This window comes from Escherichia whittamii (genome assembly GCF_014836715.1).
In the GTDB taxonomy this organism is placed as follows: Bacteria; Pseudomonadota; Gammaproteobacteria; order Enterobacterales; family Enterobacteriaceae; genus Escherichia; species Escherichia whittamii.
In genome coordinates, this window is sequence record NZ_JACSQI010000001.1 from 440,167 (window position 1) to 497,837 (window position 57,671).

Sequence of the window (57,671 nt, forward strand, 5' to 3'; positions counted from 1 at the left end):
TTGGAGCGGGAAACGAGACTCGAACTCGCGACCCCGACCTTGGCAAGGTCGTGCTCTACCAACTGAGCTATTCCCGCTTAATCTTCGTCTTTCGAAACGCTACTGCCTTGGCTGCCTTTACTCACCTTAGTCACTTACTTTTGTAAGCTCCGAAGGATTCGTTCAGTTGCCGCCTTGTCGCAATTCGAAATACTGCGATTGGGTGGTCTGTGCCTTTCAGCACTTTTCAAATTTTGGAGCGGGAAACGAGACTCGAACTCGCGACCCCGACCTTGGCAAGGTCGTGCTCTACCAACTGAGCTATTCCCGCGTACTACTTAATTTTTGCTTTCGTAATTTCGCATTTCTGCGTCGTTACGGGAGGCGCATTATACGAGAAATCTTTCCCTCTGCAACCCCCCTAAAAAAATTTTTTTGAATTTTTATCTCAAGTGCCGAAATTATCAGCAAGGCGTTCAATTTAGCGTCAAAATCACGCCGCCGCAAGTGGATTCCGGCTGTTATGTGACCAGGAAAAATTTTACAGCTTGATAAAATGCTCGCGGTAGTAAGCCAGTTCCGCAACTGATTCGCGGATATCATCCATCGCCTGATGCGTCCCCTGCTTGGTAAAGCCATCAAGAATTTCCGGCTTCCAGCGGCGCGCCAGCTCTTTCAGCGTGCTGACATCGAGATAGCGGTAGTGAAAGTACGACTCCAGCTCCGGCATGTATTTGAACAGGAAGCGGCGATCCTGGCCGATGCTGTTACCGCAGATGGGTGATTTACCCGCAGGCACCCACTGTTTTAAAAATTCGAGCGTCGCCAGTTCTGCTTCTCGATCGCCCATCGTGCTCGCTTTCACGCGCTCTACCAGCCCGCTGGCGGTATGAGTACGCACGTTCCAGTCATCCATCAGCGCCAGCTGTTCATCAGACTGGTGTACTGCAATGGTCGGCCCTTCTGCCAAAATATTCAGGTTGGCATCGGTCACCAGCGTGGCAATCTCAATAATGCGATCGCGCTCGGGATCCAGACCGGTCATCTCAAGATCGATCCAAATCAGGTTGTTTTCATTGGCTCTCATGCTATTTTCCACCCATTCACAGTGACTATATTGATCCACAATTGCGTGTATCATAGATGTTTTGCCCATCAGGGGCGACCAGGAGTCTGTACGATTGAGTAAAAATAAACTCTCCAAAGGCCAGCAGCGCCGTGTGAACGCCAATCACCAGCGTCGTCTTAAAACGTCTAAGGAGAAGCCCGACTACGACGACAATCTGTTTGGCGAGCCTGATGAAGGTATCGTCATCAGCCGCTTTGGCATGCACGCTGATGTGGAATCCGCCGATGGCGACGTTCACCGCTGCAATATTCGCCGCACCATCCGTTCACTGGTGACCGGCGATCGCGTAGTCTGGCGTCCGGGTAAACCGGCGGCGGAAGGTGTAAATGTCAAAGGGATCGTGGAAGCGGTGCATGAACGCACCTCGGTGTTGACGCGCCCGGATTTCTACGACGGCGTGAAACCCATAGCCGCCAACATCGATCAGATTGTTATTGTCTCCGCCATTTTGCCGGAACTGTCGCTCAATATCATCGACCGTTACCTGGTGGCCTGCGAAACCTTGCAGATTGAGCCGATTATTGTGCTCAACAAGATAGACCTCCTGGACGACGAAGGCATGGCGTTCGTCAACGAACAGATGGATATCTACCGCAATATCGGTTATCGCGTATTGATGGTTTCCAGCCATACTCAGGACGGACTGAAACCGCTGGAAGAGGCGTTGACCGGGCGCATCAGCATTTTTGCCGGGCAATCTGGCGTTGGCAAATCCAGCCTGCTGAACGCGTTGCTGGGGCTGCAAAAAGAGATCCTGACCAACGATGTGTCTGACAACTCTGGTCTGGGCCAGCACACCACGACTGCCGCTCGGCTGTATCACTTCCCGCACGGCGGCGATGTGATTGATTCTCCGGGGGTACGTGAATTCGGACTCTGGCATCTCGAGCCGGAACAAATCACTCACGGTTTTGTCGAATTCCATGACTACTTAGGTCTGTGCAAATACCGCGATTGCAAACACGATACCGATCCGGGCTGCGCTATCCGTGAAGCCGTTGACGAAGGGAAAATCGCGGAAACCCGTTTCGAAAACTATCACCGTATTCTGGAAAGCATGGCGCAGGTAAAAACGCGTAAAAACTTTTCTGATACGGATGACTGACAATTAAGCTAACCGTCGTTAGAATCGTCCCCTTTTTTTTCAGGATCCGGTATGAACGTCGGATCAGGAACGACAAAACAATGGCCTGGAGGCTACCTTGTTAAATTCATTCAAACTTTCGCTACAGTACATTCTGCCGAAACTATGGCTTACTCGCCTGGCGGGTTGGGGCGCAAGCAAGCGAGCAGGATGGCTGACAAAACTGGTTATCGATCTGTTCGTTAAATACTACAAGGTCGACATGCAAGAGGCGCAGAAGCCAGACACCGCCAGCTACCGCACCTTTAACGAATTCTTTGTCCGTCCGCTGCGTGACGAAGTACGCCCAATCGATACCGATCCGAATGTTCTGGTCATGCCTGCCGATGGCGTTATCAGTCAGTTAGGTAAAATCGAAGAAGATAAAATCCTGCAAGCCAAAGGGCACAACTACAGCCTCGAAGCCCTGCTGGCAGGTAACTATCTGATGGCAGATCTCTTCCGCAACGGTACGTTTGTGACCACTTACCTCTCCCCGCGTGACTATCACCGCGTACACATGCCGTGTAACGGTATTCTGCGTGAGATGATCTATGTGCCGGGCGATCTCTTCTCCGTTAACCATCTTACCGCCCAAAACGTGCCGAATCTGTTTGCCCGTAACGAACGCGTTATCTGCCTGTTCGATACCGAATTTGGCCCGATGGCGCAAATCCTGGTCGGGGCGACGATTGTTGGCAGTATTGAGACGGTCTGGGCGGGTACCATTACGCCGCCGCGCGAAGGCATCATCAAACGCTGGACCTGGCCTGCCGGGGAAAACGACGGCTCCGTGGCGCTGCTGAAAGGCCAGGAAATGGGCCGCTTTAAACTCGGTTCCACCGTTATCAACCTGTTTGCACCGGGTAAAGTGAATCTGGTTGAGCAACTGGAAAGCCTGTCTGTCACTAAGATTGGTCAGCCGCTGGCTATCTCTGGCGAAACCGTTGTTGCGCCAGAAGCTGAACCTGCCCCGCTTCCTGCTGAAGAGATCCAGGCAGAACACGACGTCAGCCCATTGGTTGACGACAAAAAAGACCAGGTCTAATCCATCAAAGGAAACGCTGACGTGCGCCTGATTATCACTTTTCTGATGGCCTGGTGCCTCAGTTGGGGGGCGTACGCCGCAACGGCCCCCGATAGCAAACAAATCACCCAGGAACTGGAGCAGGCAAAAGCGGCAAAACCCGCGCAGCCGGAAGTCGTAGAGGCGCTCCAGTCTGCCTTAAATGCACTTGAGGAACGAAAAGGTTCCCTTGACCGCATCAAGCAATATCAAGAAGTCATTGATAATTACCCGAAACTCTCCGCTACCCTTCGCGCACAGTTAAACAACATGCGTGACGAACCGCGCAGCGTATCGCCGGGGATGTCTACCGACGCGCTGAATCAGGAAATTCTCCAGGTCAGTAGTCAATTGCTGGATAAAAGCCGTCAGGCCCAGCAAGAGCAGGAACGCGCCCGCGAGATTGCGGATTCACTGAATCAACTGCCGCAACAGCAAACCGACGCCCGCCGTCAATTGAATGAGATCGAGCGGCGTCTGGGAACGCTTACTGGCAATACCCCGCTCAACCAGGCGCAAAATTTTGCGTTGCAGTCAGACTCTGCACGTCTGAAAGCCCTCGTTGATGAACTGGAGCTGGCGCAACTGTCTGCCAATAACCGCCAGGAATTAGCGCGTTTACGCTCTGAGCTGGCAGAAAAAGAGAGTCAGCAGCTGGATGCGTATTTGCAGGCCTTGCGTAATCAGTTGAACAGCCAGCGCCAGCTGGAGGCGGAACGGGCGCTGGAAAGTACCGAGTTGTTGGCTGAAAGCAGTGCCGATTTGCCGAAAGATATCGTCGCGCAATTCAAAATTAACCGCGAACTTTCAGCGGCGCTGAATCAGCAGGCGCAGCGGATGGATCTTGTCGCTTCGCAACAGCGTCAGGCAGCCAGCCAGACGTTACAGGTCCGGCAGGCGTTGAATACGCTGCGTGAACAGTCGCAATGGCTGGGTTCGTCAAACCTGCTTGGTGAAGCGTTGCGGGCGCAGGTAGCACGGCTACCGGAAATGCCGAAACCACAACAGCTTGATACCGAAATGGCGCAGTTGCGCGTGCAACGGTTGCACTATGAGGATCTCCTCAATAAACAACCGCAACTGCGACAAATCCTTCAAGCTGACGGCCAACCGCTGACCGCCGAGCAAAACCGTATTCTCGAAGCACAACTGCGTACTCAGCGTGAGTTGCTTAACTCATTGTTGCAGGGCGGCGACACGCTGCTGCTTGAACTGACCAAGCTGAAAGTGTCTAACGGGCAACTGGAAGATGCGCTGAAAGAGGTCAACGAAGCGACGCACCGCTACCTGTTCTGGACCTCCGACGTGCGTCCGATGACCATCGCCTGGCCACTGGAGATAGCCCAGGATCTGCGCCGCCTCATCTCGCTGGACACCTTCAGCCAGTTAGGTAAAGCCAGCATCATGATGCTGACCAGCAAAGAGACGATTTTGCCACTGTTTGGCGCATTGATTCTGGTCGGTTGCAGTATCTACTCGCGCCGCTATTTCACCCGTTTTCTCGAACGTTCGGCAGCGAAAGTCGGCAAAGTGACTCAGGATCACTTCTGGCTGACGTTGCGCACTCTTTTCTGGTCGATTCTCGTCGCGTCACCGTTGCCGGTGCTGTGGATGACACTGGGTTACGGCTTGCGCGAGGCGTGGCCTTATCCGCTGGCGGTAGCGATTGGCGATGGCGTAACGGCCACCGTGCCGCTGCTGTGGGTAGTGATGATTTGCGCCACCTTTGCCCGCCCTAACGGCTTGTTTATCGCCCATTTTGGCTGGCCACGCGAACGTGTTTCCCGCGGGATGCGCTACTACCTGATGAGCATCGGGCTTATCGTGCCGCTGATTATGGCGCTGATGATGTTCGATAACCTCGACGACCGCGAGTTTTCTGGTTCGCTGGGGCGACTCTGTTTTATTCTTATTTGTGGCGCGCTGGCGGTGGTCACCCTCAGCCTGAAAAAAGCCGGTATTCCGCTGTATCTCAACAAAGAAGGTAGCGGCGACAATATTACCAACCATATGCTGTGGAACATGATGATCGGCGCACCGCTGGTCGCTATTCTGGCAGCGGCAGTCGGTTACCTGGCAACGGCACAGGCGCTATTAGCAAGGCTTGAAACCTCGGTCGCCATCTGGTTCCTGCTGTTGGTGGTTTATCACGTTATCCGCCGCTGGATGCTAATCCAGCGACGCCGACTGGCGTTTGACCGGGCAAAGCATCGCCGGGCGGAGATGCTGGCGCAGCGTGCGCGTGGTGAAGAGGAAGCGCATCATCACAGTAGCCCGGAAGGGGCAATTGAAGTGGATGAAAGCGAAGTCGATCTCGATGCTATCAGTGCACAGTCCTTGCGGCTGGTGCGCTCAATCCTGATGCTGATCGCCCTACTTTCGGTCATCGTGCTATGGTCAGAAATCCATTCCGCTTTCGGCTTCCTCGAAAATATTTCGCTGTGGGATGTCACCTCCACGGTACAGGGCGTGGAAAGTCTGGAGCCGATTACCCTTGGCGCAGTGCTGATAGCCATTCTGGTGTTTATCATCACCACGCAACTGGTGCGCAACCTGCCCGCCCTGCTGGAACTGGCAATCTTGCAGCATCTCGATTTAACGCCGGGTACCGGTTACGCCATCACCACCATCACCAAATATCTGCTGATGCTGATTGGTGGTCTGGTTGGCTTCTCGATGATTGGTATTGAGTGGTCGAAATTGCAGTGGCTGGTTGCCGCGCTTGGTGTTGGTCTGGGTTTTGGCTTGCAAGAGATTTTCGCCAACTTTATCTCTGGCCTGATTATCCTGTTCGAAAAGCCGATTCGCATTGGCGATACGGTAACGATCCGCGATCTTACCGGTAGCGTGACGAAAATTAACACCCGCGCCACCACCATCAGCGACTGGGACCGCAAAGAGATTATCGTGCCGAACAAGGCGTTTATTACTGAGCAGTTTATCAACTGGTCGCTCTCTGACTCGGTCACGCGCGTGGTGCTAACAATTCCGGCCCCTGCCGATGCCAACAGTGAAGAAGTGACGGAAATCTTGCTCACCGCTGCGCGCCGCTGCTCGCTGGTGATCGATAACCCGGCACCGGAAGTTTTCCTGGTGGATCTACAGCAAGGGATCCAGATTTTCGAGCTGCGTATTTACGCCGCAGAAATGGGCCACCGCATGCCGCTGCGCCATGAAATCCATCAACTGATTCTGGCGGGCTTCCACGCCCACGGTATTGATATGCCATTCCCGCCCTTCCAGATGCGTCTGGAAAGTCTGAACGGTAAACAAACGGGAAGAACATTAACTTCTGCGGGGAGACGTCGCCAGGCGGGAAGTCTGTAATGCATGAAGCTGCCGGAGTCGACTCTGGCAGCTTCAATCACCAACAAAACTGATAGCGCAGGAAAAACTGCCACAGCCAGTAGCCGAAAATCGCCAGCGCAGTGACGTACATAAACCAGCCGCGTTTTTTTCGCCACAGCGTGAACCAGAGAAAAGGGAAAAAGAGCGGCAACGTCATTATCACACCGACATCACGGGTATCGTCATCTTCCAGATACTCCAGCACATCGCAGATGTTTTTAACCCCGCCTTCATCAATCATCCACTCTTTGTCCAGCGCGGAAGTGATGGTTATCCAGAAGAACGCCACAATAAACCAGATGCAGCACAAGACAAACATGCGCGCACTCATGAGGTAATCGGCCGCTTAATTTCCCTAAAACGCATTCTGAACAAATCACCGTATTTACGCCCTATCGTCAGGCAGACGATAGGGCATCTGATTACTCAGCCGCCCACTGCGGATTTTTTGCCACTCTACTGCAATAGTTCTGGTAAATCGCCATCGCTAACAGCGAGAAGAAGACAGGACCGCCAATCATCCACAATGTGCTGTCCCAGTCTCCGGCTTCAACCACTGGCTGGATGATGGTGAAAACGTTCGCAAACGTCACCACCAGTACCACCACCACTGTCGCGATCGTTGCCGACATGTGTGTTTTGAAAATCACAAATGGTCTGTCGAGATCCTGACGTGCTTTAAAGAATGGGAAAGCCAGCGCGAGGAACAGGTAGGGAAGCGTCATGGAAACGTTCGCCATCAGCGTCAGCTTGTTAAAGAACGCCGATGCAGTACCACCGCCAAACGAAACCAGCAGGATGAAGACAGTAACCAGCCCACACTGCATCCACATGGCGATAGACGGCATGCCCATGGCGTTCAGGCGCGTCATCGGTTCCGGCCATAACGCTTTCGGCGTACCCTGGATGATCGCTTTTAGTGGCGAGTAGCAAAGTGTAAAGAACGCGCCGGTGTAAGCCAGGAACATCGAAAGCCCGGTAATACGCGCAAACCATACGCCCAGCGACAATGACGCTTCAGGTGACAAATGCAGCACGTTACCCAGCGTCATCCCCAGGCTTTTCATCAATACATAGGTGATATTGCCGAGGTTAACGGAACCATTACTTAATACCTGCTGCCAGTTAGTGCTGACGCCCCATAAAAATATCGCCAGTGAATAACCGATTGAAATAACAATAGCGGCAAAAACAATACCTTTGGCAAAGTTCTTTTCTGGGTTTTCTGTTTTATCTACCAGACCACCAACAGCTTCAATTCCGCCGTAAGCGAAAATGGCAAATACCACAAACGATAACATCGCCAGACCTGATTGATATCCTGGATTCGGCGATACCACGAAATTAATATCTTGTGCAAAATGGCCACCATTTAATAACAAAATGGCAATGCTCACTAACAGTAACACTAAATTAAGACACATTACTGCAATACCACCTACTGCAGTAATACGGGCAATTTTATTAATCCCTTTTGAGGCAACCACGGTAACCAGGATCATCCATGCCACCGCCAGCAGCCCCACTACCTGCGTTGGCTCCAGGCCAGCAATGCGCCAGTGCTGGGTCATGTCGGTACCGTAGAGGAACGTAGAAAATGGTACCCAGACTTTAGCTGAAGTACTCACCATCCAGATGATATAAGAGGAAAACCACATAAATGTGCCGATAAAGGCGAAACGTGGTCCGACACTATTATTCATCCAGGAATAAATGCCGCCTTCTTCTTTGCGATAGGCCGCGCCCATTTCTGCCATCATTAAGGCAAATGGTATGAAAAATAATAATGCAGAAAATATATAAAAGGGAATCGCACTATATCCCATTAAATAATAAGCTGCCGGGCTATTGGCAAACCCAAATACTGAAGTAAAGATCATCAATATGAGCCCTATCAGACTCATCTTCTTTATCGTGTGAGGCATGAAATTATCCTTCGTGTTAGCACATGTATAAAACGCGCGCACTGAACTGCACTACCCATTGATTGACGGGCCGCAATAAAAAATCATACAGAATTGATACCTGGATGATAGCAAATATCCAGTCTTAAATTGTGGCCTTTAGCAGAAAAATGAAAACATCCGCTACAGAATGGCGTTACAGCGCCATTCTGTGTGGTTAATTAGATGATTTTTCAGAATTATGCCCGGTCAACGCTAAAGGCAATCACTTCCGCAAGAGTCTCCGCGCCCAGCGCCAACATCACCAGACGATCAACGCCCAGAGCCACACCGGAGCAGTCAGGCATACCGACTTTCAGAGCTTCTATGAGGTTTTGGTCGATAGGATGCTGCGGTAAACCACGCGCCGCACGCTTGCGGTTATCCTGCTCAAAGCGTTGTTGCTGTTCACGGGCATCCGTCAATTCATGGAAACCATTCGCCAGCTCAATACCTTTGTAGTAAACCTCGAAGCGTTCTGCGACCCGATGATCCTCGGTACTAATTTGCGCCAGTGATGCCTGACTGGCAGGGAAATGATAAACAAAGGTCGGTTTTTCTTTACCAATGTTCGGTTCCACACCAAAGGTAAACAGCAACTGTAACAGCGTATCGCGGTCTTCTTCGGTATCTGCAACGTTGCTCAGATCCAGTTTCGCCGCCACTTCCCGCAGCTGCGTTTTATCAGCTGAGAGTGGATCAATGTCCAGATAACGTAAGAAGGCTTGCTGATAAGAAAGGCTTTCTGCTGCCGGGCAATCCAGTACTTGCTGCAGAAGATCGTCAACTTCGTTCATCAACCGGTACATATCATAATGCGGCCGATACCACTCCAGCATCGTGAACTCAGGGTTGTGATAACGCCCCATCTCTTCATTACGGAAGCTGCGACACAGCTGGAATACTGGGCCACAACCGGCAACCAGCAGGCGTTTCATGTGATATTCAGGGCTGGTCATTAACCACAGATTCATCCCCTGAGAGTGTCCGGGGCCAACGAAACGAGTCTCAAACGGGACCAAATGAATATCGGTTACCGTCGCCTGGCTCATACAAGGCGTCTCCACCTCCAGCACTCCACGATCGGCAAAGAAACGACGGATCTCCGCCATAATCGCCGCGCGTTTTAATAAGTTAGGAATGGATGCGCTCGGCTGCCAGGATGCCGTTTCGCTCATAGTGAAATCTCCAGTTTTTAACAAGGGCACGAAGTCTACTCGCAACGCGACGGCGAGACAAATTTTACGCAGGAATCAATCATCGGTGGGCGGTGACTAAAAAAACCGCAATATGATGGTTTAGTAATTAAATTAATCATCTTCAGTGATAATTTAGCCCCCTGGCGCACTAAAAAAATCGATCTCGTCAAATTTCAGACTTATCCATCAGACTATACTGTTGTACCTATAAAGGAGCAGTGGAATAGCGTTCGCAGACCGTAACTTTCAGACACTTCCCCTGAAGTACGGTGCTGCGGGATAAAAACAATCTGGAGGAATGTCGTGCAAACCTTTCAAGCCGATCTTGCCATTGTAGGTGCCGGTGGCGCGGGATTACGTGCTGCAATTGCTGCCGCGCAGGCAAATCCGAATGCAAAAATCGCACTAATCTCAAAAGTATACCCGATGCGCAGCCATACCGTTGCCGCTGAAGGGGGCTCCGCCGCTGTCGCGCAGGATCATGACAGCTTCGATTATCACTTTCACGATACCGTAGCGGGTGGCGACTGGTTATGTGAGCAGGATGTTGTGGATTATTTTGTCCACCACTGCCCAACCGAAATGACCCAACTGGAACTGTGGGGATGCCCCTGGAGTCGTCGTCCGGATGGTAGCGTGAACGTACGTCGCTTCGGCGGCATGAAAATCGAGCGTACCTGGTTCGCCGCCGATAAGACCGGCTTCCATATGCTTCACACTCTGTTCCAGACCTCTCTGCAATTCCCGCAGATCCAGCGTTTTGACGAACATTTCGTGCTGGATATTCTGGTTGATGATGGTCATGTTCGCGGCCTGGTGGCAATGAACATGATGGAAGGTACGTTGGTGCAGATCCGCGCTAATGCGGTAGTCATGGCAACCGGCGGCGCTGGCCGTGTTTATCGTTACAACACCAATGGCGGCATCGTAACTGGCGACGGTATGGGTATGGCACTGAGCCACGGTGTTCCGCTGCGTGATATGGAGTTTGTTCAGTATCACCCGACTGGCCTACCGGGTTCCGGTATCCTGATGACCGAAGGTTGCCGTGGTGAAGGCGGTATTCTGGTCAACAAAAATGGCTACCGTTATCTGCAAGATTACGGCATGGGTCCAGAAACTCCGCTGGGCGAGCCGAAAAACAAATACATGGAACTGGGTCCACGCGACAAAGTTTCTCAGGCCTTCTGGCACGAATGGCGTAAAGGCAACACCATCTCCACTCCACGTGGCGATGTGGTGTACCTCGACCTGCGTCACCTGGGCGAGAAAAAACTGCACGAACGTCTGCCGTTCATCTGTGAACTGGCGAAAGCTTACGTTGGCGTCGATCCGGTTAAAGAACCGATTCCGGTACGTCCGACCGCACACTACACCATGGGCGGTATCGAAACCGATCAGAACTGTGAAACCCGCATTAAGGGCCTGTTCGCCGTGGGCGAATGTTCCTCTGTAGGTCTGCACGGCGCAAACCGTCTGGGCTCCAACTCTCTGGCGGAACTGGTGGTCTTTGGTCGTCTGGCCGGTGAGCAAGCGATGGAGCGCGCATCTACTGCCGGTAATGGCAACGATGCAGCAATTAACGCACAGGTTGCTGGCGTTGAACAGCGTCTGAAAGATCTGGTTAACCAGGACGGCGGCGAAAACTGGGCGAAGATCCGCGACGAAATGGGCCTGGCCATGGAAGAAGGCTGCGGTATCTACCGTACGCCGGAACTGATGCAGAAAACCATCGACAAGCTGGCGGAACTGCAGGAACGCTTCAAGCGCGTGCGTATCACCGATACTTCCAGCGTGTTCAACACCGACCTGCTTTACACCATTGAGCTGGGCCACGGTCTGAACGTTGCCGAATGTATGGCGCACTCCGCAATGGCGCGTAAAGAGTCCCGCGGCGCGCACCAGCGTCTGGACGAAGGTTGCACTGAGCGTGACGACATCAACTTCCTCAAACACACCCTCGCCTTCCGCGATGCTGATGGCACTACCCGCCTGGAGTACAGCGACGTGAAGATTACTAAGCTGCCGCCGGCCAAACGCGTTTACGGTGGCGAAGCGGATGCAGCCGATAAGGCGGAAGCAGCCAATAAGAAGGAGAAGGCGAATGGCTGAGATGAAAAACCTGAAAATTGAGGTGGTGCGTTATAACCCGGAAGTCGATACCGCACCGCATAGCGCATTCTATGAAGTGCCTTATGATGAAACCACCTCATTGCTGGATGCGCTGGGCTATATCAAAGACAACCTTGCGCCGGACCTGAGCTACCGCTGGTCTTGCCGTATGGCGATTTGTGGCTCCTGCGGCATGATGGTTAACAACGTGCCGAAACTGGCATGTAAAACCTTCCTGCGTGACTACACCAACGGCATGAAGGTTGAAGCGTTAGCTAACTTCCCGATCGAACGCGATCTGGTGGTCGATATGACCCACTTTATCGAAAGCCTGGAAGCTATCAAACCGTACATCATCGGCAACTCCCGCACTGCGGACCAGGGGACTAACATCCAGACCCCGGCGCAGATGGCGAAGTATCACCAGTTCTCCGGTTGCATCAACTGTGGTCTGTGCTATGCCGCATGCCCGCAGTTCGGCCTGAACCCAGAGTTCATCGGTCCGGCTGCCATTACGCTGGCACACCGTTATAACGAAGATAGCCGCGACCACGGTAAGAAGGAGCGTATGGCGCAGTTGAACAGCCAGAACGGCGTATGGAGCTGTACTTTCGTGGGCTACTGCTCCGAAGTCTGCCCGAAACACGTCGATCCGGCTGCGGCCATTCAGCAGGGCAAAGTAGAAAGTTCGAAAGACTTTCTTATCGCTACCCTGAAACCACGCTAAGGAGTGCAACATGACGACTAAACGTAAACCGTATGTACGGCCAATGACGTCCACCTGGTGGAAAAAATTGCCGTTTTATCGCTTTTACATGCTGCGTGAAGGCACGGCGGTTCCGGCTGTGTGGTTCAGCATTGAACTGATTTTCGGGCTGTTTGCCCTGAAAAACGGCCCGGAAGCCTGGGCGGGATTCGTCGACTTTTTACAAAACCCGGTTATCGTGATCATTAACCTGATCACTCTGGCGGCCGCTCTGCTGCACACCAAAACCTGGTTTGAACTGGCGCCGAAAGCTGCCAATATCATTGTAAAAGACGAAAAAATGGGACCAGAGCCAATTATCAAAAGTCTCTGGGCGGTAACCGTGGTTGCCACCATCGTAATCCTGTTTGTAGCCCTGTACTGGTAAGGAGCCTGAGATGATTAATCCAAATCCAAAGCGTTCTGACGAACCGGTATTCTGGGGCCTCTTCGGGGCCGGCGGTATGTGGAGTGCGATCATTGCACCGGTAATGATCCTGCTGGTTGGCATTCTGCTGCCGCTGGGTCTGTTCCCGGGTGATGCACTGAGCTACGAACGCGTTCTGGCGTTCGCGCAAAGCTTCATTGGTCGCGTATTCCTGTTCCTGATGATCGTCCTGCCGCTGTGGTGTGGTTTACACCGTATGCACCACGCGATGCACGATCTGAAAATCCACGTGCCTGCGGGCAAATGGGTTTTCTACGGTCTGGCTGCTATCCTGACAGTTGTCACGCTGATTGGTATCGTTACAATCTAACGTATCGCCAATGTAAATCCGGCCCGCCTATGGCGGGCCGTTTTGTATGGAAACCAGACTTTATGCTCAAAACAACGCTTTGCGCCTTACTGATTACCGTCTCTTGCTCCACACTTGCCGCCCCCCACAGTGAACAACAAATCAACGATATTGTGCATCGCACGATTACCCCACTTGTTGAGCAACAAAAAATCCCCGGCATGGCCGTTGCAGTGATTTATCAGGGCAAGCCTTATTACTTTACCTGGGGCTACGCTGACGTGGCAAAAAAGCGCCCCGTCACACAGCAAACATTGTTTGAGTTAGGCTCGGTCAGCAAAACATTTACGGGCGTGCTTGGTGGCGACGCTATTGCACGAGGGGAAATCAACCTGAGCGATCCCGTCACAAAATACTGGCCTGAACTTACCGCTAATCAGTGGAACGGGATCACACTATTACATCTCGCTACCTACACCGCTGGCGGCCTGCCATTGCAGGTGCCGGATGACGTTAAATCCGCAACTGACCTGCTACGTTTCTATCAAAACTGGCAGCCTGCATGGGCGCCAGGAACACAACGTTTATATGCGAATTCCAGTATTGGTTTGTTCGGCGCATTGGCTGTGAAGCCATCTGGTTTGGGTTTTGAGCAGGCGATGCAAACTCGTGTCTTCCAGCCACTCAAACTCAACCATACGTGGATTAATGTACCGCCTGAAGAAGAAAAGAATTACGCCTGGGGGTATCGCGAAGGTAAGCCGGTGCATGTTTCACCGGGGGCGCTGGATGCTGAAGCTTACGGTGTGAAATCAACGATTGAAGATATGGCACGCTGGGTACGAAGCAATATGAATCCCCGTGATATCAACGAAAAAACACTTCAGCAAGGTATCCAACTAGCGCAATCTCGCTACTGGCAAACCGGCGATATGTATCAGGGCCTGGGCTGGGAAATGCTGGACTGGCCGGTAAATCCTGACAGCATCATTAATGGTAGCGACAGTAAAATTGCGCTGGCGGCACGACCAGTAAAAGCGATGACGCCCCCAACTCCTGCTGTACGTGCATCATGGGTACATAAAACAGGCGCGACTGGTGGTTTTGGCAGCTACGTCGCGTTTATCCCAGAAAAAGAGCTGGGTATTGTGATGCTGGCTAACAAAAACTATCCCAATCCAGCGAGAGTCGACGCCGCCTGGCAGATCCTCAACGCCCTGCAGTAAAATTTCACCGGGTCCGAATTTTCGGACCTTTTCTTCGCATTTTCTTGCTGTCATCTACACTTAGAAAAAACCAGTAAGGAAACATCTATGCGCCTGCTCCCCCTCGTTGCCGCAGCGACGGCTGCATTTCTGGTCGTTGCCTGTAGTTCTCCTACGCCACCGCGTGGCGTGACCGTAGTGAATAATTTCGACGCTAAACGCTATCTTGGCACCTGGTATGAGATTGCTCGTTTTGATCACCGATTTGAGCGCGGGCTGGAGAAAGTCACCGCAACATACAGCCTGCGGGATGATGGCGGCCTGAACGTCATCAATAAAGGCTATAACCAGGACCGGGAGATGTGGCAGCAAAGTGAAGGGAAAGCATACTTTACCGGCGCGCCTGACCGCGCGGCGCTAAAAGTGTCGTTCTTTGGCCCTTTCTATGGCGGCTATAACGTGATTGCGCTCGATCGGGAGTACCGCCACGCGCTGGTTTGCGGCCCGGACCGCGACTACCTGTGGATACTCTCCCGCACACCAACCATTTCTGACGAAGTTAAACATGAGATGCTGGCAGTCGCGACCCGGGAAGGGTTTGATGTCAGTAAGTTTATTTGGGTACAGCAGCCCGGTAGTTAGTGAGTGCTAAGTTTCAGACCAATAATACCCAGTACGATTAACGCCAGACTCGCCAGGCGCATCGGGTTAGCGGACTCGCCGAGCAGCACAATGCCGGTGATGGCCGCGCCGACTGCGCCAATCCCCGTCCAGACCGCATAAGCCGTCCCTACAGGCAATGACTTCATCGCCCAGGCGAGCAGCGCCATACTGACAATCATCGCCATCACGGTAATAACACTTGGCGTCAAACGGCTAAAACCGTGGGTATATTTCAGGCCAACGGCCCATACTACTTCGAGCAGACCAGCAATAATTAATATTATCCAGGACATATCAGGCTCCGGAGAATTGGGGCCGTCCCCGGTGGAAAGAAGCGTTTGCAGGTCGTCCTGCAAAGCTGATGATTGAACGGGTATTTTGCCTGGTGGCAGGGGAATTTCAACTATTACCTTAGTGACTATCGCAGAAAAAACAAACGGCACGACACAGCTGTCGCACCGTTACACATTGTTGACAAAATGCGCGTTGTTTATGCCGGATGCGGCGTAAACGCCTTATCTGGCCTGCAAAATCGTGCAAGTTCAATACATTGCATGGGAAATGTAGGCCTGATAAGCGAAGCGCATCAGGCAGTTTTGCGTTTACCATAAGTCTCAAACGGCACGACAACTCTGCCGTACCGTTATTGCTTATTGCTGTGCCTTCGTCGCTGCGCCAGAAATCGCATTACCGCCGTCGGAAATATCTTCACCAACGCCACGCGTGGTGTTGCAGGCAGTTAATACAGTTGAAAGCACCAGAACAGAAAAGATCGCTGCAATTGTCTTCTTCACCATAACGTCTTCCTTTTAGGTAATGTTATTTGTGTTTGCCTATAGCAAATTAATAATAGACAACACCACCGAAAATGACGGAAATCTGATGATTTTTATGAAGAGAAGAAAAATTAGCTGGCAGCGCGGGAGATGGAATTACCGAGATGTTTAATGTCTTCACCAAAACCGCGAGCGGTGTTACAGCCCGTGAGCAGCGCACTGGCAAGCAAAACAAGAAGGATAAGGCGTTTCATCATCTCTGACCTGAGAAAGTGATGGTGCAGCCAACAGGCCGCACCACAACCGCATTACTTCACGCGAGATACGTATTCACCAGAGCGGGTATCCACTTTGATGACTTCGCCGATCTGTACGAACAGCGGAACTTTAACCACAGCGCCAGTAGACAGGGTAGCTGGTTTGCCGCCAGTACCTGCAGTATCACCTTTCAGACCTGGATCGGTATCAACGATTTCCAGTTCAACGAAGTTCGGCGGAGTTACGGAGATTGGCTGGCCGTTCCACAGAGTTACGATGCACTCAGCCTGATCCAGCAGCCATTTAGCGTTGTCGCCAATTGCTTTCGCATCAGCAGACAGTTGCTCGAAGGTTTCGTTGTTCATGAAGTGCCAGAACTCACCGTCGTTGTACAGGTAAGTCAGGTTCATATCGACAACATCAGCGCCTTCAGCGGAATCGGTAGATTTGAAGGTTTTTTCTACGCGAGTACCAGTCAGCAGACGACGCAGTTTAACGCGAGCGAATGCCTGACCTTTACCCGGTTTCACGAATTCACTCGCTTCAACCGCGTAAGGTTCGCCATCTAACATGATTTTAAGACCAGCACGAAAATCGTTGCTATAGTACGTTGCCATAAGGCCCTCTGAAATTTGTTAATTGGTAGCTAAGCCACAAAATGGCACATATTGTAACCCTAAATACCCCATCCAGAGAAGATTGGTTAACGCAACTTGCCGATGTTGTGACCGATCCTGATGAACTTCTGCGTCTTTTGAATATAGACGCGGACGAAAAACTGTTGGCCGGACGCAGTGCTAAAAAGCTGTTTGCCCTGCGAGTGCCCCGCTCATTTATCGATCGCATGGAGAAAGGCAATCTGGACGATCCACTTTTGCGTCAGGTACTTACCTCGCAAGATGAGTTTGTCGTCGCGCCCGGATTCTCCACCGACCCATTGGAAGAACAGCACAGCGTAGTGCCTGGTTTGTTGCATAAATACCACAACCGGGCGCTATTGCTGGTCAAAGGCGGCTGCGCGGTAAATTGCCGCTATTGCTTCCGCCGCCACTTCCCGTATGCCGAAAATCAGGGCAATAAACGTAACTGGCAGACGGCACTGGAGTATGTTGCTGCGCATCCTGAACTGGACGAGATTATTTTCTCCGGCGGCGATCCGCTGATGGCGAAAGATCACGAACTGGACTGGTTGTTAACGCAACTGGAAGCCATCCCACATATCAAACGTCTGCGTATTCACAGCCGTCTGCCGATTGTGATTCCCGCTCGTATTACAGAGGCGTTGGTTGAACGCTTTGCCCGTTCTACGCTGCAAATCTTGCTGGTGAATCACATCAACCATGCCAATGAGGTGGATGAAACATTCCGTCAGGCGATGGCTAAATTACGCCGTGTCGGCGTCACCCTGCTTAACCAAAGCGTTCTGTTACGTGGCGTGAACAATAACGCGCAAACGCTGGCAAATCTGAGTAATGCACTGTTTGACGCCGGTGTGATGCCCTATTACCTGCATGTGCTCGATAAAGTGCAGGGCGCGGCGCATTTTATGGTGAGTGATGACGAAGCGCGGCAGATTATGCGTGAGCTTCTGACGTTAGTATCGGGATATCTGGTGCCCAAACTGGCACGCGAGATTGGTGGCGAACCCAGCAAAACACCGCTGGATCTCCAGCTACGCCAGCAGTAACTGATTAAACATAGAAGTTAGATGTAAACATTGCCTGATGCGTTTCGCTTATCAGGCCTACATCGTGCATTGTAATTGATGGAATGTTCGAGAATTTGTAGGCCGGATAAGGCGTTTACGCCGCATCCGGCCAGAGCAACGAACACGAGTACAGCGATCTGTCATTAAACAGGGAAGTTTAATCTTTACCCGTTGCATTAGCCTTAAATATTCATTTGATGTATTTTTTATCACTTACATAATTAACATCAATAATTATCCATTCTTTTCTGTTTATCTAGAGTGCCCCCCCTAATTTGTGTTATTTTAACAGCTATTACTATGAAGCTCATTTATCTAGCTTATAAATTAAATTTAATTATTTTTTTGAGAAATGGTTAGGGAGAACCTACATGGCCATAAGCATCAAGGGTGTTAATACTGGTGTTATTCGCAAGAGTAATAATTTCATTGCGCTGGCGCTGAAAATAAAAGAGCCTCGCAATAAAGAATCGTTGTTTTTCATGTCTGTGATGGAACTGCGCGACCTACTGATTGCACTGGAAAGTCGTCTACATCAAAAGCATAAACTGGATGCTGATGCACGTCTTCAGTACGAGCAGGCTCGCGATAAAGTCATTAAAAAAATGGCAGAAAATATCCCAGAAATCCAGGTTGATGAGCTGAAGAATGCCGATATTAATCGCCGAGTTAACACGCTGGAACTTACAGATAACCAGGGTGAAAATCTCACATTCACATTAACTCTGCATGATGGCAGCAAAAGTGAATTAATCGTCAATGAGTTGCAGATTGAAATGTTGGCGCGGGCAATCATTCATGCAATTAATAATGCAGAAATGCGTGAACTGGCATTGCGTATTACATCTCTGTTAGATTTCCTGCCGTTATATGACGTCGACTGCCAGGAGAATGGTAATCTGGAATATGACACCTATTCACAACCAGCATGGAAACATAATCTGTTTAACCATTATCTGGCGGTACTTTATCGCTTTAAAGATGAAAGTGGCAAAGAGCAATTTAGCGGCGCAGTAGTAAAAACGCGTGAAGCAACACCGGGTAAAGAAGTGGAGGCTATCACTCGCCGGATGCTTGATTTCAGCCCTCGACTGAAAAAGCTCGCTGGAGTGCCATGTCAGGTCTACGTTCGTACCGTGGCAGCAAATAACGCCCAACCACTAACCCAGGATCAATGCTTACGCGCGCTGCATCACCTACGCGTCCAGTCCATCAGCAAAACTGCACCACAGGCGAAATAATCTCATCTGTTTTACTACAAGGCTGGAATCATCCAGCCTCAGATTGCTGATAACGTGATCGTTTCTCTTGCTGGATGCGGCGTAAACGCCTTATCTGGCCTACAAATTCTCGAACATTCCATCAATTACAATGCACGATGTATGCCTGATAAGCGAAGCGCATCAGGTAATTACACGTTTGCCATCCAGCCTCTGAATCACATCAGTTCGGGCACTTGTAAACCTGGCCGATAATCTGACTATCAGTCGGGACAAAGCTAGACAACATTCCCTGCGACGGGCTGCTGATACCATAAATCACGTTACCGCCCATTGCTGCCGCCTGGTTGCGCAGATCGTTTGCCGCACCGCGCATAGAACCGCCTTCTTCACCGTGTTGTCCGGAAAGCCAGTTGCTTTGCTTACCTGTCGCTGTACCAATCAGCTGGCACTCTGCACCTGGTTGCTCGTCCACGATGCGAACGCTCTGTCCGGCAGCGCTCAATTCGTTGCTGGAGCTACACCCCGCCATCAGTAGCGCGGCACCGACAATCCCTGCTAAGTATTTTACGTGCATGTTATTCCCCATAATCAATGAGCTGGACGCAACTCGCGTCGTCCGTGTCTGAATCTTATACTAGAAAGATGACCAAAAGAAAAACCCCCAGACATTTCTGCCCGGGGGTTTCTTTATTTCTGCGAGGTGCAGGGCAATTACATCATGCCGCCCATGCCACCCATGCCGCCCATACCGCCAGCAGCGCCTAAGTCAGCTGCATCGTTTTTCGGCAGGTCGGTAACCATGCACTCAGTGGTGATCATCAGGCCAGCCACAGAAGCTGCGTACTGCAGAGCAGAACGAGTTACTTTGGTTGGATCCAGGATACCCATGTCGATCATGTTGCCATATTCTTCGGTTGCAGCGTTGTAGCCGTAGTTGCCGTCGCCAGCTTTAACAGTGTTCGCAACAACAGACGGTTCTTCACCGCAGTTCAGCACGATCTGACGCAGCGGAGCTTCCATTGCACGCAGTGCAACTTTGATACCCACGTTCTGCTCTTCGTTCTGACCACGCAGGTCAGCCAGTTTAGACGCTACGCGGATCAGCGCAACACCACCACCAGCAACCACGCCTTCTTCTACCGCAGCACGGGTCGCGTGCAGGGCGTCTTCAACGCGTGCTTTTTTCTCTTTCATTTCAACTTCGGTAGCAGCACCAACTTTGATAACTGCAACGCCGCCAGCCAGTTTCGCTACGCGCTCCTGCAGTTTTTCACGGTCGTAGTCAGAAGTTGCTTCTTCAATCTGCTGACGGATCTGAGCAACACGGCCCTGGATTGCAGCTTCTTCACCCACGCCATCGATGATGGTGGTGGTGTCTTTGTTGATTACAACACGTTTAGCCTGGCCCAGGTCTTCCAGGGTTGCTTTTTCCAGCTCCATACCGATCTCTTCAGAGATTACAGTACCACCGGTCAGGGTTGCGATATCCTGAAGCATAGCTTTACGACGATCACCGAAGCCCGGAGCTTTAACCGCAGCGACTTTCACGATGCCACGCATGGTGTTAACAACCAGAGTTGCCAGCGCTTCGCCTTCAACATCTTCAGCGATGATCAGCAGTGGTTTACCTGCTTTTGCAACAGCTTCCAGAACTGGCAGCATTTCGCGGATGTTGGAGATTTTCTTGTCAGCCAGCAGGATGAACGGGCTTTCCAGTTCTACTGCGCCAGTTTCCGGCTTGTTGATGAAGTAAGGAGACAGGTAACCACGGTCGAACTGCATACCTTCAACCACGTCCAGTTCGTCCTGCAGGCCAGTACCGTCTTCAACGGTGATAACGCCTTCTTTACCGACTTTGTCCATCGCTTCAGCGATCAGTTTACCTACGGTTTCGTCGGAGTTAGCGGAGATAGTACCAACCTGAGCAATCGCTTTAGAGTCAGAGCACGGTACGGACAGCGCTTTCAGTTCTTCAACTGCAGCGGTTACAGCTTTGTCGATACCACGTTTCAGGTCCATCGGGTTCATGCCCGCAGCAACAGCTTTCAGACCTTCAGTGATGATAGCCTGAGCCAGTACGGTTGCGGTGGTGGTACCGTCGCCTGCAGTGTCGTTCGCTTTAGAGGCAACTTCTTTCACCATCTGCGCGCCCATGTTTTCGAACTTGTCTTCCAGTTCGATTTCACGAGCAACGGAAACACCATCTTTGGTGATGGTCGGTGCACCGAAAGATTTATCCAGAACTACGTTACGGCCTTTCGGACCGAGGGTAACTTTCACTGCATCTGCCAGTACGTTTACGCCGCGCAGCATTTTCACACGAGCGTCGTTACCGAATTTTACGTCTTTAGCTGCCATTATCTTTATTCCTTAAATTCGTATGTTCAGTGTCGTGCGCGGATTACGCTTCAACAATTGCCAGAATGTCGCTTTCGGACATGATCAACACTTCTTCATTGTCGATCTTCTCAGACTTCACACCGTAGCCATCATTGAAAATTACGATGTCGCCAACTTTCACGTCCAGCGGCTTCACTTCGCCATTTTCAAGGATACGGCCATTGCCAACAGCCAGCACTTCGCCACGGGTAGATTTAGCCGCTGCAGAGCCGGTCAGAACGATGCCGCCAGCAGATTTAGTTTCAACTTCTTTACGCTTGACGATCACGCGATCATGCAATGGACGAATATTCATTGATAACTCTCCTTTGAGAAAGTCCGTATCTGTTATGGGTGACGCCGGACCTTACGTGGTTTCCCGGCTGGTGACCAGTGAAATGGGGATGGGCATCTCCCCCTTCAAGGGGGCAAATGAAAAAAAATTCTGATCAGTACAAAATCGGGTAAAAATCCTGATTCACATCACATTTCATCGCAATTTCTCCATCGCCGCCATACGCGAATCCGATTGTGCTACCATCAAAATCCTGCGCAGTTGCCCAAAATTTGGGCACAATTGGACATTAACCCATGAGTGGACTCAAACAAGAACTGGGACTGGCCCAGGGGATCGGCCTGTTATCAACCTCATTATTAGGCACAGGCGTATTTGCCGTTCCCGCATTAGCCGCCCTGTTAGCGGGCAATACCAGTCTGTGGGCCTGGCCCGTTTTGATTATCTTAGTGTTCCCGATTGCAATCGTCTTTGCGCTGCTGGGACGCCACTATCCCAGCGCGGGCGGCGTCGCGCACTTCGTTGGCATGGCATTCGGCTCGCGGCTTGAGAGGGTCACTGGCTGGCTTTTTTTATCGGTCATTCCCGTTGGCTTGCCCGCTGCGCTACAAATTGCCGCTGGCTTTGGCCAGGCAATGTTTGGCTGGCATAGCTGGCAACTGTTATTGGCGGAACTCGGTACGCTGGCGCTGGTGTGGTACATCGGTACTCGCGGTGCCAGTTCCAGTGCTAATCTACAAACCGTCATTGCCGGGCTTATCGTTGCGCTGGTTGTCGCTCTCTGGTGGGCGGGCGATATCAAACCTACAAATATCCCCTTCCCTGCGCCTGGTAATATCGCACTTACCGGGTTATTTGCTGCATTATCGGTGATGTTCTGGTGCTTTGTCGGTCTGGAGGCATTTGCCCATCTCGCCTCGGAGTTTAAAAATCCGGAGCGTGATTTTCCGCGCGCTCTGATGATTGGTCTGCTGCTGGCAGGACTAGTCTATTGGGGCTGTACGGTGGTGGTATTACACTTCGACGCCTACGGTGAAAAAATGGCGGCGGCAGCATCGCTTCCAAAAATTGTGGTGCAGCTGTTTGGTGTAGGAGCGTTGTGGATTGCCTGTGTGATTGGTTATCTGGCCTGCTTTGCCAGCCTCAACATTTATATACAGAGTTTCGCCCGCCTGGTCTGGTCGCAAGCACAACATAATCCTGACCACTACCTGGCACGCCTCTCTTCTCGCCATATCCCGACTAATGCCCTTAATGCCGTGCTCGGCTGTTGCGTGGTGAGCACGTTGGTGATCCATATGTTAGGGATCAATCTGGACGCACTCATCATCTATGCCAACGGCATCTTTATTATGATCTATCTGCTGTGCATGCTGGCAGGCTGTAAATTATTGCAAGGACGTTATCGGCTACTGGCGGTAATTGGCGGGCTGTTATGCGTTCTGTTACTGGCGATGGTCGGCTGGAAAAGTTTATATGCACTGATCATGCTGGCAGGGTTATGGCTGTTTCTGCCAAAACGAAAAACGCCGGAAAATGGCATAACCACATAATCCGGCGTTTCAACATTAATCCTGGCGATCGTCTTTATGATCAAGGCGGTCGCGGTCATCATCCTTTCGCTGATACTCACCATCAAAAGTATTACCGCCACCGGTTCCGGCGCTAAAACCGCCGCCCGGCATACGGGAAAAGCGCAAATGCGGCATCAGCTTCACAGTCAGGTGCTTTTGCACTGGCGGTAATAAAAGAAGAAGGCCGAGGAAATCGGTGAAAAAGCCCGGTAATAAAAGCAACAAACCGGCAATGATCAACGAAACACTTTTAATCATTTCCGCTGCCGGGTTTTCACCCGCCGCCATTTTTTGTTGCATCAGCACAAAATTCTTAAAGCCCTGGTTACGTACCAGCGACATACCGATAACCGATGTGAATATAACCAATACAAGAGTTAGCAATACACCTAATACATGAGCAACCTGGATAAAGATTGAAATCTCAATATAGACATAAAGGAAAATGGCAATAAAAGGTAACCAGCGCAAAGGTTTCTCCTGTAATAGCAACCGGTTAAATCCGGATGCCTGAATGGGTTGCGAATCGCGTTCAGCTTATATTGTGGTCATTAGCAAAATTTCAAGATGTTTGCACAACTATTTTTGGTAGTAATCCCAAAGCGGTGATCTATTTCACAAATTAATAATTAAGGGGTAAAAACCGACACTTAAAGTGATCCAGATTACGGTAGAAATCCTCAAGCAGCATATGATCCCGGTTATTCGACTGATGCAGGGGATAATCGTCGGTCGAAAAACATTCGAAACCACATATATTCTGTGTGTTTAAAGCAAATCATTGGCAGCTTGAAAAAGAAGGTTCACATGTCAAACAACATTCGTATCGAAGAAGATCTGTTGGGTACCAGGGAAGTTCCAGCTGATGCCTACTATGGTGTTCACACTCTGAGAGCGATTGAAAACTTCTATATCAGCAACAGCAAAATCAGCGATATTCCTGAATTTGTTCGCGGTATGGTAATGGTTAAAAAAGCCGCAGCTATGGCAAACAAAGAGCTGCAAACCATTCCTAAAAGTGTAGCGAATGCAATCATTGCCGCATGTGATGAAGTCCTGAACAACGGAAAATGCATGGATCAGTTCCCGGTAGACGTCTACCAGGGCGGCGCAGGTACTTCCGTAAACATGAACACCAACGAAGTGCTGGCCAATATCGGTCTGGAACTGATGGGTCACCAGAAAGGTGAATATCAGTACCTGAACCCGAACGACCACGTTAACAAATGTCAGTCCACTAACGACGCCTACCCGACCGGTTTCCGCATCGCGGTTTACTCTTCTCTGATTAAACTGGTAGATGCTATTAACCAACTGCGTGAAGGCTTTGAACGTAAAGCTGTCGAATTCCAGGACATCCTGAAAATGGGTCGTACCCAGCTGCAGGACGCAGTACCGATGACCCTCGGTCAGGAATTCCGCGCTTTCAGCATCCTGCTGAAAGAAGAAGTAAAAAACATCCAACGTACCGCTGAACTGCTGCTGGAAGTTAACCTCGGCGCAACGGCAATCGGTACTGGCCTGAACACGCCGAAAGAGTACTCTCCGCTGGCAGTGAAAAAACTGGCTGAAGTTACTGGCTTCCCATGCGTACCCGCTGAAGACCTGATCGAAGCGACCTCTGACTGCGGCGCTTACGTTATGGTTCATGGCGCGCTGAAACGCATGGCTGTGAAGATGTCCAAAATCTGTAACGACCTGCGCTTGCTCTCTTCTGGCCCACGTGCCGGCCTGAACGAGATCAACCTGCCGGAACTGCAGGCGGGCTCTTCCATCATGCCAGCTAAAGTAAACCCGGTTGTTCCGGAAGTGGTTAACCAGGTTTGCTTCAAAGTCATCGGTAACGACACCACTGTTACCATGGCAGCAGAAGCAGGTCAGCTGCAGCTGAACGTTATGGAGCCGGTCATTGGCCAGGCCATGTTTGAATCCGTTCACATTCTGACCAACGCTTGCTACAACCTGCTGGAAAAATGCGTTAACGGCATCACTGCTAACAAAGAAGTGTGCGAAGGTTACGTTTACAACTCTATCGGTATCGTCACTTACCTGAACCCATTCATCGGCCACCACAACGGTGACATCGTGGGTAAAATCTGTGCCGAAACCGGTAAGAGTGTACGTGAAGTCGTTCTGGAACGCGGTCTGTTGACTGAAGCAGAACTAGACGATATTTTCTCCGTACAGAATCTGATGCACCCGGCTTACAAAGCAAAACGCTATACTGATGAAAGCGAACAGTAATCGTACAGGGTAGTACAAATAAAAAAGGCACGTCAGACGACGTGCCTTTTTTCTTGTGAGTAGTAACTTAAAAATAACAACCTTATATCAACTTGTTAAAAAACAAGGAAGGCTAATATGCTAGTTGTAGAACTCATCATCGTTTTGCTGGCGATCTTCTTGGGCGCCAGACTGGGGGGAATCGGTATTGGTTTTGCAGGCGGATTGGGGGTGCTGGTTCTTGCCGCTATCGGCGTCAAGCCTGGTAACATCCCATTCGATGTCATTTCCATTATCATGGCGGTTATCGCCGCTATTTCTGCCATGCAGGTTGCTGGCGGCCTGGACTATCTGGTTCACCAGACAGAAAAGCTGCTGCGCCGTAACCCGAAATACATCACGATCCTTGCACCGATCGTGACCTATTTCCTGACCATCTTTGCGGGTACCGGCAACATCTCTCTGGCAACACTGCCAGTTATCGCTGAAGTTGCGAAGGAACAAGGCGTTAAGCCTTGCCGTCCACTATCAACGGCGGTAGTTTCCGCGCAGATTGCGATCACCGCATCGCCAATCTCTGCGGCGGTGGTTTACATGTCTTCCGTGATGGAAGGTCATGGCATCAGCTACCTGCATCTGCTCTCTGTGGTCATCCCGTCTACCCTGCTGGCAGTTCTGGTGATGTCCTTCCTGGTAACCATGCTCTTCAACTCCAAACTGTCTGACGATCCGATTTATCGCAAGCGTCTGGAAGAAGGTCTGGTTGAACTGCGCGGTGAGAAGCAGATTGAAATCAAACAAGGCGCGAAAGCATCCGTCTGGCTGTTCCTGCTGGGCGTAGTTGGCGTGGTTATCTATGCGATTATCAACAGCCCGAGCATGGGCTTGGTTGAAAAACCGCTGATGAACACGACTAACGCTATCCTGATTATCATGTTGAGCGTTGCAACCCTGACCACTGTTCTTTGCAAAGTGGACACCGACAACATCCTCAACTCCAGCACCTTCAAAGCAGGTATGAGCGCCTGTATTTGTATCCTGGGTGTTGCATGGCTGGGCGATACTTTCGTTTCCAACAACATCGACTGGATCAAAGATACCGCTGGTGAAGTCATTCAGGGTCATCCGTGGCTGCTGGCTGTTATCTTCTTCTTTGCTTCTGCTCTGCTGTACTCTCAGGCTGCAACTGCAAAAGCACTGATGCCGATGGCTCTGGCACTGAACGTTTCTCCGCTGACCGCTGTAGCTTCTTTCGCAGCCGTGTCTGGTCTGTTCATTCTGCCGACCTACCCGACGCTGGTTGCTGCGGTACAGATGGATGACACGGGTACCACTCGTATCGGTAAATTCGTCTTCAACCATCCGTTCTTCATCCCGGGTACTCTGGGTGTCGCCCTGGCCGTTTGCTTCGGCTTCTTGCTGGGCAGCGTGATGCTGTAATGACAAATCGCGGGGCATTCACGCCCCGCTTTCTTTCCCGCCGACTAACATCCTTTCCCCGTCCGTTGTATAGTGACCTCTCTCTTGCGGTTCCATCTGTTCTTGCGAGGTGTTTATGCTTGATGAAAAAAGTTCGAATACCGCGTCTGTCGTGGTGTTGTGCACCGCGCCGGATGAAGCAACGGCCCAGGAATTAGCCGCCAAAGTGTTGGCGGAAAAACTGGCGGCCTGCGCGACCTTGATTCCTGGCGCTACCTCTCTTTATTACTGGGAAGGTAAACTGGAACAAGAATACGAAGTGCAGATGATTTTAAAAACCACCGTATCTCACCAGCAAGCACTACTGGAATGCCTGAAGTCTCATCATCCGTATCAAACCCCGGAGCTTCTGGTTTTACCTGTTACACACGGAGACACAGATTACCTCTCATGGCTCAACGCATCTTTACGCTGATCCTGCTACTTTGCAGCACTTCCGTTTTCGCCGGATTATTCGACGCGCCAGGACGCTCACAATTTGTCCCCGCGGATCAAGCCTTTGCTTTTGATTTTCAGCAAAACCAACATGACCTTAATCTGAGCTGGCAGATTAAAGACGGTTACTATCTTTACCGTAAACAGATCCGCATTACGCCGGAACAAGCGAAAATTGCCGACGTGCAGCTGCCGCAAGGCGTCTGGCATGACGATGAGTTTTACGGCAAAAGCGAGATTTACCGCGAGCGGCTGACGCTTCCTGTGACCATCAACCAGGCAAGTGCTGGTGCGACATTAACTGTCACTTACCAGGGCTGTGCTGACGCCGGTTTTTGTTATCCACCAGAAACCAAAACCGTTCCGTTAAGCGAAGTGGTTACCAACAACGCGACGCCACAGCCTGCATCCGTTCCGCAGCAAGAGCAGCCCACCGCGCAATTGCCCTTTTCCGCGCTCTGGGCGTTGTTGATTGGTATCGGTATCGCCTTCACGCCATGCGTGCTGCCAATGTACCCACTAATTTCCGGTATCGTGCTGGGTGGTAAACAGCGGTTATCTACCGCCAGAGCATTGTTGCTGACCTTTATTTATGTGCAGGGGATGGCGCTCACCTACACGGCCCTGGGTCTGGTGGTTGCTGCCGCAGGATTACAGTTCCAGGCGGCGCTACAGCATCCTTACGTGCTTATCGGCCTCGCTATCGTCTTTACCTTGCTGGCGATGTCGATGTTTGGTCTATTCACCCTGCAACTTCCCTCATCACTGCAAACACGCCTCACGCTAATGAGCAATCGCCAGCAAGGTGGCTCGCCCGGCGGTGTGTTTGTTATGGGGGCGATTGCCGGGTTGATCTGTTCACCATGCACCACCGCGCCACTTAGCGCGATTCTGCTGTACATCGCCCAAAGCGGGAACATGTGGCTGGGCGGCGGCACGCTTTATCTCTATGCGCTGGGCATGGGCCTGCCGCTGATGCTAATTACCGTCTTTGGCAACCGTCTGCTGCCGAAAAGTGGCCCGTGGATGGAACAGGTCAAAACCGCGTTTGGTTTTGTGATCCTCGCGCTGCCGGTGTTCCTGCTGGAGCGAGTAATTGGTGATGTCTGGGGATTACGCTTGTGGTCGGCGCTTGGCGTCGCATTCTTTGGCTGGGCATTTATCACCAGCTTACAGGCCAAACGCGGCTGGATGCGCATTGTACAAATTATTTTGCTAGCAGCGGCGCTGGTTAGCGTGCGCCCATTACAGGATTGGGCATTTGGCGCCACTAACATCGCGCAAACTCAGGCGCATCTCAACTTTACGCAAATCAAAACGGTAGATGAATTAAATCAGGCACTCGCCGAAGCCAAAGGCAAACCGGTGATGTTAGATCTCTATGCCGACTGGTGCGTCGCCTGTAAAGAGTTTGAGAAATACACCTTCAGCGACCCGCAGGTGCAAAAAACGTTAGCAGACACGGTCTTACTTCAGGCCAACGTCACTGCCAACGACGCCCAGGATGTGGCGCTGTTAAAGCATCTTAATGTCCTTGGCCTACCGACAATTCTCTTTTTTGATGGACAAGGCCAGGAGCATCCACAAACGCGCGTCACGGGCTTTATGGATGCAGAAACCTTCAGCGCACATTTGCGCGATCGCCAACCGTGAACGACACTTCAGTGGGAAAGACGGAGGAAAATAGCGTGCAACGTGAAGATGTTCTGGGAGAAGCCCTGAAATTATTAGAATTACAAGGGATTGCCAACACCACGCTGGAGATGGTTGCTGAACGTGTGGATTATCCACTGGACGAACTGCGCCGCTTCTGGCCAGACAAAGAGGCAATCCTCTACGATGCGCTGCGCTATCTTAGCCAACAGATAGATGTCTGGCGTCGTCAGCTGATGCTGGACGAAACGCAAACCGCCGAACAAAAGCTGCTGGCGCGTTATCAGGCGTTATCAGAGTGCGTTAAAAACAACCGCTATCCAGGCTGTCTGTTTATCGCTGCCTGTACGTTTTATCCCGATCCTGGCCACCCTATTCATCAACTGGCCGATCAGCAAAAAAGCGCGGCCTACGATTTCACCCACGAACTGTTAACCACGCTGGAAGTTGACGATCCGGCGATGGTGGCAAAGCAGATGGAACTGGTGCTGGAAGGCTGTTTAAGCCGAATGCTGGTGAATCGTAGCCAGGCGGATGTCGACACCGCACACCGACTGGCGGAAGATATCCTGCGCTTCGCCCGCTGCCGCCAGGGCGGCGCACTGACGTAATTCGGATTTCTGGCTCTTTCGTATACGCATATAATTCCGCCAACACGGATATATAAAAGGGAATTATATGCGCCTGCTTCACCACGCCACACTTGCCGCTCTTTTTGTTATACCATTTTTTGCCAATGCCATAAGTGGCCTTACTTTCAGCCATAAAGACTGGGAACTCGCGTGCGATAACACCGGCACCTGCCGCGCAGCGGGCTATGGTGATAACGTCAGTACATTGCTGACGCGTCGTGCGGGTATATCCCCTGATACAAGAATAGAGGTAACTTTTTCCCAACGAGAACAAGGGCAATCCCCCATCTCCACTGCCGTGCTTTTTATTAATAATCAAAAACAAAGGCCGCTTATTCCTGTTTCTGATGGCTATTTTTTGCTGGGAAGTGACATCAGGTCTGACTTTATTCGGGCATTACAACAAAATGATGTGATTGAATTTGAAGCCGATGGCGAACGTAAAATACTCTCTCTGGCAGGATCTGATGCCGTACTGCTGAAAATGGATGCGTTCCAAAAACGTATCAATACCGCAAGCGCCCTGCTTAAGCCAGGACCTGACAATATTTTCGAAGCACTCCCCGAATCTCCCACACCGCTTATCGCGACACATCCCGTTATCTCATCGCCGAAAATGACACAATTAACGGAAATACAGCTTCAAAACATCCAGTCACAGCTTCAACTGCCACCAGAGATGAACTGTAGCGGGGCGGCGGAGGGAGAAAAAAAACGCTATTACGCCATTCCGGTTGATAAAAGTCATACGTTAATTCAAACAACGTGTTTCGATATCTCCCGTTACGCCATGTGGCTGACTAACTCCACACTAACAGCCTCTCCGCAGTTGATTACCAACGATGCAAGCGGCTATGAGGACGGAGAGATAAGAAAATTTGCCGAGCCGATACAAATCTGGCGCTGGACCGGGAAAAAGTTTGCTTTAACCGATGAATACCACAGCGGTGGTCGGGGAACTTTCTCTGTTAATGGAGTCTGGACGCTACCCACGTTCGTGAGCTATGTCCGCACGCAACAAGACATCGACAAAGATAATGCCGCGCTAAAGTCTCTTCTTGATGCCATCAATAAAGAAAAAGCGATTAACCCAGAACTGAATCTGAAGAAAGTTTCCGACCAGTTTCCATTAATGGGACAGGCTACGGATTTCTCAGTGCAAAGCATCGATGAACAAGGTAATCCATTACTCGATCAAAAACCCTCAGCCGAAATCAGTGACGATGAATGGCAGGCCTTTAAACAATCGTCTGTCGGAGGAGTTTCCGAAAATGGGCGAATCGACTATGTGTTGGTTGATTTAGATGGTGACGGAAAACGCGATCTCATTATTAACTGTTATGTTGGTGGTACGGGGCTTTTCAGCTACACGGGAGTACTAAAACGCGGAGATAAGACATTTTATGCGGTAAAGAGCACTGACGATGAAAACCTTGAGATAGCAGGTGCGTTGTTCTCGGAATCCGTACGTGGTGCTAACCAGTGGAGTCAGTGGGTTCGCATAAACAACCAGGTTTATGCGCTCTGGTATAACGGACAGTTTGGTGAAGATAACCTTTATTTACTGCGGCCTTTTATCAACACAGACAAAGTTCCTGTTGTGACTATTCGTTACCGCTATGCATTAGAAATAATGAAAGCCCACAGCAAAGAACTCCCGGCAATCAGTGGTAAAGACCGCAATGGGCTGTTGAAAGCTCTCGCCCGGATGCAGGACCATCTCATTAAAGATATGCCCTCAAATCAACCGCCTGCTGACATATGCCCAATTCCACCCAACACGTCTGCCACAGATGCTAATAACTACCGCTTCGGAGAGCCACTGCATTACGCCTTTGAAACGGTTGCCGTCATTCCCGTCTGGTTGAATAACAAATGCTACCTGGGTACTGTTGCCAGCCATCACGGTTATTACCAAAATGGTGTAGGTGCAGAAATAATTATCACATCCCCGAGACAAAAAGACGGTTTTATACCAGGCTATTCGCTTACAGGTAAACGGCATGTCACCGCAATCCAAAGCGGCTGGAAACCGCGGGAAGGTGATATGGGAGTGATGTAATTTTCCGCAGTAATGGTCCAGAACTGCGCAAATTGCCGCAAAGATAAGCAACCAGACAGCAAAACGTGAAATTGAGTTGACGAGATGTGCAGATTACGGTTTAATGCGCCCCGTTGCCCGGATAGCTCAGTCGGTAGAGCAGGGGATTGAAAATCCCCGTGTCCTTGGTTCGATTCCGAGTCCGGGCACCAAATTTATATAAGCGGACCTCCACGGAGGTCCGTTTTTCGTTTCAGAACGCCAGGATTTAAGCGTTCTGCCTCCAAACCATTACTACCAAACTCAACCAAATTCTCCCCACATCACCAGCATTTTGCGGATATATCCCAGTTCGAGAGAATTTCTCCCTATGCTATGGCAGCTATGGCACTGACTGACGCGAAATGTCGTGCGCCCCCGTGATGCTGTTGAACGTCACATGACGTCATCATGAGCGTAACGGTGTCGTTGCCGATGACATCCATAAAGCACAACATCAGGCAGAACGCCGTCTGATGAGATTTTCTGAATGAGAACAAAGAGAAATGCATCAGTCCGCTTGATCATGCAAAGACTAACAATCCATTAAAATAGTTAGCGTTCCGGGAATTATTTTCTGAATGTTTTTCTTTGGCAAAGATGATGAATTTTAATGGTAAGGCAAATTACTTCTGCTTTTCATTAAAGTCCTTTTGTAATGCCATGTAATCAAGAAGTTTATGGTTGGTAAAAATAACGTCCTATATTCACTGATAATATGTAAACACATTCATCTATAGATGGTAAAAATAGGTTATGGCAATTATCATTGCACCATTCCCTTTTCGAATGAGTTTCTATTATGCAACAACCTGTAGTTCGCGTTGGCGAATGGCTTGTGACTCCTTCCATAAATCAAATCAGTCGCAATGGGCGTCAACTTACCCTTGAGCCGAGATTAATCGACCTTCTGGTTTTCTTTGCTCAACACAGTGGCGAAGTACTTAGCAGGGATGAACTTATCGATAATGTCTGGAAGAGAAGTATTGTCACCAATCATGTTGTGACGCAGAGTATCTCAGAACTACGTAAGTCATTAAAAGATAATGATGAAGATAGTCCTGTTTATATCGCTACTGTACCAAAGCGCGGTTATAAATTAATGGTGCCGGTTATCTGGTACAGCGAAGAGGAGGGAGAAGAAATAATGCTGTCTTCGCCTCCCCCTATACCAGAGGCGATTCCTGACACAGATTCCCCCTCCCACAGCCTTAACATTCAAAACACCGCTACGCCACCTGAACAATCCCCAGTTAGAAGCAAACGATTCACTACATTTTGGGTATGGTTTTTTTTCCTGTTGTCGCTAGGTATCTGTGTAGCACTGGTGGCGTTTTCCAGTCTTGAAACGCGTCTTCCTATGAGCAAATCGCGTATTTTGCTCAATCCACGCGATATTGACATTAACATGGTGAATAAGAGTTGTAACAGCTGGACTTCCCCGAATCAGCTCTCTTACGCGATAGGTGTGGGCGATTTGGTAGCCACGTCACTTAATACCTTCTCCACCTTTATGGTGCATGACAAAATCAACTACAACATTGATGAACCGAGCAGTTCCGGTAAAACATTATCTCTTGCGTTTGTTAATCAGCGCCAATACCGCGCTCAACAGTGCTTTATGTCGGTGAAACTGGTAGACAATGCAGATGGTTCAACCATGTTGGATAAACGTTATGTCATCACTAACGGTAATCAGTTGGCGATTCAAAATGATTTACTGGAGAGTTTGTCAAAGGCGTTAAATCAACCGTGGCCACAACGAATGCAGGAGATGCTCCAACAAATTTTGCCTCCTCGTGGTGCGTTATTAACTAATTTTTATCAGGCACATGATTATTTAATGCGTGGCGATGATAAATCATTGAACCGTGCCAGTGAGTTATTAGGTGAGATTGTTCAATCATCTCCCGAATTTACCTACGCGAGAGCAGAGAAAGCATTAGTTGATATAGTACGTCATTCTCAGCATCCTTTAGATGAAAAACAATTAGCAGCACTGAACACAGAAATTGATAACATTGCTACACTGCCAGGAATGAATAATCTGGCCATTTTCTATCAAATAAAAGCAGTTAGTGCTCTGTCAAAAGGGAAAACAGACGAATCTTATCAGGCGATAAATACTGGCATTGATCTTGAAATGTCCTGGCTAAATTATGTGTTGCTTGGCAAAGTTTATGAAATGAAGGGGATGAACCGAGAAGCTGCTGATGCATATCTCACCGCCTTTAATTTACGCCCAGGAGCAGACACTCTTTACTGGATTGAAAATGGCATATTCCAGACTTCTGTTTCTTATGTTGTCCCTTATCTCGACAAATTTCTTGCTTCAGAATAAGAAAATCCTGGGTTGATTCATTCACGGGAATTCTGAGTGTTGAGTTTTTGTATATTTTTATTGGTATAATATGTTGCAGCAATTTATTTGCTGCATAATTTTTATCACATTAACTTAACCATCAACTTTCTCGCAACTCATTGTAAACATTGAATGTTTATCTTTTCATGATATCAACCTGCGATCCTCATGTGTTAATAAAAAACCTCAAGTTCTCACTTACAGAAACTTTTGTGTTATTTCACCTAATCTTTAGGATTAATCCCTTTTTCGTGAGTAATCTTATCGCCAGTTTGGTCTGGTCAGTAAATAGTTATACATCATGACCCGGACTCCAAATTCTAAAATGAAATTAGGAGAAGAGCATGAGTTCTGCCAAGAAGATCGGGCTATTTGCCTGTACCGGTGTTGTTGCCGGTAATATGATGGGGAGCGGTATTGCATTATTACCTGCGAACCTTGCAAGTATCGGTGGTATTGCTATCTGGGGTTGGATCATCTCTATTATTGGTGCAATGTCGCTGGCTTACGTATATGCCCGACTGGCAACAAAAAACCCGCAACAAGGTGGCCCAATTGCTTATGCTGGAGAAATTTCCCCTGCATTTGGTTTTCAGACAGGTGTTCTTTATTACCATGCTAACTGGATTGGTAACCTGGCGATTGGTATTACCGCTGTATCTTATCTTTCCACCTTCTTCCCGGTATTAAATGATCCTGTTCCGGCAGGTATCGCCTGTATTGCTATCGTCTGGGTATTTACCTTTGTAAATATGCTCGGCGGTACCTGGGTGAGCCGTTTAACCACTATTGGTCTGGTGCTGGTTCTTATTCCTGTGGTTATGACTGCTATTGTTGGCTGGCATTGGTTTGATGCTGCTACTTATGCAGCTAACTGGAATACTGCGGGTACCACTGATGGTCATGCGATCATTAAAAGTATTCTGCTCTGCCTGTGGGCCTTCGTGGGTGTGGAATCCGCAGCTGTAAGTACTGGTATGGTTAAAAACCCGAAACGTACCGTTCCACTGGCAACCATGCTGGGTACTGGTTTAGCAGGTATTGTTTACATTGCTGCGACTCAGGTGCTTTCCGGTATGTATCCGTCTTCTGTAATGGCAGCTTCCGGTGCTCCGTTTGCAATCAGTGCTTCTACTATCCTGGGTAACTGGGCTGCGCCGCTGGTTTCTGCATTCACCGCCTTTGCGTGCCTGACTTCTCTGGGCTCCTGGATGATGCTGGTAGGCCAGGCAGGTGTACGTGCCGCTAACGACGGTAACTTCCCGAAAGTTTATGGTGAAGTCGATAGCAACGGTATTCCGAAAAAAGGTCTGCTGCTGGCTGCAGTGAAAATGACTGCTCTGATGATCCTCATCACTCTGATGAACTCTGCCGGTGGTAAAGCATCTGACCTGTTCGGTGAACTGACCGGTATCGCAGTACTGCTGACTATGCTGCCGTACTTCTACTCTTGCGTTGACCTGATTCGTTTTGAAGGCGTTAACATCCGCAACTTTGTCAGCCTGATCTGCTCTGTACTGGGTTGCGTGTTCTGCTTCATCGCTCTGATGGGCGCAAGCTCCTTCGAGCTGGCAGGCACCTTCATCGTCAGCCTGATTATCCTGATGTTCTACGCTCGCAAAATGCACGAGCGCCAGAGCAACTCAATGGATAACCACACAGCGTCTAACGCACATTAATTAAAAGTATTTTCCGAGGCTCCTCCTTTCATTTTGTCCCATGTGTTGGGAGGGGCCTTTTTTACCTGGAGATATGACTATGAACGTTATTGCAATATTGAATCACATGGGGGTTTATTTTAAAGAAGAACCCATCCGTGAACTTCATCGCGCGCTTGAACGTCTGAACTTCCAGATTGTTTACCCGAACGACCGTGACGACTTATTAAAACTGATCGAAAACAATGCGCGTCTGTGCGGTGTTATTTTTGACTGGGATAAATATAATCTCGAGTTGTGCGAAGAAATTAGCAAAATGAACGAGAACCTGCCGTTGTACGCGTTCGCTAATACTTATTCCACACTCGATGTAAGCCTGAACGATCTGCGTTTACAGATTAGCTTCTTTGAATATGCGCTGGGTGCTGCTGATGATATTGCTAACAAGATCAAGCAGACCACTGACGAATATATCAACACTATTCTGCCTCCGCTGACCAAAGCACTGTTTAAATATGTTCGTGAAGGTAAATATACTTTCTGTACTCCTGGTCACATGGGCGGTACCGCATTCCAGAAAAGCCCGGTAGGTAGCCTGTTCTATGATTTCTTTGGTCCGAACACCATGAAATCTGATATTTCCATTTCAGTATCTGAACTGGGTTCCCTGCTGGATCACAGCGGTCCACACAAAGAAGCAGAACAGTATATCGCTCGCGTCTTTAACGCAGACCGCAGCTACATGGTGACCAACGGTACTTCCACTGCGAACAAGATTGTTGGTATGTACTCTGCTCCGGCAGGCAGCACTATCCTGATTGACCGTAACTGCCACAAATCGCTGACCCATCTGATGATGATGAGCGATGTTACGCCAATCTATTTCCGCCCGACCCGTAACGCTTACGGTATTCTTGGTGGTATCCCACAGAGTGAATTCCAGCACGCAACCATTGCTAAACGCGTTAAAGAAACACCAAACGCAACCTGGCCGGTACATGCCGTAATTACCAACTCTACCTATGATGGTCTGCTGTACAACACCGACTTCATTAAGAAAACGCTGGATGTGAAATCCATCCACTTTGACTCCGCGTGGGTGCCTTACACCAACTTCTCACCGATTTACGAAGGTAAATGCGGTATGAGCGGTGGCCGTGTAGAAGGGAAAGTGATTTACGAAACCCAGTCCACTCACAAACTGCTGGCGGCGTTCTCTCAGGCTTCCATGATCCACGTTAAAGGTGACGTAAACGAAGAAACCTTTAACGAAGCCTACATGATGCACACCACCACTTCTCCGCACTACGGTATCGTGGCGTCCACTGAAACCGCTGCGGCGATGATGAAAGGTAATGCCGGTAAACGTCTGATCGACGGTTCCATTGAACGTGCGATCAAGTTCCGTAAAGAGATCAAACGTCTGAGAACGGAATCTGATGGCTGGTTCTTTGATGTATGGCAGCCGGATCATATCGATACTACTGAATGCTGGCCGCTGCGTTCTGACAGCACCTGGCACGGCTTCAAAAACATCGATAACGAGCACATGTATCTTGACCCGATCAAAGTCACTCTGCTGACTCCGGGGATGGAAAAAGACGGCACCATGAGCGACTTCGGTATTCCGGCCAGCATCGTGGCGAAATACCTCGACGAACATGGCATCGTTGTTGAGAAAACCGGTCCGTATAACCTGCTGTTCCTGTTCAGCATCGGTATCGATAAGACCAAAGCACTGAGCCTGCTGCGTGCTCTGACTGACTTCAAACGTGCGTTCGACCTGAACCTGCGTGTGAAAAACATGCTGCCGTCTCTGTATCGTGAAGACCCTGAATTCTATGAAAACATGCGTATTCAGGAACTGGCTCAGAATATCCACAAACTGATTGTTCACCACAATCTGCCGGATCTGATGTATCGCGCATTTGAAGTCCTGCCGACTATGGTAATGACTCCGTATGCTGCGTTCCAGAAAGAGCTGCACGGTATGACCGAAGAAGTTTACATCGACGAAATGGTAGGTCGTATTAACGCCAATATGATCCTTCCGTATCCGCCGGGAGTTCCTCTGGTAATGCCGGGTGAAATGATCACCGAAGAAAGCCGCCCTGTTCTGGAGTTCCTGCAGATGCTGTGTGAAATCGGCGCTCACTATCCGGGCTTTGAAACCGATATTCACGGTGCATACCGTCAGGCTGATGGCCGCTATACCGTTAAGGTATTGAAAGAAGAAAGCAAAAAATAATTAGCTCGTACAAGGGAAGTGGCTTGCCACTTCCCTTTTTTGCTCATAAGGAGGACACATGAAAACACCCTCACAGCCGCGCGCGATATACTATATCGTGGCGATCCAGATCTGGGAGTACTTCAGTTTTTACGGCATGCGTGCCTTACTCATTCTCTATCTCACCCATCAGCTTGGTTTTGATGATAACCATGCCATCAGCCTGTTCAGCGCATATGCTTCTCTGGTTTACGTTACCCCTATTCTCGGCGGCTGGCTTGCCGACCGCCTGCTCGGCAACCGCACTGCAGTGATTGCCGGCGCGCTGTTAATGACCCTTGGTCATGTGGTGCTGGGCATTGATACAAATTCAACCTTTAGCCTGTATCTGGCGCTGGCAATCATTATTTGTGGCTACGGTTTATTCAAATCAAACATCAGCTGTTTACTTGGCGAGCTCTACGACGAGAACGATCATCGACGTGATGGCGGTTTTTCGCTGCTGTATGCCGCGGGCAATATCGGTTCTATCGCAGCCCCCATCGCCTGCGGCCTGGCTGCACAGTGGTATGGATGGCATGTTGGCTTTGCCCTTGCGGGTGGCGGCATGTTTATCGGCTTGTTGATTTTCTTAAGTGGTCATCGTCATTTCCAGTCCACGCGTAGTATGGATAAAAAAGCGCTCACTAATGTGAAGTTTGCCTTACCGGTATGGGGCTGGTTGGTGGTGATGCTCTGTTTAGCTCCAGTATTTTTTACCCTGTTGCTGGAGAACAACTGGTCCGGATATTTGCTGGCGATCGTTTGCCTTATTGCTGCACAAATCATTGCCCGCATGATGATCAAATTCCCCGAACACCGTCGTGCTCTTTGGCAAATTGTATTGCTGATGTTTGTCGGGACGTTGTTCTGGGTACTGGCACAACAGGGCGGCAGTACCATCAGCTTGTTTATCGATCGCTTTGTGAATCGTCAGGCATTCAATATTGAAGTACCTACTGCGCTATTCCAGTCGGTGAATGCAATTGCGGTGATGCTCGCTGGGGTTGTACTTGCCTGGCTGGCATCGCCAGATAACCACGGCAACTCAACGTTACGTGTCTGGCTGAAGTTTGCCTTTGGCTTACTGTTGATGGCTTGTGGCTTTATGTTACTGGCATTTGATGCCCGACATGCAGCGGCTGGCGGCCAGGCGTCAATGGGCGTGATGATATCCGGGCTGGCGCTAATGGGCTTTGCCGAACTCTTTATTGACCCAGTGGCGATTGCGCAAATCACGCGTCTGAAAATGTCTGGCGTATTAACCGGTATTTATATGCTGGCAACAGGCGCGGTCGCCAACTGGCTGGCGGGCGTAGTGGCACAACAGACGACAGAGTCGCAAATTAGCGGTATGGCAATTGCAGCTTACCAGCGATTCTTTTCTCAGATGGGAGAGTGGACGTTGGCTTGTGTCGCGATCATCGTGGTATTGGCCTTTGCTACCCGATTTCTGTTTAGCACGCCGACTAATATGATACAGGAGAGTAACGATTAACCATTGCAAAAACAATCAGTTATGAATTTATTGATTTTCAGTTTATCACACTAGTAAATACATGTTTACAAGTCATTTAAACCACATTAATGATTATTTATTAGTGATATCAACTTGAGATGAGCGTTGGTTAAGATAAGATGAACTGAGTTACAAAGAGTCGAGGCAGATAATACAGTGTACCGATCTGCCTCTTTATCTACGCTAAATTGAAAGCTGGATTTAGAGGAACCAAAATGTCTGAACAAGAAACACGAGGAGCCAATGAGGCTATTGATTTTAACGATGAATTGAGAAATCGTCGCGAAAAACTGGCAGCACTGCGTCAACAAGGAGTGGCGTTTCCCAATGATTTTCGCCGCGACCATACCTCTGACCAGTTGCACGAAGAGTTCGATGCGAAGGATAGCCAGGAACTGGAATCCTTAAACATTGAAGTCTCGGTTGCTGGACGAATGATGACCCGTCGTATCATGGGGAAAGCCTCCTTTGTAACGTTGCAGGATGTCGGTGGCCGTATTCAACTGTACGTTGCACGAGATAGCCTGCCAGAAGGTGTTTATAACGATCAGTTTAAAAAATGGGACCTGGGTGACATTATCGGTGCCCGCGGTACGCTGTTTAAGACGCAAACTGGTGAACTTTCCATTCACTGTACTGAGTTACGCCTGCTGACCAAAGCACTACGTCCTTTACCAGATAAATTCCATGGTTTGCAGGATCAGGAAGTCCGTTATCGTCAACGTTATCTCGACCTAATCGCTAACGATAAATCACGTCAAACTTTTGTTGTCCGTTCAAAAATTCTGGCCGCTATCCGCAAATTCATGGTTGCTCGTGGGTTTATGGAAGTAGAAACCCCGATGATGCAGGTAATCCCCGGTGGGGCATCTGCTCGTCCGTTTATCACTCATCACAATGCCCTTGATTTGGATATGTACCTGCGTATTGCGCCGGAGCTGTATCTGAAACGTCTGGTTGTTGGTGGTTTTGAGCGGGTATTCGAAATCAACCGTAACTTCCGTAATGAAGGTATTTCTGTACGTCATAATCCTGAGTTCACGATGATGGAGCTTTACATGGCGTATGCGGATTATCACGACTTGATTGAGCTTACAGAGTCGCTGTTCCGTACCCTGGCACAGGATGTACTGGGTACCACTAAAGTCACTTACGGTGAGCATGTGTTTGATTTCGGCAAGCCGTTTGAAAAACTCACCATGCGCGAAGCAATCAAAAAATATCGTCCAGAAACCGATATGGCCGACCTGGATAATTTTGATGCCGCTAAAGCATTAGCTGAATCTATCGGTATTACAGTAGAGAAAAGCTGGGGGCTGGGACGTATTGTCACCGAAATCTTTGATGAAGTGGCAGAAGCACATCTGATTCAGCCAACCTTTATTACTGAGTATCCGGCAGAAGTGTCACCGCTGGCACGCCGTAATGATGTTAACCCGGAAATCACCGACCGTTTTGAATTCTTCATCGGTGGTCGTGAAATCGGTAATGGTTTTAGCGAATTAAACGACGCAGAAGATCAGGCTGAACGTTTCCAGGAACAGGTTAACGCTAAAGCTGCAGGTGACGACGAAGCTATGTTCTATGACGAAGATTACGTGACTGCGCTGGAATATGGTCTGCCGCCAACCGCTGGTCTGGGTATTGGTATCGACCGAATGATTATGCTGTTTACTAACAGTCATACTATTCGCGACGTTATTCTCTTCCCGGCGATGCGTCCACAGAAATAAGTTTCACTTTAATGAACGAAGCAGCCAGGCGACTGCTTCGTTCGTCGTTCCGCAAATCCAGTTTTGAGGAGAGACGCTTCGTTTCAAGATAACCAGCGGGTCCACTCAACCACAGCTCCTAAAAAAGAGAAAAAAGTAATGCCACAGGCAGACTCATTGGCCAGGTTATGCCTACCAGGAATGCACTAAGTAAACGAATATGTGTTTTCTCATGCGAGATAAACCAGATAATGACAAAGGATATGTTCACACCAATCACATAAAAAATTAATATTTTAGAGAATAGTGTCATTTTGAATATCTTCTTATCCTTCCCATCTATTTGTAAAACTGACGAAAATAGTCGTCGACTATCATAATGTTGAGGTCAAAATCAATATCCGGTAAGTCTAAGCATTTGAGCCTGATTAAATCTTCAATTTCACTTGCGGCTAATGATGTCGTTATTGCGAAAGAATTTTCATTCAATTGTCGTGGTATTCCGTACTCATCAGCCACTATAGAGGAAAAATTCATATCATACATCAATGATCTTAACCTTAAGAAAACTGAGGAATAAGATGATGGATAATCAAAAGAAACAACATAAGTATTGAACTTTTTTTTACCTTCCATAATATGACTCCTATCAATATTAAATGCCCTGGGGATGCAAAATTTATTAACCCCGATTGTTCCTTCTCATTCATATAGGAGATATTCTTTTTTTTGCTCAGTAGAGGGGATGATTTGGGACAAAAAAACGCTCTCTCTGACCATTCTTTGTGCATCCCCCTACCCTTCAGATACTCCCATGCATCACACCACGGAGCGCATAAAAAATATCGTTACTCCGTACTCTCCCATCAACTGCGAATATCATCATACTCACGCGTTTTATCAAATTCATGTTTCGCAAACGGGCATAGTGGGATAATTTTTCGTTTTTCACGGCGCATTTTTTCCACGACTTTCGCCACCAGTTGTTTACCAATCCCTTGTCCTTTCAGGCTTTCATCGACATCGGTATGTTCGATAATCGCTAAATTCTCTCCGGTCGGCACAAAGACAATTTCAGCGATTTGCTTGCCCTGTTCGTCATTGATGTAAAATTTATTGTGGCCTTCACGTATTTCCATTTTTCCCTCACTTATTTATGACGATATTTCAGCGCGCCGCTCGGGCACGTATCAATCACTTTCACTACAGTGGCAACGTCGACTTCATCCGGCATGATCCACGGCTTACGTTTGAGATTAAATAACTTGCCGTTGCCACGTACGCAATTGCCGGAATGCTGACATATTGCAGAGTTAAAATAGACATCAATCTTTTCGCCGGTATAGCAGCGATAACCGGTATCCACTAGCTCTTGATCCATAAACAACCCTCCATCCTGAGTATGATTTTCGCTATAAGCATAGCCCGGAATCTTCATACAGCACTGGCTGTTTCAGTTGTCAGAGCCTCTTCCCCTATATAGCCAATCATTCTTACTCCCTTTGAATTACCCGCCTCATCAGGGATAATGCTTAAGAAATTTGTCACACAAGGAAGCTGATGAGACATTCATTGCCCTACCGCATGCTACGCAAACGTCCGATGAAGTTGAGTACCACAGTGATCTTAATGGTCAGCGCGGTGCTGTTCTCGGTGCTGTTGGTGGTGCATCTGATTTACTTCTCGCAAATCAGTGACATGACGCGTGACGGACTGGCCAACAAGGCGCTGGCTGTAGCGCGTACCCTTGCCGATTCGCCGGAAATCCGTCAGGGCTTGCAGAAAAAACCGCAGGACAGCGATATCCAGGCCATCGCGGAAGCCGTGCGCAAACGTAACGATCTGCTGTTTATTGTCGTTACCGATATGCAAAGCCTTCGCTACTCGCACCCTGAACCCCAGCGTATTGGTCAGCCATTTAAAGGTGATGACATCCTTAAAGCGCTGAATGGCGAAGAAAATGTTGCTATCAATCGCGGCTTTCTCGCGCAGGCCTTGCGCGTATTTACCCCCATCTATGATGAAAATGATAAACAGATTGGCGTAGTGGCGATCGGCCTTGAATTAAGCCGTGTGACCCAACAGATCAACGACAGTCGCTGGAGTATTATCTGGTCGGTGTTATTTGGCATGCTGGTAGGGCTCATCGGCACCTGCATTCTGGTTAAGGTGCTGAAAAAAATGCTTTTCGGTCTGGAACCCTACGAAATCTCCACCCTGTTTGAACAACGCCAGGCTATGTTGCAGTCAATAAAAGAAGGCGTTGTGGCCGTGGACGATCGCGGCGAAGTCACGCTAATCAACGATGCCGCGCAGGAGTTGCTTAACTACCACAAATCGCAGGATGACGAGAATCTCTCAACGCTAAGTCAGGCATGGTCACAGGTGGTGGATGTCTCGGCAGTGTTACGCAACGGTACGTCGCGCCGTGACGAAGAGATTACCGTCAAAGATCGGCTATTACTGATCAACACCGTTCCGGTGCGCAGTAATGGCATTATCATCGGTGCCATTTCAACCTTCAGAGACAAAACTGAAGTACGTAAACTGATGCAGCGACTCGATGGCCTGGTCAACTATGCTGACGCACTTCGTGAACGATCCCACGAATTTATGAATAAATTGCACGTGATTCTCGGATTATTGCATCTGAAGAGTTATAAGCAGTTGGAAGATTACATTCTCAAAACAGCCAATAACTATCAGGAAGAGATTGGCTCTCTGCTGGGCAAGATCAAATCTCCGGTTATCGCTGGTTTTTTAATCAGCAAGATTAACCGCGCGACCGATTTAGGCCATACGTTGATTTTAAACAGCGAAAGCCAGTTGCCAGACAGCGGCAGTGAAGACCAGGTTGCGACGCTGATTACCACGCTGGGAAACCTGATAGAAAACGCACTAGAGGCATTAGGGCCGGAACCCGGTGGCGAAATCAGCGTAACATTGCACTACCGCCACGGCTGGCTGCACTGTGAAGTTAACGATGATGGCCCGGGGATCGCCCCCGAAAAAATCGCTCACATTTTTGACAAAGGTGTCTCGACTAAAGGAAGCGAACGAGGCGTCGGTTTAGCACTTGTCAAACAACAGGTAGAAAATCTCGGCGGCAGTATCGCCGTAGAATCGGAACCCGGGATTTTCACACAATTTTTTGTCCAGATACCCTGGGACGGGGAGAAGTCGAGCAAATGATCAATGTATTAATTATCGATGATGACGCAATGGTGGCGGAGCTGAATCGCCGATACGTGGCGCAGATCCCGGGCTTTCAATGCTGCGGAACGGCCTCGACACTGGAAAAAGCCAAAGAGATTATTTTCAACAGCGACACGCCTATTGACCTGATATTGCTCGATATCTATATGCAGAAAGAGAACGGGCTCGATTTACTTCCGGTACTGCATAACGCTCGCTGCAAAAGCGATGTGATTGTCATCTCTTCCGCCGCCGATGCCGCGACGATTAAAGATTCGCTGCATTACGGCGTTGTTGATTACCTGATCAAACCCTTCCAGGCATCACGCTTTGAAGAGGCGCTCACCGGCTGGCGACAAAAGAAAATGGCGCTGGAGAAGCATCAATATTATGACCAGGCCGAACTGGATCAGCTGATCCACGGCAGTAGTTCCAACGAACAGGACACTCGCCGCCTGCCGAAAGGGTTAACACCGCAGACCCTTCGTACGCTGTGCCAGTGGATCGACGCTCATCAGGATTATGAGTTTTCAACCGACGAGTTGGCCAACGAGGTGAACATCTCGCGCGTTTCCTGTCGCAAATACCTAATCTGGCTGGTCAACTGCCACATCTTATTTACCAGCATCCATTATGGCGTAACTGGTCGTCCGGTTTACCGTTACCGTATTCAAGCGGAACATTACTCATTGCTGAAACAATATTGCCAATAACACATCCCTGGTTATCCGCAAGTAACAATTATTGCAGTAATGCAAAAGAACACTGGCACAAGTTACATCACCCATCAGTAAAACTTGTGCCAGATCAAATATAATTATCCCCTTCTCATCCCAGCAATTTAATATTCTTTAGGATAAATAGTGTTTTTAATTTCAAAACGCTAACAAAAGTTAATTAACTATTATGTCACCCGCATTATGTGTATTTTTACCCACAAATGGGTAGATCAGAATAATCTATAACCTAAATGATAATCACCCTTAGAACATAAAACATACTAATAAATATCAATAAGATAGTGAAAAACAAACCATTAACATCTGCGCAGCACAAACTATAACCCCATCGCCAGAGAGTATTTTTCTCTGAAAAAGTCGCTTATCACAGTGTATTAATTTATCGCTGCCTGAATCAGCCAATATTCACTGTGAAGTAATTACTCAGGCCAGTAACGACCAAAAGGATATTTAGTCAGGCTCTGAAAAAAGTTCATACGAAACAGAACGAGACTGCGTTCTATTCAGTAGAAATTTAAATGGGATTATCGTGAGGGGTCACAAATGTTATTTACTATCCAACTTATCATAATATTGATATGTCTGTTCTATGGTGCCAGAAAGGGCGGTATCGCACTAGGTTTATTAGGCGGTATCGGCCTCGTCATTCTGGTATTCGTCTTCCATCTTCAGCCGGGTAAACCACCGGTTGACGTTATGCTGGTTATCATCGCGGTGGTGGCGGCATCGGCCACATTGCAAGCCTCGGGCGGCCTTGACGTCATGCTGCAAATTGCCGAGAAACTGCTGCGCCGCAATCCGAAATATGTCTCCATTGTCGCGCCGTTTGTTACCTGTACGCTGACCATTCTTTGCGGTACAGGTCACGTGGTTTACACCATCCTGCCAATCATCTACGACGTGGCAATTAAGAACAATATCCGTCCGGAACGTCCGATGGCGGCAAGTTCTATCGGTGCACAGATGGGGATTATCGCAAGCCCGGTGTCGGTTGCGGTAGTATCACTGGTCGCAATGCTGGGTAACGTTACCTTTGATGGTCGTCATCTTGAGTTCCTCGACCTGCTTGCTATCACCATTCCATCTACTTTGTTAGGTATCCTGGCAATCGGTATCTTCAGTTGGTTCCGCGGTAAGGATCTGGATAAAGACGAAGAGTTCCAGAAATTCATCTCCGTACCGGAAAACCGTGAATACGTTTACGGTGATACCGCGACGCTGCTGGATAAAAAGCTGCCGAAAAGTAACTGGCTGGCTATGTGGATCTTCCTCGGGGCAATCGCCGTGGTCGCACTTCTCGGTGCTGATTCGGACCTGCGTCCATCCTTCGGCGGCAAACCGCTGTCGATGGTGCTGGTTATTCAAATGTTTATGCTGCTAACCGGCGCGCTGATTATTATCCTGACCAAAACCAATCCCGCGTCTATCTCAAAAAACGAAGTCTTCCGTTCCGGTATGATCGCCATCGTGGCGGTGTACGGTATTGCATGGATGGCAGAAACCATGTTCGGTGCGCATATGTCTGAAATTCAGGGCGTACTGGGTGAAATGGTGAAAGAGTATCCGTGGGCCTATGCCATTGTTCTGCTGCTGGTTTCCAAGTTTGTAAACTCCCAGGCCGCGGCGCTGGCGGCGATTGTTCCTGTCGCACTGGCGATTGGCGTTGACCCGGCTTACATCGTGGCTTCAGCACCGGCTTGCTACGGTTATTATATCCTGCCGACCTATCCGAGCGATCTGGCAGCGATTCAGTTTGACCGTTCCGGCACCACCCACATCGGTCGCTTCGTCATCAACCACAGCTTTATTCTGCCAGGGTTGATTGGCGTGAGCGTATCTTGCGTCTTTGGCTGGATCTTCGCCGCGATGTACGGGTTCTTATAAATGCACTTTGCGTGCCGCCCGTCGCTGTGCGGCACGCCATTTTCGTATAACAAATACAGAGTTACAGGCTGGAAGCTATGTCAAACAAACCATTTATCTACCAGGCGCCTTTCCCGATGGGGAAAGACAATACCGAATACTATCTGCTCACTTCCGATTACGTTAGCGTTGCCGAATTCGACGGCGAAACCATTCTGAAGGTGGAAGCAGAAGCCCTGACCCTGCTGGCGCAGCAAGCCTTCCACGACGCCTCTTTCATGCTCCGCCCGGCACACCAGAAACAGGTTGCTTCTATTCTTCACGACCCTGAAGCCAGCGAGAACGATAAGTACGTGGCGCTGCAATTCTTGAGAAACTCCGAAATCGCCGCCAAAGGTGTACTGCCGACCTGCCAGGATACCGGCACCGCGATCATTGTTGGTAAAAAAGGTCAGCGCGTATGGACCGGCGGCGGTGATGAAGAAGCACTGTCGAAAGGTGTCTATAACACTTATATCGAAGATAACCTGCGCTATTCACAAAACGCACCGCTGGACATGTACAAAGAGGTCAACACCGGCACTAACCTGCCTGCGCAAATCGACCTGTACGCGGTGGATGGCGATGAGTACAAATTCCTCTGCGTCGCCAAAGGCGGCGGCTCTGCCAACAAAACCTATCTCTATCAGGAAACTAAAGCCCTACTGACTCCGGGTAAACTGAAAAACTTCCTCGTCGAGAAAATGCGTACCCTCGGTACTGCAGCTTGCCCGCCGTACCATATCGCGTTTGTGATTGGCGGCACTTCTGCGGAAACCAACCTGAAAACCGTCAAGTTAGCAAGTGCTCACTATTATGATGAACTGCCGACTGAAGGGAACGAACACGGTCAGGCGTTCCGCGATGTACAACTGGAACAGGAACTGCTCGAAGAAGCCCAGAAACTCGGCCTCGGCGCGCAATTTGGCGGTAAATATTTTGCCCACGATATCCGCGTAATCCGCCTGCCGCGTCACGGCGCTTCCTGCCCGGTCGGTATGGGCGTTTCCTGCTCCGCTGACCGTAACATCAAAGCGAAAATTAACCGCGAAGGTATCTGGATCGAAAAACTGGAACACAACCCAGGCCAGTACATTCCGGAAGAACTGCGCCAGGCTGGTGAAGGCGAAGCGGTGAAAGTCGATCTCAACCGCCCGATGAAAGAGATCCTCGCCCAGCTTTCGCAATATCCGGTGTCCACTCGTTTGTCGCTCACCGGCACCATTATCGTGGGTCGCGATATTGCGCACGCCAAGCTGAAAGAGCTGATCGACGCTGGTAAAGAGCTGCCGCAGTACATCAAAGATCACCCGATCTACTACGCGGGTCCGGCAAAAACACCCGCCGGTTATCCTTCTGGTTCACTTGGCCCAACCACAGCAGGCCGGATGGACTCCTACGTGGATCTGCTGCAATCCCACGGCGGTAGCATGATCATGCTGGCGAAAGGTAACCGCAGTCAGCAGGTCACCGACGCATGTCATAAACATGGCGGCTTCTACCTCGGCAGCATCGGCGGCCCGGCGGCGGTACTGGCGCAGCAGAGCATCAAGCATCTGGAATGCGTCGCTTATCCGGAACTGGGTATGGAAGCAATCTGGAAAATCGAAGTAGAAGATTTCCCGGCGTTTATCCTGGTCGATGACAAAGGCAACGACTTCTTCCAGCAAATCGTCAACAAACAGTGCGCGAACTGCACTAAGTAACCTCTTCGGCCCGGCGCCTGGCGGCATGCTGCCAGGTGATCCCCCCGGGCCACCTCTTCTGCAGTTGTAATTTCACACTTGCTGGTGAATAGTCAGTATTTTCCCTGACTTGCGAACTCACCATGATCCGCACACTCAAGCCATTAATTCTTAACTCCGGCGCGCTGGTACTAACGTTAATCCTGATTTACACCGGCATTTCGGCCCATGACAAACTCACCTGGTTGATGGAGGTGACACCCGTGATTATCGTGGTGCCACTACTGCTTGCCACCGCCAGATGTTACCCGTTAACACCGCTTCTCTATACGCTGATTTTCTTTCACGCCATCATCCTGATGGTCGGCGGGCAGTACACCTACGCGAAAGTCCCCATCGGTTTTGACGTGCAGGAGTGGTTAGGATTGAGCCGTAATCCGTATGACAAGCTGGGACATTTTTTCCAGGGGCTGGTACCTGCGCTGGTGGCACGAGAAATCCTCGTGCGTGGGATGTACGTGCGTGGACGTAAAATGGTGGCGTTTCTGGTCTGCTGCGTAGCGCTGGCGATTAGCGCGATGTATGAACTGATCGAGTGGTGGGCGGCGCTGGCGATGGGCCAGGGAGCGGATGATTTTCTCGGTACTCAGGGCGACCAGTGGGACACGCAATCCGATATGTTCTGTGCGCTGCTGGGCGCATTAACTACCGTGATATTGCTCGCTCGTCTTCACTGTCGCCAGTTACGGCGCTATGGCCTTATCACCAGAGCGCCGGAAGCAATTACACCTTAGCGGTGCAACCAGCCAGGCAGCCAGTCGCCGTGAGCGGCAATCAGGTCGTCAACAAGAGCATAAATTTCGTCAATGCCCAGCACGGCGGCGGTGTGCGGGTCCATCATTGCGGCGTGGTAAACACGGTCACGGTTTTCGGTGAGAATGGCTTCGGTCAGCAGCGTCTGTACGTTGATATTGGTTTGCATCAGGGCAGCCAGATGCGAAGGCAGCGTACCGACTTTGGTTGGCTGAATACCATTGGCGTCAACCAGACAGGCCACTTCCACACAGCATCCTTGCGGCAGGTTATCAATCAAACCATCGTTACGGACGTTGCCGTAAATTACACTCGGTTCACCGGTCCAGATAGCGTTCATAATCGTACTGGCATATTCCCGCGACGGTTTAATATCAATCCGGGAGGCGTTCTTATACTCCTCCAGCTCTTTATGCCAGTTCGCCAACTGTTCAACACAGCGTTTCGGATACTCATCTAACGGCACTTTATAACGCTCAATCAAATCCTCGCGACCTGGTTTAATAAACCAGGGCGTGTATTCGGCAAAGTGTTCTGACGATTCCGTGACGAAGTAGCCCAGCTTTTTGAACATTTCATAGCGCACAATATTCTGGCAACGGGTATTACCATGAATATTCGGTTTCGGTGCCTGGCCTGCGTCATAAGCCGCCAGCAATTCCGGGTAGAGATCCACGTAACTGCCGTCTGCGGTTTTGCGCTCCAGCTCCAGGTAGAACGCCATATGGTTAATACCTGCGCAACGATAACGCAGCGTGGACGGATCGATGTTCAGGTCGCGGGCCAGCTCTTCCGCCGTTCCCTGCACCGAGTGGCACAGCCCCACCTGTTTGATATGCGGATAGCGGGCATACATCGCCCAGGTATTCATCGCCATCGGGTTAACGTAATTGAGCATGGTGGCATCGGGGCAAACTTCCGTCATGTCCTCGCAAATCTGCCACAGATGTGGAATGGTACGTAGCGCACGCATAATGCCGCCCGGCCCCAGCGTATCGGCAATGGTTTGTTCCAGACCGTGGCGCTTACAGATCTCAAAATCCGTCACCGTGCAGGGTTCATAACCGCCAATCTGAAACGCCACCACGACAAAATCGGCGTCCTGTAAGGCTTCTTTCTGTTCGGTGTGACAGGTGATTTTGCCGCTGGCCCCTGCTGAATCCATCAACTTGCGCACCACAATGTGCGACTCTTCCAGGCGGGTGGGATCAATGTCCATCAGAGCGATATGCGCCGTTTTCAGCGCCTCACGGTGAAACACATCACCTAGAATATTTTTAACGAAAATTGTCGAACCAGCGCCGATAAATGTAATTTTGGGTGCAGACATCATGCAGATCTCCTGGCTTGCTTGAATGTCGTCATCATGGCAGGCGATACCACAGAAAACTTCCGGCTTCCCCGCTGAACATTCCCGTAAACTCAGATCCTGAGTGAAGCATCAGTAAATCTGAGTTTATGGGAATAAATTACTTAAAAAGCAGAGATTTCGGCCTTCTGCTGCTCGGACGATCCCCTCGTCCCTCCGGGAAGAGGGCGAAAACCGTGCTCCCATTCGCAGTCATCCTCACCTGCTCATGTCATAATTCTGATAATCCAGGAAAGAGAGCCATCCATGAATACTGATACCTTTATGTGTAGCAGCGATGAAAAGCAGACCCGCAGCCCGCTATCTCTGTACTCGGAATATCAGCGAATGGAGATTGAGTTTCGTGCACCACATATCATGCCCACCAGCCACTGGCATGGTCAGGTCGAAGTGAATGTGCCTTTCGATGGCGATGTGGAATACCTGATCAACAATGAAAAAGTGAATATCAATCAGGGGCATATCACGCTGTTCTGGGCCTGTACGCCACATCAGCTAACAGATACAGGAACCTGTCAGAGCATGGCGATTTTTAATTTACCGATGCATCTGTTTCTCTCCTGGCCGCTGGATAAAGACCTTATAAACCACGTCACTCACGGTATGGTGATCAAATCACTGGCGACACAACAGCTTAGTCCGTTTGAAGTGCGTCGCTGGCAGCAGGAACTCAACAGCCCAAATGAGCAAATCCGCCAGCTCGCCATTGATGAAATTGGCCTGATGCTCAAGCGATTTAGTCTCTCTGGCTGGGAGCCGGTTCTGGTCAATAAAACCTCGCGTACGCACAAAAACAGCGTCTCGCGCCATGCACAGTTTTATGTCAGCCAGATGTTGGGCTTTATTGCAGAAAACTACGATCAAGCGCTAACCATCAACGACGTGGCCGAGCATGTCAAACTTAACGCCAACTATGCGATGGGGATCTTCCAGCGGGTAATGCAATTGACGATGAAACAGTACATTACGGCGATGCGCATCAACCACGTTCGCGCGTTACTGAGCGATACCGATAAAAGTATTCTCGATATTGCCCTGACAGCAGGTTTTCGTTCGAGCAGTCGCTTTTACAGCACTTTCGGCAAATATGTCGGTATGTCGCCGCAAAAATACCGCAAACTTAGCCAACAACGCCGCCAGACGCTTCCCGGATAAAGATGATATCAGTATCAGCCAAAAAAATAGTTTAGCTGTCGATAATAAGCAGTGAAAACAACTTTAAAAATCAATGTAATCACTTGTTTATAAAAATAAAAAAAACAAAAGCGACTGTTTTTCACTCGCTTTACAGCCTGAAATACCCAGAAGATACTTGCCCGCAACAAAGATTCCTTCATAACCGGGTAAGCAATGATGAAAGTATTAATTGTTGAAAGCGAGTTTCTCCATCAGGACACCTGGGTCGGTAGCGCCGTTGAGCGTCTGGCAAATGCATTAAGCCAGCAAAATGTTACCGTGATTAAATCCACCTCCTTTGATGACGGCTTTGCCATTCTCTCTTCAAATGAGGCCATTGATTGTCTGATGTTCAGCTATCAAATGGAACATCCAGACGAACATCAAAACGTCAGAGAATTGATCGGTAAGCTTCATGAGCGCCAACAAAACGTGCCGGTCTTCCTGTTGGGCGATCGGGAAAAAGCCCTCGCTGCAATGGATCGCGACCTGCTGGAGCTTGTCGATGAATTCGCCTGGATTCTGGAAGATACCTCCGATTTTATTGCTGGACGCGCCGTTGCTGCGATGACCCGCTATCGTCAGCAACTGTTACCGCCACTGTTCAGCGCGCTGATGAAATATAGCGACATCCACGAGTATTCCTGGGCCGCACCGGGCCACCAGGGTGGTGTCGGCTTTACCAAAACGCCAGCTGGACGTTTCTACCATGACTATTATGGTGAAAATCTGTTCCGTACCGACATGGGCATCGAAAGAACTTCCCTTGGTTCTTTACTTGACCATACTGGCGCATTTGGCGAAAGCGAAAAATATGCCGCGCGCGTATTTGGCGCCGATCGTTCCTGGTCAGTCGTCGTCGGGACTTCTGGCTCTAACCGCACCATCATGCAGGCTTGCATGACCGATAACGATGTGGTGGTCGTTGACCGTAACTGCCACAAATCCATCGAACAAGGCTTAATGCTGACTGGCGCGAAACCGGTCTACATGGTGCCAAGCCGCAACCGCTACGGCATTATCGGGCCAATCTACCCGCAGGAAATGCAGCCTGAAACCTTACAGAAGAAAATCAGCGAAAGCCCGCTGACCAAAGATAAAGTTGGGCAAAAACCCTCTTACTGCGTGGTAACCAACTGCACCTACGACGGCGTCTGCTACAACGCCAAAGAAGCGCAGGATCTGCTGGAAAAAACCTCCGATCGTCTGCACTTCGACGAAGCCTGGTACGGTTATGCGCGTTTTAACCCGATCTATGCCGATCACTACGCCATGCGCGGTGAACCGGGCGATCATAACGGCCCAACCGTTTTCGCGACCCACTCCACTCACAAACTGCTGAATGCGCTGTCGCAGGCGTCTTACATTCATGTGCGTGAAGGCCGTGGCGCGATTAACTTCTCTCGCTTTAATCAGGCATATATGATGCATGCCACCACTTCTCCGTTGTATGCCATCTGCGCATCAAACGATGTGGCAGTATCGATGATGGACGGCAATAGCGGCCTGTCGCTGACGCAGGAAGTGATCGACGAAGCGGTCGATTTCCGTCAGGCAATGGCGCGGTTGTATAAAGAATTTACCGACGAAGGAAACTGGTTCTTTAAACCGTGGAATAAAGACGTGGTTACCGACCCGGAAACTGGCAAAACCTATGACTTTGCCGACGCGCCGAGCAAACTGCTGACCACCGTTCAGGACTGCTGGGTAATGCACCCAGGCGAAAGCTGGCACGGCTTTAAAGATATCCCGGACAACTGGAGCATGCTCGACCCGATTAAAGTCAGCATCCTCGCGCCGGGGATGGGAGAAGACGGCGAACTGGAAGAGACTGGCGTACCTGCTGCACTGGTCACCGCCTGGCTTGGTCGTCACGGCATTGTGCCAACCCGCACCACTGACTTCCAGATTATGTTCCTGTTCTCTATGGGCGTAACCCGTGGGAAATGGGGAACTCTGGTTAACACACTTTGCTCTTTCAAACGCCACTACGACGCTAATACACCGCTGGCGCTGGTGATGCCGGAACTTGCTGCGCAATATCCTGACACTTACGCGAATATGGGTATTCACGATCTGGGCGACAAAATGTTTGCCTGGCTGAAAGAAAACAACCCAGGCGCACGGTTGAACGAAGCCTATTCTGGCCTGCCGGTGGCTGAAATCACCCCGCGTGAAGCCTACAACGCGATTGTCGATAACAACGTCGAACTGGTATCCATTGAAAACCTGCCTGGACGTATTGCGGCGAACTCTGTCATCCCGTATCCGCCAGGAATCCCAATGCTGCTCTCTGGCGAAAACTTCGGCGATAAAAACAGTCCGCAGGTAAGCTATTTACGCTCACTACAATCCTGGGATCATCATTTCCCTGGTTTCGAACACGAAACTGAAGGTACCGAAATTATTGATGGTATTTACCACGTGATGTGTGTGAAAGCGTAACCACTATTCCGCTGAAGGCGTAATTGTTTAAATAACATTACGCCGCCTGGCCTGAGGCCTTTTGAGTATGGCAACGTTTTCATAAAAATTGCTGCAAACAAAAATGTCATACTTTTTGCGCGGTCCCACCCCGCGCTTTTTTTTGCCTGTTATTTACACTTTTTCAGCATGTAAAAATTTTTGTACATGAGAAATTACTATAAAAATTTGTAATATTAGTAAAACACGTTATTTTTATGCATGTTTTGATTCGTCATACAATTATATAACCATTTCCCCGTATCGCTCTTCCTGGCGAAAACGGGTCTTTTATTTGCATTCAGGAGTACATGTATGAGGATTTGCAGCGACCAACCTTGTATTGTTTTATTGACTGAAAAAGATGTCTGGTTAAGGGTGAATGGGAAAGAACCTATAAGCCTGAAGGCTAACCACATGGCGTTATTAAGTTGTGAAAATAATATTATTGATGTCTCCTCACTTAATAACACTTTGGTTGCGCAAATTAGTCATGACATCATCAAAGATTACCTCCGTTTTCTGAATAAAGATCTCTCAAAAATACCCGTCTGGCAACGAAGCGCTACCCCAGTCCTGGCCTTACCATGCCTGACACTAGACCTCTTTCGCGTCGCGGCTCAACATAGCATGATGCCCGCTGAAACAGAGTCAGAAAAAGAGCGTACTCGTGCATTATTATTCACTGTGCTATCACGTTTCCTCGACAGTAAAAAATTCCTTTCTCTTATGATGTATATGTTACGTAATTGTGTAAGTGACAGCGTTTATCAAATAATTGAAAGCGATATTCATAAAGACTGGAATCTTAGTATGGTAGCCAGCTGTTTATGTCTAAGCCCCAGCTTGTTAAAGAAAAAACTGAAAAGTGAAAACACCAGTTATAGCCAAATAATCACCACCTGCCGTATGCGTTATGCCGTAAATGAATTAATGATGGACGGCAAAAATATCTCACAGGTATCACAATCCTGCGGCTACAACAGCACTTCCTATTTTATATCTGTATTTAAAGACTTCTATGGTATGACGCCTCTCCATTATGTTAGTCAGCACAGAGAACGTTCTGTCGCCTGATTTATAACCTGAACGAAGAGCTATATTAATAACAGCATCAGCGATAACCCGGTTGAGAATAATTCAACTCGCGAATGTAGGCGTATGATATGACTTAATTTATTGTCATGAAGCTCACCTTCGCAGGAGTTTAATTATGTCTTCGGATGCTGACGCTCACAAAGTGGGCTTAATCCCCGTCACTCTGATGGTGTCGGGGAATATTATGGGGTCAGGTGTTTTTCTGTTACCTGCAAACCTGGCCTCGACTGGCGGGATTGCCATATATGGATGGTTGGTGACGATTATCGGTGCGTTGGCTTTGTCGATGGTCTACGCCAAAATGTCTTTCCTCGATCCCAGCCCTGGCGGTTCATACGCCTACGCGCGCCGCTGCTTTGGCCCTTTCCTCGGGTATCAAACAAACGTTCTCTACTGGCTGGCCTGCTGGATCGGCAATATTGCCATGGTGGTCATTGGCGTAGGATATTTAAGCTACTTCTTCCCCATCCTCAAAGATCCGTTGGTATTAACCATCACCTGTGTGGTGGTGCTGTGGATCTTCGTTCTGCTTAATATCGTCGGTCCAAAAATGATCACCCGCGTGCAGGCTGTCGCCACTGTGCTGGCGCTGATCCCCATTGTCGGGATTGCCGTATTCGGCTGGTTCTGGTTCCACAGTGAAACGTATATGGCAGCATGGAACGTGAGTGGGCTGGGTACTTTCGGTGCGATTCAAAGTACCTTAAACGTAACGTTGTGGTCGTTTATTGGGGTAGAAAGTGCTTCCGTTGCGGCGGGCGTGGTGAAAAACCCGAAACGCAACGTGCCTATCGCCACCATTGGCGGGGTGTTGATTGCCGCCGTCTGCTACGTGCTCTCGACCACTGCAATTATGGGGATGATCCCTAATGCCGCGCTGCGCGTTTCCGCCTCACCTTTTGGCGATGCCGCGCGAATGGCGCTGGGTGATACCGCTGGGGCCATTGTCTCCTTCTGCGCAGCGGCAGGTTGCTTAGGCTCGCTGGGCGGCTGGACACTACTGGCCGGGCAAACGGCGAAAGCGGCTGCCGATGACGGTCTATTCCCCCCTATTTTTGCCCGCGTTAACAAAGCGGGTACCCCTGTTGCCGGGTTGATTATCGTTGGAATTCTGATGACTATCTTCCAGTTCAGCAGCATCTCGCCAAACGCAACCAAAGAGTTTGGTCTGGTGTCTTCCGTATCGGTGATCTTTACCCTCGTGCCTTATCTTTACACCTGTGCCGCTTTACTGCTTTTAGGTCACGGTCACTTTGGCAAAGCGCGCCCGGCGTACCTGACCATCACAACTATCGCCTTCCTTTACTGTATCTGGGCGGTGGTCGGTTCTGGCGCACAAGAGGTCATGTGGTCATTCGTCACTCTGATGGTAATAACAGCCATGTACGCGCTGAACTACAACCGGATGCATAAAAACCCCTATCCTTTAGATGCACCGATCAGTAAAGATTAAGTCCCCCCTTAATCCAGCAAACGCATAAGCCAACCTTAAGAACTTAAGGTTGGCTTAACTTTGCTTTGCGAACATATGCGCACTTTGTTCGATGGAAACACCGTGATGTTGAAGCGCCTTCTAAAAAGACCCTCTTTGAATTTACTCGCCTGGCTATTGCTGGCTGCTTTTTATATCTCTATCTGCCTGAATATTGCCTTTTTTAAACAAGTATTGCAGGCGTTACCGCTGGATTCACTGCATAACGTACTGGTTTTCTTATCAATGCCAGTCGTCGCGTTTAGTGTGATGAATAT

The 57,671-nt window shown here is 49.6% G+C and carries 50 protein-coding genes, 3 tRNA genes and 1 pseudogene (1 of these 54 running past the window's edge); 35 read left to right on the forward strand and 19 right to left on the reverse strand.

What is annotated here, in order from left to right; genetic code table 11:
- Position 1: 1 nt before the first annotated feature.
- The 3 genes from H9644_RS02010 to orn form a co-directional block, all read right to left on the reverse strand.
- Positions 2–77 (reverse strand) — tRNA-Gly (locus H9644_RS02010).
- Between the two features lie 157 nt (positions 78–234).
- A tRNA-Gly gene (locus tag H9644_RS02015) sits at positions 235–310 on the reverse strand.
- 210 nt (positions 311–520) lie between these two features.
- The gene (gene orn, locus H9644_RS02020) at positions 521–1,066 is read right to left on the reverse strand and encodes an oligoribonuclease (protein ID WP_191772885.1); all 546 of its coding nucleotides are present in this window, start codon (positions 1,064–1,066) and stop codon (positions 521–523) included.
- Positions 1,067–1,160: 94 nt separating this feature from the next.
- Here orn and rsgA point away from each other — a divergent pair, with 94 nt between their 5' ends.
- The 3 genes from rsgA to mscM all read left to right on the forward strand — a co-directional run bounded on the left by rsgA (position 1,161) and on the right by mscM (position 6,624).
- Complete coding sequence (gene rsgA, locus H9644_RS02025; protein WP_130205979.1) at positions 1,161–2,213, forward strand: small ribosomal subunit biogenesis GTPase RsgA; 1,053 nt, start codon at positions 1,161–1,163, stop codon at positions 2,211–2,213.
- A 97-nt stretch (positions 2,214–2,310) separates the two neighbouring features.
- Positions 2,311–3,279: an archaetidylserine decarboxylase gene (asd, locus tag H9644_RS02030; protein ID WP_191772887.1), complete on the forward strand. Its 969-nt coding sequence runs from the start codon at positions 2,311–2,313 to the stop codon at positions 3,277–3,279.
- Positions 3,280–3,300: 21 nt separating this feature from the next.
- Positions 3,301–6,624 carry a miniconductance mechanosensitive channel MscM gene (gene mscM, locus H9644_RS02035; RefSeq protein WP_191772889.1) on the forward strand — a complete coding sequence of 1,108 codons (3,324 nt, stop codon included), beginning with the start codon at positions 3,301–3,303 and terminating at the stop codon, positions 6,622–6,624.
- A 37-nt stretch (positions 6,625–6,661) separates the two neighbouring features.
- On the opposite strand, the gene H9644_RS02040 is transcribed toward mscM, so the two are convergent.
- The 3 genes from H9644_RS02040 to epmA all read right to left on the reverse strand — a co-directional run bounded on the left by H9644_RS02040 (position 6,662) and on the right by epmA (position 9,766).
- Complete coding sequence (locus H9644_RS02040) at positions 6,662–6,976, reverse strand: YjeO family protein (protein WP_191772891.1); 315 nt, start codon at positions 6,974–6,976, stop codon at positions 6,662–6,664.
- A 91-nt stretch (positions 6,977–7,067) separates the two neighbouring features.
- Positions 7,068–8,570 (reverse strand): glutamate/gamma-aminobutyrate family transporter YjeM, encoded by a 1,503-nt coding sequence (yjeM, locus tag H9644_RS02045; protein WP_105289490.1) that lies wholly within the window; start codon positions 8,568–8,570, stop codon positions 7,068–7,070.
- Between the two features lie 218 nt (positions 8,571–8,788).
- On the reverse strand, positions 8,789–9,766 hold the full coding sequence (epmA, locus tag H9644_RS02050; protein WP_064525770.1) for an elongation factor P--(R)-beta-lysine ligase: 978 nt from the start codon (positions 9,764–9,766) through the stop codon (positions 8,789–8,791).
- A gap of 324 nt (positions 9,767–10,090) precedes the next feature.
- Here epmA and frdA point away from each other — a divergent pair, with 324 nt between their 5' ends.
- From frdA to blc, 6 genes are all read left to right on the forward strand, one after another.
- The gene (gene frdA, locus H9644_RS02055; protein WP_191772894.1) at positions 10,091–11,899 is read left to right on the forward strand and encodes a fumarate reductase (quinol) flavoprotein subunit; all 1,809 of its coding nucleotides are present in this window, start codon (positions 10,091–10,093) and stop codon (positions 11,897–11,899) included.
- Positions 11,892–12,626 (forward strand): fumarate reductase iron-sulfur protein, encoded by a 735-nt coding sequence (frdB, locus tag H9644_RS02060; RefSeq protein ID WP_064525766.1) that lies wholly within the window; start codon positions 11,892–11,894, stop codon positions 12,624–12,626. Before frdA ends, frdB begins: the two co-directional genes overlap by 8 nt.
- A 10-nt stretch (positions 12,627–12,636) precedes the next feature.
- Complete coding sequence (frdC, locus tag H9644_RS02065) at positions 12,637–13,032, forward strand: fumarate reductase subunit FrdC (RefSeq protein WP_000208757.1); 396 nt, start codon at positions 12,637–12,639, stop codon at positions 13,030–13,032.
- Positions 13,033–13,042: 10 nt separating this feature from the next.
- Entirely contained in the window at positions 13,043–13,402 is a 360-nt protein-coding gene (gene frdD, locus H9644_RS02070; RefSeq protein WP_001299198.1) for a fumarate reductase subunit FrdD, read from the forward strand.
- 62 nt (positions 13,403–13,464) lie between these two features.
- Positions 13,465–14,607 carry a BlaEC family class C beta-lactamase gene (locus H9644_RS02075; protein ID WP_064525879.1) on the forward strand — a complete coding sequence of 381 codons (1,143 nt, stop codon included), beginning with the start codon at positions 13,465–13,467 and terminating at the stop codon, positions 14,605–14,607.
- An 87-nt stretch (positions 14,608–14,694) separates the two neighbouring features.
- Entirely contained in the window at positions 14,695–15,228 is a 534-nt protein-coding gene (gene blc, locus H9644_RS02080) for a lipocalin Blc (protein ID WP_064525762.1), read from the forward strand.
- On the opposite strand, the gene sugE is transcribed toward blc, so the two are convergent.
- The 4 genes from sugE to efp all read right to left on the reverse strand — a co-directional run bounded on the left by sugE (position 15,225) and on the right by efp (position 16,900).
- Positions 15,225–15,542, reverse strand: coding sequence for a quaternary ammonium compound efflux SMR transporter SugE (gene sugE, locus H9644_RS02085; RefSeq protein WP_064525760.1), 318 nt, complete (start codon positions 15,540–15,542; stop codon positions 15,225–15,227). The two genes, blc and sugE, sit on opposite strands and share 4 nt — an antisense overlap.
- Before the next feature lie 357 nt (positions 15,543–15,899).
- Positions 15,900–16,046 (reverse strand): lipoprotein toxin entericidin B, encoded by a 147-nt coding sequence (gene ecnB / locus H9644_RS02090; RefSeq protein ID WP_000239596.1) that lies wholly within the window; start codon positions 16,044–16,046, stop codon positions 15,900–15,902.
- 110 nt (positions 16,047–16,156) lie between these two features.
- The gene (ecnA, locus tag H9644_RS02095; protein WP_064525758.1) at positions 16,157–16,282 is read right to left on the reverse strand and encodes a lipoprotein antitoxin entericidin A; all 126 of its coding nucleotides are present in this window, start codon (positions 16,280–16,282) and stop codon (positions 16,157–16,159) included.
- 51 nt (positions 16,283–16,333) lie between these two features.
- Positions 16,334–16,900 (reverse strand): elongation factor P, encoded by a 567-nt coding sequence (efp, locus tag H9644_RS02100; RefSeq protein ID WP_000257278.1) that lies wholly within the window; start codon positions 16,898–16,900, stop codon positions 16,334–16,336.
- A gap of 41 nt (positions 16,901–16,941) precedes the next feature.
- Here efp and epmB point away from each other — a divergent pair, with 41 nt between their 5' ends.
- Positions 16,942–17,970, forward strand: coding sequence for an EF-P beta-lysylation protein EpmB (gene epmB, locus H9644_RS02105; protein WP_105289488.1), 1,029 nt, complete (start codon positions 16,942–16,944; stop codon positions 17,968–17,970).
- A 392-nt stretch (positions 17,971–18,362) separates the two neighbouring features.
- The gene (locus tag H9644_RS02110; RefSeq protein ID WP_191772896.1) at positions 18,363–19,232 is read left to right on the forward strand and encodes a YjeJ family protein; all 870 of its coding nucleotides are present in this window, start codon (positions 18,363–18,365) and stop codon (positions 19,230–19,232) included.
- A gap of 202 nt (positions 19,233–19,434) precedes the next feature.
- On the opposite strand, the gene H9644_RS02115 is transcribed toward H9644_RS02110, so the two are convergent.
- The 3 genes from H9644_RS02115 to H9644_RS02125 form a co-directional block, all read right to left on the reverse strand.
- Complete coding sequence (locus tag H9644_RS02115; RefSeq protein ID WP_000558209.1) at positions 19,435–19,788, reverse strand: DUF4156 domain-containing protein; 354 nt, start codon at positions 19,786–19,788, stop codon at positions 19,435–19,437.
- Between the two features lie 137 nt (positions 19,789–19,925).
- Positions 19,926–21,572, reverse strand: coding sequence for a chaperonin GroEL (gene groL, locus H9644_RS02120; RefSeq protein ID WP_000729132.1), 1,647 nt, complete (start codon positions 21,570–21,572; stop codon positions 19,926–19,928).
- A 43-nt stretch (positions 21,573–21,615) separates the two neighbouring features.
- Entirely contained in the window at positions 21,616–21,909 is a 294-nt protein-coding gene (locus H9644_RS02125) for a co-chaperone GroES (RefSeq protein ID WP_001026276.1), read from the reverse strand.
- A 275-nt stretch (positions 21,910–22,184) separates the two neighbouring features.
- Between H9644_RS02125 and yjeH the strand changes: the two genes are divergently transcribed.
- A complete protein-coding gene (gene yjeH / locus H9644_RS02130; RefSeq protein WP_191772898.1) occupies positions 22,185–23,441 on the forward strand; it encodes an L-methionine/branched-chain amino acid transporter in 1,257 nt (418 codons plus the stop codon).
- Positions 23,442–23,456: 15 nt separating this feature from the next.
- On the opposite strand, the gene H9644_RS02135 is transcribed toward yjeH, so the two are convergent.
- Entirely contained in the window at positions 23,457–23,933 is a 477-nt protein-coding gene (locus tag H9644_RS02135) for an FxsA family protein (RefSeq protein ID WP_001267445.1), read from the reverse strand.
- Positions 23,934–24,269: 336 nt separating this feature from the next.
- On the opposite strand from H9644_RS02135, the gene aspA reads away from it, so the two are divergent.
- The 13 genes and pseudogenes from aspA (at position 24,270) to lysS (ending at position 41,502) form a co-directional block, all read left to right on the forward strand.
- A complete protein-coding gene (gene aspA, locus H9644_RS02140; RefSeq protein WP_064525750.1) occupies positions 24,270–25,706 on the forward strand; it encodes an aspartate ammonia-lyase in 1,437 nt (478 codons plus the stop codon).
- 117 nt (positions 25,707–25,823) lie between these two features.
- On the forward strand, positions 25,824–27,125 hold the full coding sequence (gene dcuA, locus H9644_RS02145) for an anaerobic C4-dicarboxylate transporter DcuA (RefSeq protein ID WP_064525748.1): 1,302 nt from the start codon (positions 25,824–25,826) through the stop codon (positions 27,123–27,125).
- Between the two features lie 115 nt (positions 27,126–27,240).
- A complete protein-coding gene (cutA, locus tag H9644_RS02150) occupies positions 27,241–27,579 on the forward strand; it encodes a divalent cation tolerance protein CutA (protein WP_064525746.1) in 339 nt (112 codons plus the stop codon).
- Positions 27,555–29,252: a protein-disulfide reductase DsbD gene (gene dsbD, locus H9644_RS02155; protein WP_191772900.1), complete on the forward strand. Its 1,698-nt coding sequence runs from the start codon at positions 27,555–27,557 to the stop codon at positions 29,250–29,252. The genes cutA and dsbD overlap by 25 nt, the downstream gene beginning before the upstream one ends.
- A 35-nt stretch (positions 29,253–29,287) precedes the next feature.
- Entirely contained in the window at positions 29,288–29,863 is a 576-nt protein-coding gene (locus H9644_RS02160) for a transcriptional regulator (RefSeq protein ID WP_001188520.1), read from the forward strand.
- Positions 29,864–29,930: 67 nt separating this feature from the next.
- The gene (locus H9644_RS02165) at positions 29,931–31,946 is read left to right on the forward strand and encodes a DUF1176 domain-containing protein (protein ID WP_191772903.1); all 2,016 of its coding nucleotides are present in this window, start codon (positions 29,931–29,933) and stop codon (positions 31,944–31,946) included.
- Positions 31,947–32,061: 115 nt separating this feature from the next.
- Positions 32,062–32,137: transfer RNA gene (locus H9644_RS02170), tRNA-Phe, on the forward strand.
- A gap of 206 nt (positions 32,138–32,343) precedes the next feature.
- Positions 32,344–32,519, forward strand: a pseudogene (locus H9644_RS21475) (tyrosine-type recombinase/integrase); the annotation flags it as partial.
- Between the two features lie 247 nt (positions 32,520–32,766).
- Positions 32,767–34,305, forward strand: coding sequence for a lysine decarboxylation/transport transcriptional activator CadC (gene cadC / locus H9644_RS02175; protein WP_064525741.1), 1,539 nt, complete (start codon positions 32,767–32,769; stop codon positions 34,303–34,305).
- Between the two features lie 365 nt (positions 34,306–34,670).
- Entirely contained in the window at positions 34,671–36,005 is a 1,335-nt protein-coding gene (gene cadB / locus H9644_RS02180) for a cadaverine/lysine antiporter (RefSeq protein ID WP_191772912.1), read from the forward strand.
- 79 nt (positions 36,006–36,084) lie between these two features.
- Entirely contained in the window at positions 36,085–38,232 is a 2,148-nt protein-coding gene (gene cadA / locus H9644_RS02185) for a lysine decarboxylase CadA (protein WP_064525737.1), read from the forward strand.
- Between the two features lie 58 nt (positions 38,233–38,290).
- Positions 38,291–39,748: a dipeptide/tripeptide permease DtpC gene (dtpC, locus tag H9644_RS02190; protein ID WP_064525734.1), complete on the forward strand. Its 1,458-nt coding sequence runs from the start codon at positions 38,291–38,293 to the stop codon at positions 39,746–39,748.
- 236 nt (positions 39,749–39,984) lie between these two features.
- On the forward strand, positions 39,985–41,502 hold the full coding sequence (lysS, locus tag H9644_RS02195) for a lysine--tRNA ligase (RefSeq protein ID WP_191772914.1): 1,518 nt from the start codon (positions 39,985–39,987) through the stop codon (positions 41,500–41,502).
- A 118-nt stretch (positions 41,503–41,620) separates the two neighbouring features.
- On the opposite strand, the gene ghoT is transcribed toward lysS, so the two are convergent.
- The 4 genes from ghoT to yjdI all read right to left on the reverse strand — a co-directional run bounded on the left by ghoT (position 41,621) and on the right by yjdI (position 42,862).
- Positions 41,621–41,794: a type V toxin-antitoxin system toxin GhoT gene (ghoT, locus tag H9644_RS02200; protein ID WP_064525730.1), complete on the reverse strand. Its 174-nt coding sequence runs from the start codon at positions 41,792–41,794 to the stop codon at positions 41,621–41,623.
- Between the two features lie 26 nt (positions 41,795–41,820).
- Complete coding sequence (ghoS, locus tag H9644_RS02205) at positions 41,821–42,117, reverse strand: type V toxin-antitoxin system endoribonuclease antitoxin GhoS (protein ID WP_074399409.1); 297 nt, start codon at positions 42,115–42,117, stop codon at positions 41,821–41,823.
- Between the two features lie 230 nt (positions 42,118–42,347).
- The gene (locus tag H9644_RS02210) at positions 42,348–42,620 is read right to left on the reverse strand and encodes a GNAT family N-acetyltransferase (protein ID WP_000405647.1); all 273 of its coding nucleotides are present in this window, start codon (positions 42,618–42,620) and stop codon (positions 42,348–42,350) included.
- 11 nt (positions 42,621–42,631) lie between these two features.
- Positions 42,632–42,862, reverse strand: coding sequence for a 4Fe-4S mono-cluster protein YjdI (yjdI, locus tag H9644_RS02215; RefSeq protein WP_064525726.1), 231 nt, complete (start codon positions 42,860–42,862; stop codon positions 42,632–42,634).
- A 179-nt stretch (positions 42,863–43,041) separates the two neighbouring features.
- Here yjdI and H9644_RS02220 point away from each other — a divergent pair, with 179 nt between their 5' ends.
- The 5 genes from H9644_RS02220 (at position 43,042) to H9644_RS02240 (ending at position 49,797) form a co-directional block, all read left to right on the forward strand.
- Positions 43,042–44,673 carry a sensor histidine kinase gene (locus H9644_RS02220; RefSeq protein WP_191772917.1) on the forward strand — a complete coding sequence of 544 codons (1,632 nt, stop codon included), beginning with the start codon at positions 43,042–43,044 and terminating at the stop codon, positions 44,671–44,673.
- Complete coding sequence (gene dcuR / locus H9644_RS02225; protein WP_064525723.1) at positions 44,670–45,389, forward strand: two-component system response regulator DcuR; 720 nt, start codon at positions 44,670–44,672, stop codon at positions 45,387–45,389. Before H9644_RS02220 ends, dcuR begins: the two co-directional genes overlap by 4 nt.
- 570 nt (positions 45,390–45,959) lie before the next feature.
- Positions 45,960–47,300: an anaerobic C4-dicarboxylate transporter DcuB gene (gene dcuB / locus H9644_RS02230; protein ID WP_000899528.1), complete on the forward strand. Its 1,341-nt coding sequence runs from the start codon at positions 45,960–45,962 to the stop codon at positions 47,298–47,300.
- A gap of 77 nt (positions 47,301–47,377) precedes the next feature.
- Positions 47,378–49,024, forward strand: coding sequence for a class I fumarate hydratase (fumB, locus tag H9644_RS02235; RefSeq protein ID WP_191772926.1), 1,647 nt, complete (start codon positions 47,378–47,380; stop codon positions 49,022–49,024).
- A gap of 122 nt (positions 49,025–49,146) precedes the next feature.
- Positions 49,147–49,797, forward strand: coding sequence for a DUF2238 domain-containing protein (locus H9644_RS02240; RefSeq protein ID WP_191772928.1), 651 nt, complete (start codon positions 49,147–49,149; stop codon positions 49,795–49,797).
- Here H9644_RS02240 and melA read toward each other — a convergent pair.
- Entirely contained in the window at positions 49,794–51,149 is a 1,356-nt protein-coding gene (melA, locus tag H9644_RS02245; RefSeq protein WP_191772930.1) for an alpha-galactosidase, read from the reverse strand. The two genes, H9644_RS02240 and melA, sit on opposite strands and share 4 nt — an antisense overlap.
- Before the next feature lie 282 nt (positions 51,150–51,431).
- Between melA and melR the strand changes: the two genes are divergently transcribed.
- The 5 genes from melR to eptA form a co-directional block, all read left to right on the forward strand.
- Positions 51,432–52,340: a transcriptional regulator MelR gene (gene melR, locus H9644_RS02250; protein WP_064525714.1), complete on the forward strand. Its 909-nt coding sequence runs from the start codon at positions 51,432–51,434 to the stop codon at positions 52,338–52,340.
- Between the two features lie 198 nt (positions 52,341–52,538).
- The gene (gene adiA / locus H9644_RS02255; RefSeq protein ID WP_191773013.1) at positions 52,539–54,806 is read left to right on the forward strand and encodes an arginine decarboxylase; all 2,268 of its coding nucleotides are present in this window, start codon (positions 52,539–52,541) and stop codon (positions 54,804–54,806) included.
- 333 nt (positions 54,807–55,139) lie between these two features.
- Positions 55,140–55,901 (forward strand): DNA-binding transcriptional activator AdiY, encoded by a 762-nt coding sequence (gene adiY, locus H9644_RS02260; RefSeq protein WP_064525708.1) that lies wholly within the window; start codon positions 55,140–55,142, stop codon positions 55,899–55,901.
- Between the two features lie 136 nt (positions 55,902–56,037).
- Complete coding sequence (gene adiC / locus H9644_RS02265; RefSeq protein ID WP_191772932.1) at positions 56,038–57,375, forward strand: arginine/agmatine antiporter; 1,338 nt, start codon at positions 56,038–56,040, stop codon at positions 57,373–57,375.
- Between the two features lie 105 nt (positions 57,376–57,480).
- Positions 57,481–57,671: the 5' portion of a phosphoethanolamine transferase EptA gene (eptA, locus tag H9644_RS02270; RefSeq protein ID WP_191772934.1), read on the forward strand. The gene runs 1,453 nt beyond the window's last position; the window shows 191 of its 1,644 coding nt (coding positions 1–191); its start codon is at positions 57,481–57,483; its stop codon lies off the right edge, out of view.

Excerpts from the sequence above, each read along its gene's own strand:
- orn (WP_191772885.1), bottom strand. The coding sequence starts at position 1,066 with ATGAGAGCCAATGAAAACAACCTGATTTGGATCGATCTTGAGATGACC.
- H9644_RS02040 (WP_191772891.1), bottom strand. The coding sequence starts at position 6,976 with ATGAGTGCGCGCATGTTTGTCTTGTGCTGCATCTGGTTTATTGTGGCG.
- yjeM (WP_105289490.1), bottom strand. The coding sequence starts at position 8,570 with ATGCCTCACACGATAAAGAAGATGAGTCTGATAGGGCTCATATTGATG.
- epmA (WP_064525770.1), bottom strand. The coding sequence starts at position 9,766 with ATGAGCGAAACGGCATCCTGGCAGCCGAGCGCATCCATTCCTAACTTA.
- frdB (WP_064525766.1), top strand. The coding sequence starts at position 11,892 with ATGGCTGAGATGAAAAACCTGAAAATTGAGGTGGTGCGTTATAACCCG.
- frdC (WP_000208757.1), top strand. The coding sequence starts at position 12,637 with ATGACGACTAAACGTAAACCGTATGTACGGCCAATGACGTCCACCTGG.
- frdD (WP_001299198.1), top strand. The coding sequence starts at position 13,043 with ATGATTAATCCAAATCCAAAGCGTTCTGACGAACCGGTATTCTGGGGC.
- H9644_RS02075 (WP_064525879.1), top strand. The coding sequence starts at position 13,465 with ATGCTCAAAACAACGCTTTGCGCCTTACTGATTACCGTCTCTTGCTCC.
- blc (WP_064525762.1), top strand. The coding sequence starts at position 14,695 with ATGCGCCTGCTCCCCCTCGTTGCCGCAGCGACGGCTGCATTTCTGGTC.
- sugE (WP_064525760.1), bottom strand. The coding sequence starts at position 15,542 with ATGTCCTGGATAATATTAATTATTGCTGGTCTGCTCGAAGTAGTATGG.
- ecnB (WP_000239596.1), bottom strand. The coding sequence starts at position 16,046 with ATGGTGAAGAAGACAATTGCAGCGATCTTTTCTGTTCTGGTGCTTTCA.
- ecnA (WP_064525758.1), bottom strand. The coding sequence starts at position 16,282 with ATGATGAAACGCCTTATCCTTCTTGTTTTGCTTGCCAGTGCGCTGCTC.
- efp (WP_000257278.1), bottom strand. The coding sequence starts at position 16,900 with ATGGCAACGTACTATAGCAACGATTTTCGTGCTGGTCTTAAAATCATG.
- epmB (WP_105289488.1), top strand. The coding sequence starts at position 16,942 with ATGGCACATATTGTAACCCTAAATACCCCATCCAGAGAAGATTGGTTA.
- H9644_RS02110 (WP_191772896.1), top strand. The coding sequence starts at position 18,363 with ATGGCCATAAGCATCAAGGGTGTTAATACTGGTGTTATTCGCAAGAGT.
- H9644_RS02115 (WP_000558209.1), bottom strand. The coding sequence starts at position 19,788 with ATGCACGTAAAATACTTAGCAGGGATTGTCGGTGCCGCGCTACTGATG.
- groL (WP_000729132.1), bottom strand. The coding sequence starts at position 21,572 with ATGGCAGCTAAAGACGTAAAATTCGGTAACGACGCTCGTGTGAAAATG.
- H9644_RS02125 (WP_001026276.1), bottom strand. The coding sequence starts at position 21,909 with ATGAATATTCGTCCATTGCATGATCGCGTGATCGTCAAGCGTAAAGAA.
- yjeH (WP_191772898.1), top strand. The coding sequence starts at position 22,185 with ATGAGTGGACTCAAACAAGAACTGGGACTGGCCCAGGGGATCGGCCTG.
- aspA (WP_064525750.1), top strand. The coding sequence starts at position 24,270 with ATGTCAAACAACATTCGTATCGAAGAAGATCTGTTGGGTACCAGGGAA.
- dcuA (WP_064525748.1), top strand. The coding sequence starts at position 25,824 with ATGCTAGTTGTAGAACTCATCATCGTTTTGCTGGCGATCTTCTTGGGC.
- cutA (WP_064525746.1), top strand. The coding sequence starts at position 27,241 with ATGCTTGATGAAAAAAGTTCGAATACCGCGTCTGTCGTGGTGTTGTGC.
- dsbD (WP_191772900.1), top strand. The coding sequence starts at position 27,555 with ATGGCTCAACGCATCTTTACGCTGATCCTGCTACTTTGCAGCACTTCC.
- H9644_RS02165 (WP_191772903.1), top strand. The coding sequence starts at position 29,931 with ATGCGCCTGCTTCACCACGCCACACTTGCCGCTCTTTTTGTTATACCA.
- cadC (WP_064525741.1), top strand. The coding sequence starts at position 32,767 with ATGCAACAACCTGTAGTTCGCGTTGGCGAATGGCTTGTGACTCCTTCC.
- cadB (WP_191772912.1), top strand. The coding sequence starts at position 34,671 with ATGAGTTCTGCCAAGAAGATCGGGCTATTTGCCTGTACCGGTGTTGTT.
- cadA (WP_064525737.1), top strand. The coding sequence starts at position 36,085 with ATGAACGTTATTGCAATATTGAATCACATGGGGGTTTATTTTAAAGAA.
- dtpC (WP_064525734.1), top strand. The coding sequence starts at position 38,291 with ATGAAAACACCCTCACAGCCGCGCGCGATATACTATATCGTGGCGATC.
- lysS (WP_191772914.1), top strand. The coding sequence starts at position 39,985 with ATGTCTGAACAAGAAACACGAGGAGCCAATGAGGCTATTGATTTTAAC.
- ghoT (WP_064525730.1), bottom strand. The coding sequence starts at position 41,794 with ATGACACTATTCTCTAAAATATTAATTTTTTATGTGATTGGTGTGAAC.
- ghoS (WP_074399409.1), bottom strand. The coding sequence starts at position 42,117 with ATGGAAGGTAAAAAAAAGTTCAATACTTATGTTGTTTCTTTTGATTAT.
- H9644_RS02210 (WP_000405647.1), bottom strand. The coding sequence starts at position 42,620 with ATGGAAATACGTGAAGGCCACAATAAATTTTACATCAATGACGAACAG.
- yjdI (WP_064525726.1), bottom strand. The coding sequence starts at position 42,862 with ATGGATCAAGAGCTAGTGGATACCGGTTATCGCTGCTATACCGGCGAA.
- H9644_RS02220 (WP_191772917.1), top strand. The coding sequence starts at position 43,042 with ATGAGACATTCATTGCCCTACCGCATGCTACGCAAACGTCCGATGAAG.
- dcuR (WP_064525723.1), top strand. The coding sequence starts at position 44,670 with ATGATCAATGTATTAATTATCGATGATGACGCAATGGTGGCGGAGCTG.
- dcuB (WP_000899528.1), top strand. The coding sequence starts at position 45,960 with ATGTTATTTACTATCCAACTTATCATAATATTGATATGTCTGTTCTAT.
- fumB (WP_191772926.1), top strand. The coding sequence starts at position 47,378 with ATGTCAAACAAACCATTTATCTACCAGGCGCCTTTCCCGATGGGGAAA.
- H9644_RS02240 (WP_191772928.1), top strand. The coding sequence starts at position 49,147 with ATGATCCGCACACTCAAGCCATTAATTCTTAACTCCGGCGCGCTGGTA.
- melA (WP_191772930.1), bottom strand. The coding sequence starts at position 51,149 with ATGATGTCTGCACCCAAAATTACATTTATCGGCGCTGGTTCGACAATT.
- melR (WP_064525714.1), top strand. The coding sequence starts at position 51,432 with ATGAATACTGATACCTTTATGTGTAGCAGCGATGAAAAGCAGACCCGC.
- adiA (WP_191773013.1), top strand. The coding sequence starts at position 52,539 with ATGAAAGTATTAATTGTTGAAAGCGAGTTTCTCCATCAGGACACCTGG.
- adiY (WP_064525708.1), top strand. The coding sequence starts at position 55,140 with ATGAGGATTTGCAGCGACCAACCTTGTATTGTTTTATTGACTGAAAAA.
- adiC (WP_191772932.1), top strand. The coding sequence starts at position 56,038 with ATGTCTTCGGATGCTGACGCTCACAAAGTGGGCTTAATCCCCGTCACT.